This window comes from Coprobacter tertius (genome assembly GCF_024330105.1).
GTDB classification, from domain to species: domain Bacteria; phylum Bacteroidota; class Bacteroidia; order Bacteroidales; family Coprobacteraceae; genus Coprobacter; species Coprobacter tertius.
In genome coordinates, this window is record NZ_JANDHW010000004.1 from 115343 (window position 1) to 173013 (window position 57671).

Genomic DNA, 57671 nt, shown 5'->3' on the forward strand with positions numbered 1-57671 from the left:
GCTCCACTGGCAGCACCGATGAAACCGGTATTGTCATTATCGGGAGTATTAATTGTAAGATTTTTAATAATGTGTCCTTCACCTTTAATAGTACCGGTAAAAGGTGCATCTACCGTACCGATAGCAGCAAATTCAACACCTGCCAGATCGATATCAGCAGTTAAAGTATATTCACCGTCGAGTTTATAACGAATATTATCGAGTTCTTCAGCCGTAGCGATTGTAGGAGAAACTTCGATAACAGTAAGTTCGAAACTTTGAGAAGCGGCATTAGAATTATCGTCTGCTACTGTTGAAGCGGTAATAGTTGTAGTACCAACTGATTTAGAAGTAATAACACCGTCAGCAATAGTTGCAACAGCCTCATTACTGCTGGTATAAGTTACCACTTTACCAAAGGTAGAATAAGCGCCAACAGTTTTCGTACCGTTATTTACCATCTTACAATCTTCGGGCAAACCATAAACCTGATCGAATTCTTTTATACCTTTATCTTTAACCCATTTCAATAAAGGTAAAGAAGAATTTCCTACAGTCCATATAGTTGCATCCCATGCTAAAGTACTGGTAATAAAATCAGCAGATTTCAGTTCTTCCAATGATTTTTTGTCACCGTCCATACCTGAAGGATCTTGGGTGGGATCTTCCGGATCGATAGCAACACCATTAATCAGGGTCCCTTCCCAACCATAAGAATTCGAGATAGTATATGGTTTGGGAGTATCACCGGCATACCCCAAAATGCGATGAACTCGGCCATTGTTTCCGGTTAAATAAGGAGAAGCCACGAAACTAGCGACAATATTAGTCGCTTCGTTACCCCAAACTTCCGAAGCATTGTCAATCAACGCCACAATACCACCGGTATTCGATTTATTCTCGCAAATACCCGAGAAGTAGCAATTTACAATATCTACGTCATACGAAGTACCTACGATACCTCCAGCCTGGCTGAGAGAGGAAATAATCAAGGCCGTAGAAAAACAATCTTTCACCCGGCTTTTTTCCGTAGCACTCGCTCCGAAACCACCGACAATACCGGCAACATGGTCTGCACCATTAATGATACCAGATACAAAACAGCCTTCGACAACTGTACCGTTTGCCGCATTACCAACGATACCAGCTACGTCTTGTTTACCCGCTAACGATACATTCACAAGACCCACTTTAGAAATTTGGGCTCCATTAGCAGCACCGAACAACCCCACTTTATCCGCCTCGGGGGTATCGACTTTTAATCCATTAATTACAAATCCGTTTCCATCAAAGATTCCGGTAAAAGGAGCTTCTGCAGTTCCTATCGGAGTCCAGTCACCAGACAAAGTAATATCGGCTGTCAACTGATAGTGACCACCCAGATCATCGGCTATCGCCTTTAATCCAGCTTCATCACTAATCGGAGTCTGAGCCAACATTACGGAAGGGGCACAACAAAGGAGCCCCACAAAAGCCATCTTCAACATACGTGAAGACAGCCCTGACAATTGCGTAAGTCTTTTCATGTCGTTTAATTTAAGTTACTAATAAGTGGAATAAAGAGGGAAAGGGAACACGATCTCAACACTTTTACTCTTTATTTCATGTCAAATTTGGGGATAAACCAATAGGGAAAGATTTCTGTGTAAGACAAAAAGGTGTCATAATCATCTCTTTGTAGATTATGACACCTTTTTTGCTATTTATGACACTACGGCTATTTCAGAGCATTTTTTCGCATAAAACACTGTATATATTCTATTTGATACTCGAAATTACTTATAATGCCTTTATTTTTTTCAAATTATCACGAACAATAATGTAATTGTTCGTGATAATATAATCATTCGAAACTGATTAATTCATTACTTTTTGAGTATATACAGTACCATTTTCTACAATACGTACTACATATACACCTGAAGTAGGAATATCAATCATTACAGTACCTGACTGACCCGACAGTTGCGCTGCAACCTGACCATTCATGCCAACCAGAGCAACCTGAGCATTTGTCAATCCGGAGATTATAACTTGACCATTTGATACAGTCACTTTATAGCCGTCTGCCGTTGCACCATCGATAGCATCGGTATCAAGAGTTACCGTTACATCGGTCGTTGCAGGTTCTGCATTTATCAACACATACTTCTCTGCATTCGTAACTCCGAATGTCAACAAACAAGTACCGTCGGTTTCAGCACCATCTTTAATACTCAAAATACCATCAGTCATTACAACCGATTCGGCTGCATCACCTGTAATCTCACATGAGAGACCCGATAAGAGCGTCATACCATAATTGGTAACCGGTTTCTTCGTAAAGTCTGAAGTCGTTGTTTCATCAACCTCAGAAAGTGTTACAGATTCCGGAACATCTACAATTGTCATGTATACTTTATCTTGCCATTTCAAGACAGGATAAGTTCCGTCGGCTGTCCAGACATCAGAAGACCATCCCATTGTCGTAATCACATCGGCAGAAGTTGCACTTACAGGAAGATTCGCTCCGTGAGGTTTATCAAGGCCATAATTGTAGTCTGTTTCAGGAACCGTACCTAATTCACCTTTACCGATTAACAACCAAGGTGCGGCATAATTATTTTCGAGGGTACATTTTTCGTTTCCGGGAACAATACGCAAAGATACGCCACCATCGATCGTTGTTGCCAAACATAATACATTTTTAATATAGGATTGTTCATTTCCTTCTATCAATGAAACAATTCCGCAAGTATTTTGAATGTTACATTTAACCGATCCGGCAAAATACGATTTTTCTACCGTTCCATTACTTAATACACCCACGAGGCCACCTGCTTGGTATCCAGTAGAAACGATTTCTGCAATTCCATAACAGTTAGAAATGCTAGAGCCAGAACCATCTGTCATACCGACTAATGAAGCTACATGATCATATCCTTCGATATAGCTGTTTGCTACATAACATTCAGAAATTGTTGTAGCGAAAGCTCTACCAACGATTCCAGCAACATCAGCTTTACCTTTAAGATTTGCACTTTCAAGTCCTACCTGAGAAATCGTAGCGCCATTCGTTACTCCGAACAAACCTACTCGATCAGCTTCAGGTGTATTTATTACTAAACCTTTGATAATATGCCCATTACCAATAAGTTTTCCAGTAAACGGAGCATCAGTAGTTCCTATCGGAGAAAATTCAACTTCGGTAAGATCGATATCATTTACTAAAGTGTATTCTGCATCGAGTTTAAAACGGATATTATCCAGATCTTCTGCAGTTTCGATCTGCGTCTTAATGGTTACTACAGATAAAGTGAACGATGCTGTAGCAGCATTAGAATGAGCATCTTCAACCGTAGAAGCCGTAATTGCACTTTCTCCATTGCCAACGATAGTAACGACGTTACCTTCGATTGTCGCTACATCTGTATTGCCAGAGGTATAAACAACATCTTTTCCGAATAACGAATAAGCATTCAAATCGATTGTGGAACCTATTTCACCTTTTAAGATTCCGGTCTGCAATCCGTAGATAACATCGAGATTTGCCGGAACTGTTTGCCATGCTAAAACAGGAAGCGTTCCGTCAGTAATCTTCCATTCCGATCCGAATCCGACAGTATTGGTTTGGAAATCTGCAGATTTCAGTTCTTCCATAGTCTTCGATTCACCATCAAAACCGGCAACATCACTGGTTGCAGTAAGAATATTTCCTTTCTGATCGAGAATAGTAACATCCAAACCGTAGTTATTGGTTAATGTATATTTCTTTCCGTCGGGATTACCGAGAATACGATTACATCCTTCTCCAGCCCATTCTCCTGCATATATATAAGGTGCAACAGAGAAACAGTTTGTAACGATCGTTATTGAAGCATCGTCACCGCCTTCGGGTAAAGCAACAATACCGCCACCATTAGAAAAACCGCTGCTATTAGCTTTAATATAACCGGCAAAATAACATTTATCTACTGTTATCGGTTTTGTCGTTCCGGCAATACCACCGCACTGACCACCAATAAGAACAGCCGTAGAATAAGAGTTAGAAACAGTATTCATCGGTTGATCTCCGCTACAACCGCCAATAAACGAGGCATTATGATCGTTTCCGAGAATGGTTCCCGTTACATAACACTGGTCGATCGTTACACCACCTTTGGCCAAACCTACAACAGCAGCGACATTTTGTTTACCGGCCTTAATCGATACATTTTCGAATCCGAGTTTAGAAATAGTCGCATTTTTAGCAGCAGAAATAAATCCGATTCTATCAGCGTTTGTGGTAATCAACATATTCTTAATGATATGACCGTTACCATTGATCGTACCCGTAAACGGAGCCTGATCAGAACCGATCGGAGTCCATTCAACAGGAGCAAGATCGATATCGGCAGTAAGAATATATTTACCATCGAGTTTATCGTTAATAGCTTGCAGTTGTTCAACCGTAGAAATTTCGATATATTGTTCCATACCGAATAATCTCAATGTAGGAAGCGATTCACCATAAGAGAATCCCCATACATTATCCATATCCCAACCAATACCTGCGTACGTAGCGGGATCACTGAATGCGGCCAAAGGTCTTGCGTCTTCAGCTTTCTTTCTGGGACTATCTTTATAAGAATCCGAGAGTTCATATGCATTGGTAGCAGCAGACTCTTCGTTTCTCGAAACAGCCTCGTTACCCTCGTCATAGAGACAGTTTGTAAAGGCTGTTAGAGCGCAAGAAGCGTTATCGGCCATCGACAAGAATTTGCCACTTACAGGCGAAGATACCGATGCCAAAGACACGATACCGGTCAACGTACAATCAGGACCATCGGTAAGGCCAATAATACCACCGGCACGATAGAACCACTCGGTTGCTTGGGTAGAGGAGGTAACACTACCGGCAACATAACAATTTTCGAATACCGTTGCATCTGCCGTTCCCGTAATACCTCCTGCTTGATAAGCTGCAGTTTCTACCGTTGCGTTTACATAACAATTCTTAATCGTAGAACCGTGTGAAGCACCTGTAATAGCACCCACATGATCATTCCCTTTAATTCTACCTGTTACGTAGCACAAAGAAATATTATCGTTCTGAGAATAAGCCACGAGACCGGCAATATCTTGATCTATGTTTTCTATATCTACATTCTCGAGACCGACTCCGGTAATTGTCGCACCCTTAGATACATTGATTAACGCTCCGGTTTTCTTACCTGAAGGTCTGCGGGTAATATTTTTAATTTTGTGTCCCTGGCCATCGAAAGAACCGATAAACGGCTGAGCTTCAGAACCGATACCATCAAAGTTTTCACCCGACATATCGATATCATTCGTCAGTTTAAAATGACCTACAGGATACTGCGCAGCCAATCTAAGATCTTCGGGAGATGCAATATTCCGTTCAGCATCCAATATCTTAACCTGCAATTTTACTTCGTCAGAATTTATTATACTAAATGCAGGGTCAGAACAGCCGAATGTAGCTTCGAAATCGCCGGCCTGAGCTTCGTCTTTCAAAGTAATTACTCCATCGACCAATTCTGTAGAAGCCGCAGCTTCTCCATCTAAAGTACATGTAAGAGAAGATTTACAAGTTAAACCATAGTTAGTCATCACTTCTTTAGAAAGATCAAAAGTAGTTTGCAGACCTTTTACTAAAAGAATAGCAGGAACAGAAATATCATTTAATTTCATATTGATCGTACGACCGTTCTGCCAACTCAGTACCGGATAAATTCCATCTTTCATACACCATTGATCCGCAGTCCAATTCATCGTAGTAATGATATCGGCCGACCGAGGATCGGTTTCGAGATTTGCACCGTGAGGTTTGCCAAGGCCATAATTCTGATCCTGTTCAGAGATAGTTTTATCTCCTACTAATCCATAATTGTTTTCGAGAACACAAGGGCGGCCTTGAGTAGAAACAATACGAAGCATACCCGGACCATTTATCTTGGTAGCGATACACAACGCATTTTTTACCGCATTATTATCACTCTCTCCATCAACCAATCCGACGATACCGCAAGTCTGTCCTCCGCGACATTCAACAGAACCGGCAAAATAAGAATCCAATACCTGGGCATTTTTCATCGTACCCAAAATACCACCTGCCTGCCAGTCTCTCGAATAGATATCTACGGTTGCATAGCAATTAGAAATCACCGTAGTACCTTCATTTCCGTTTTCGGTACCCCCTACAATGGCGGCCACATGGTCGCGACCCTCGATGTAACCATTGGCGACATAACAAGATGTTACTTTAGTACCCCAAGCTTTACCCACAATGGCAGCCACGTCGGCATTTCCATTGATATTTACATTTTCAAAGCCTACGTTAGAAATTTCAGCAGCTTTCGCTACACCGAAGAAACCGGAACGATCCTGAGCCGGAAGCTGGAATTTCAAACCGCTTATCACATGTCCGTTACCATCAAATTTACCGGTAAACGGAGCATTATCTGTACCTACAGGTGTCCAATCTTCGGTAAGTTCGATATCGTTTGCCAAAGTAAATTCACCTGCGAGATCAAAACGAATATTATCCAACTCATCGGCTGTCGTAATATTATATACAACTTCTACGACCTTCAATTGTGTCTCAACTGATGAAGCAAGAGAGTGAGCATCGGCTTCGGTAGAAGCTGTAATCGTCACATCACCTTTAGCAACTCCCGTTACAAGACCTGTATTTTCATCAACCGTTGCAATCTCAGGATTGCTCGATACATACTTAACTGTCTTACCGAAAGTAGAATACGCACTCAACGTATTTGTTTCTCCAGCTTTAACCTTAGAGGTCGCAGGCATACCATAAAGATAATCGAGTGCCGAATATTCTTTCTGCCAAGCTAATACAGGGAGTGCACCTGCCTCGATTTTCCATTGGTCTCCCAAAGTAAGGGTTGTGGTCTGGAAATCGGCAGACTTAATTTCATCTAATGTTTTCGATCCTCCTTCTACACCGGCGATATCGCCACCATCAGTAACGGTTTTCGGAGTTCCTCCTTGAATTAACTGAGTACCTTCCCATGCGTAATTATTAACAAGTTCCGGTGTACGGCCGTTATTATTTCCGACAAAACGATGAGTAGAACCCGAACCATTTAGATAAGGAGAAACAACAAGCGAATTAGTTATTTTAGTAGCACCTTCCAATAAAGAAACAAAGCCTCCGGTATTCGAATTGCTCGTGCTGCAAATACCGGAAAAATAACATTTATCCAATATTATGTTTTTGGTGGTACCTACCATACCTCCCGCCTGACTACTTATAGATATAACTATAGCTGTAGAATAAGTATCGGTCACTTTATTCTCGCCGTTTTCATTACTGCAACCACCGATAATGGCACCTACGTGGTCCGATCCGGTTACAAAACCGGTAACATAACATTCGCTGATAGTAACATTTTCAACCGCCTGTCCTACCAAACCGCCCACATCTTGTTTACCTTTGAAATTTACATTTTCAAGGCCGAGTTTTGTAATGGTAGCACCTTTGGCCACAGCAAAAAAGCCGACTTTGTTATTAGTACCGCCATCATACGCAGCGTTTTTAATAACGAAACCGTTTCCATCAAAAGTTCCTGTAAAAGGATTACCATCGGTTCCGATAGGAATAAATCCATCCGATAAAGTTATATCGGCTGTCAGTTTGTAACTACCGTTCATATCGGTAATTCCTTTTAGACCCGCCTCATCACTGATTTCCGTCTGTGCGAACGTGACGGAAGGGACACTAAGCAGCAGTCCCAACGCTACTGTCTTCCATAAACCAGAAGGCAGTTTCCAAAAATGTGTAAGTTTTTTCACGTCTTTGATTTTAAGTTACGAATAAAAAAATTTCTCTCTATACTTTATTACTAAAATAAAGTTCCGAAATTTAACCTGTAAAATATATATCAAAGTTTCTTACCACGACAAAAAGGTGTCACAATCTACCTATGGTAAATTATAACACCTTTTTAATTATTTTTCCACTAACCCGGTTTAGCAAACTATTTTATTCATAATCTTTTAAATATCAAACTTTAAGTCGATATTCACGTGGGGTCATATTATACTTTTTAAAGAATTCACGATAAAAATAAGATTTATTCGACATTCCGACCTTATAAATAATCTCTTGAACGGAAAGATTCGTGGTCAAAAGCAATTTTGCAGCATAAGAAAAACGATAATCTTTTATAAAATCACTGGGGGATAACGAAGAAACCTTCTTAAACTTACGATATAAGCTTCGGGTATTCATCCCCATTTTCTCCGCAACGGTTTCTGGACGTAATGATTCTTCGTCGAGATTTTCGTTAATTACTTTTATCACGGCATCAAGAAAATCTTTATCTTCCTGATGTACCAATATCCCATCGGTCATTTCATAAGCACTTTCCCGGGAACTGAAATAATCTTTCAATCCTTTTTTATTCGATATCAGGCGATTCACCATAGAATACAACACAGCAGAAGAAAATGGTTTGGTCAAATATGCATCTGCTCCCATTTTCAACCCGTCGGTCTGATCCTGATCCGTTACTTTAGCCGAAACAATGATAAGCGGGATGTATTTGGTATACTTATTCGACCGTATACGGCGGACAAGTTCCAAACCATCGATTCCCGGCATTAGGACATCTGTAATTATCAAATCAGGAGTCTGCTTCTCTAAAATAGAAAAAGCCTCATCAGCATTGTTCGCCTTAAGTACCGTATATTCGTCTTTAAGAATATCTTCTATCAACCAGATAATTTCTTTATTATCATCTACCGCAAGCACCAGAGGCTTATCCGGATCGATACCGGTTTTTATAACTTCCAAATCGGATATTTGCGGCTGCTGTATTGCAGAAATTGCAGACATAACCGTACTTTCTTCATTATTATCGGCATCTACCTGTAATTCGGGCAATGACACTTCAAATTCCGCATACTCTCCAACCACACTTCTCACCGATATATTCCCATCGAGCAAATCAGTCATTCCATGACATATCGACAAGCCGAGCCCATTTCGGGAAGTCATATCGGTATAAGCATTACGATCCATGTTCTCAAGAATATTATACCTGTCGAAAAGTGTCGATAACTTATCGGCTTCGATACCATTACCGGTATTATGAACGATAATCTTTAATTCCGAATCCCGAATCTCGGCCAGAATACTTATCTTTCCGTTTCGAGGCGTATATTTAAATGCATTGGAAAGAAGATTCACGACAATTTTCCCCAGACAGGAAGTATCGGTATTCCAATATAAATCCTCCGGAACTTTCGTTATAAATTCTATACCGTTCAGACTTGCCACTTCATTATAAGGTAAAACCCACCGATTTACTAATTCTGCAATAGATACACGACGTATATGACGTTCGATGTGCCCACCTTCTTCTATTTTACGAAAATCGATGATTTCCTGAACCAGATCATTCAAATAACGAGAATTAGATTGTAACATCGAAACATATTCCCGAATTTTTTTATCGGTTTTTTCATAAGTCATTATACGCTCGCAAAAACCATTTATAAGCGTTAAAGGCGTACAAAACTCATGTGTTATGTTGGTAAAGAAATCGATCTTCTCCTGAAATAATTTTTCTCGTTGTTCTTCCTTCAACTTATTGGCAATTGCCATTTGGCGTTGCTTTATCTTTCTCATTCCTACATATATAACTCCCGAACAGATAAGCAGGAATATAATTATATACGCTACATAGGCCCAAGGTGAACAATACCAAGGAGACAAAATCGTAATGGGTAACGAGAAAAATTTATCTTCCGAATCATAAACATCGTTTTTATACTTTACTTTAAGTATATAGTGCCCGGCCGGAAGATTTGTAAAAGAAGCTTCATTTACTTTCTGAGTACTCATCCAATGAGAATCGAAATTCTCAAGCTTATAATAGTATTCATAATGCTTACCGTCGATATAATCGAGGGCAACAAAAGAAACGGAAAAAGAATTATCAGAAAAAGGCAATACAAGCGTTCCTTTCTCTTTTTTAATAAAATCGAAAAGGTTTCTGTCTTCCCCTCTTACTTCAAGACCGGTAAAATAAAATTCTGGTAAAAAATCCTGATTTACTTTTTCATCATGTTCTACCCACGCCACACCATTTACTCCTCCAAAAAACAAACGCCCGGAATAAGGACACCGATAATAAGCATCATCGCAAAATTCTACCACATCGGTACCATATTTAAAGTAATTATGGAAGAAATTGTTTTTCGGATTATATTTCACAAGACCTTTATTCGTCCCCATCCAAATACAGCCGTTATCATCCTCGAGTATACCATGTATCATATCATTCAGAATACCGTCTTTACGATCGAATTGTTGAGCCTGCTGTTTGCCATTCTCATCGACCCAAACTTTGGATAGTCCCGAACTGGCTCCGAAATAAAATACCGAATCCCGGCTCTGATATACACAAATTACATCACCTATCGCCGAAATGTCATTTGAAACAAAATCATAATCATAAGTACGGATATTAAATCGTATGACTCCATATCCGCCACGGCTGCCGAGCCACAAAGTATTATGACCATCATAACTCATCGAAAAGAATTCGCTGCAAAGATTTCCGCTTTTATAAAACAGAAAACGTCTTACCGATTTTACGCTTATATCCGGGGTACGTCCTTCGACGACTACGCGCAATAACCCCATTCCGGCTGTCGACATCCACAGCACCGAATCATTTTCTTCATACACAGAATGTACCCATTTTATTTCTTTTCCCGTATGGTTAATCAACGAATGCATCCGTGAATCTTTATTGGAAAAATAAGAAAATCCCGGGCCTTCTGTGGCGATCCAGATAATATCGCGATATCGGCTGCGTAATATACCGAATACCTGATCGCTCGACAACCCGTTTTCGGTCGTATAATATGATACTTGTGACACCGGTATTTTACCTTTACCAATCCGGTCGTATTTACTAATGCGTATTATACCGTCACCTTTAGTTCCCAACCACAAATCACCGTTTTCGTCGGTATAGATCGAACGAACCGGCTTATTGATACTATAAGGCAATTGATCGAGCATTATGTTACGATATAAATCGGAACTGTTATGATACATTAAAATCCCTTGCCCGTCGGTACACAACCATATAATATTCTGACGTTTATCCTTCCGCATCGAAAATACGCCAATATTCATATTCACGAATTCTACCCGATAATTATTATCAGAAAGCAATTTTAAAACACCATTGCTTTTAAACGATATCAAAATATCACCATCACAGGATAGTATCGACGAAATGATACCGTATTTATTCACCAACTCCGAAACATCTTTTATAAATGTCTTTTTATGGTGCTCTATATTAAATGAATATAATTTGTTAAGAGAATCTATAAAATAGATAATACCGTCATCATAAAAAGCATATTGGGTATTTTTATCATGAAGGGCGATATTACGAACATTTAATTCGATATCTTCCGGATCATATCCTTTTTTAAAACTATAATTCACCTTCAAGATACGATTATCCGCACCGAATATCCATAAAGTGTTATAATCATCGATAAAGATCGTTTTTATTCGTTCGGGAATAATCCCCGGTAAAGAAATTTCTCGAAACTGATGTAACTCAGGATTATAATAAGAAATATGATTTTTGCGAGTAATCACCCAAGCATTACCATTCTTGTCGGATACCAATACACTAGAGTCTCTGAATTGCGGATAGCTCTCCACCACTTTTTTAGTATCTAATGAGAATTTATCGACACCTAAAAAAGTATTTACCCACAAACAATTATTATCAGCGTCTGATATCCCGTGCATTATATTGCTCGATAACGAATACTTATTCCCATATTCGAAACGATATACCTGCACATCGAGTCCATCGTAACGATTCAACCCGTCATATGTACCGGCCCAAATAAATCCTCGGCGGTCCTGATGCATACAAAGAACTGAACTGTTCGATAAACCGTTCTCCAGATTTTCTACTTTGCTTACTACATAACCTGCTTTTACCGGAACAACCGATAAAATTAAAAACAAGAATAGTAAACAATAATCGGGAAAAAAAATTTTATTCTTAATATATACCACCACGATCAAATCATTGATAACAATAACTCAAACTATAAAACTCTATCTTTTAAAGATATTCGATTTACAAAAATAACCAAGTTTAAGCGTACGAAAGATACACGATCCCGGTTTCCGATTCATGGCGGGAAAAGTACGCCTCTAATTTAAACAATAAATACCCCTTATTTGCGATCTTCAGGTATTGTTTTTGATATACACAAAATATGTATCATTGCAAATATACTAAAAGAGACGATATTTTATATCAAAAAAAATGCTTTATGAATAATTTTTATAATTAATATATGCATTTATAGTAAAGTTTTCATAATACGATTATTATAAATGATCCCATTATATACTTTTTATCCGAACACATTCAAGCTCTTCTCAAAAAAAGAAACGAAAGATCGATCGACTTATTGCGTATCCTTTTTATAAAAATAAAAAAGCGGCCGTTTTTATAAAAAAACGGCCGCCAGTCCTGATTATCACGCTAATTATAATCTGGCTTTAATTGCTTTTGTCGCATCCTCATAACCCGGTTTTTCGAGTAAAGCAAACATATTTTTCTTATAAGCTTCGACCCCCGGCTGATCGAAAGGATTCACCTCTAAAAGATAACCGCTGATACCACAAGCTTTCTCAAAGAAATAAATGAGTTCCCCTAAATATTTTTCCGATATTTCAGGAATCGATATTTTCAGATTAGGCACACCTCCATCTACATGAGCGATCTGAGTTCCTAATTCGGCCATTTTATTCACCTCGTCAACACGTCTGCCTGCAAGGTAATTTAAGCCGTCAAGATCCTCTTCATCCTTCGGAATAGAAACATTGTGTTTCATTTTCTCAACCGAAAGTACAGTTTCGAAGATCGTACGTTCCCCATCCTGAATCCACTGTCCCATAGAGTGAAGATCGGTTGTAAAATCTACTGAAGTAGGGAAAATTCCTTTATGATCTTTACCTTCGCTTTCACCATATAACTGTTTCCACCATTCGGCAAAATAATGAAGCTTAGGATTAAAGTTTACCAATATTTCGATCTTTTTCCCGGCCCGATACAATGCATTACGAGTCGCAGCATATACAGCTGCCGGATTTTTATCGAATGGGATATCTATACCGCATTCTGCTTCCATAATTTCGGCTCCGGCAACCAATTTACGAATATCGAAACCGGCTACTGCAATAGGAAGCAATCCTACCGGAGTAAGAACCGAAAAACGTCCACCGACATTGTCGGGGATGATGAAGGTTTTATAACCTTCTATATCGGACAATTTACGCAATGCTCCCCGAGAAGCATCAGTAACAGCAATGATACGTTTTTTCGCCTCTCCTTCTCCAACTTGTGACTCGAGTTCTTTTTTCAATAAACGGAAAGCGATAGCAGGTTCGGTAGTCGTCCCCGATTTTGAAATATTAATCAACCCGAAACTCTTATTTTTCAGCAGGTCCAGTAATTCATACAAATAATCTTCACCTATATTTTGACCCGCAAAAAGTACCATCGGATTCGAGCCGCTTCCTTTCAGTTGCACAAAACTGTCTGATAATGCCTCTATAACAGCTTTAGCGCCCAAATAACTTCCTCCGATACCGATTACTACTACAACATCACAGCGGTCTCTCAATTGTTTTGCGGCAGTTTCTATCTCAGACAAATGACCCTCGGTAATAGAAGACGGCAAATGTAGCCAACCCAAAAAATCATTTCCTTTTCCGGTTCCCTCATGCAACTTTACCATACTTTCTTCAACCGCTTTCGCATAAGCAAAAACATCCTTTTCATTCACCGCACCACCTAATGCTTTGCCGATGTTAACTCGAATCGTTTCCATACAGATGTTATTTAAATATTTAATTGATCTTATCAAAAATAGTCATAATTATCGGGAATAAAAAGAGATATGGTCGTTGACCATATCTCTTTTACATTTCTTTATCTGAACGTCTCAGTAAGATGCTTTATTTCCGCAAAAGACGACATTTTATTATATAATATATTATACACCGTATCGAGAATCGGCATATCTACTTTATATTTTTCATTTATCTCTTTAATACATTTAGTCCCATAATAGCCTTCGGCAATCATCTCCATTTCTATCTGTGCTGTTTTCACAGAATACCCTTTGCCTATCATCGTTCCGAATGTATGATTACGGCTGAATCTCGAATAAGCGGTAACCAAAAGATCGCCTAAATATACAGAATCGCAAATGTCTCTCCTCATCGGATGCACGGCATTAATAAACCGATTAAGTTCCTGTATCGCATTGGATATAAGTACCGCTTGAAAGTTATCTCCGTATTTGAGGCCATAGCAAATTCCGGCAGCAATCGCATATACATTTTTCAATACCGATCCGTATTCTATCCCTTCCACATCCTTAGAGGTAGATACTTTGATAAAATGATTACTTAACAAATCACTTACTTTACGTGCCCGAGTAACATCAGGGCAACCGATAGTAAGATACGACAATCGTTCGAGAGCAACTTCCTCGGCGTGACAAGGACCACCGATCACTGCAAGATTTTCTTCGGGTATATTATAGAATCTCTTCAAATAATCGGTAACAATCATATTTTCATCAGGAACTATACCTTTTATCGCCGAGAGAACAAATTTATCGTTCATCGACGCAGTAAGTTTCTTTAAGTGCTGTTTAAGATAAGGGGACGGAGTAACGAATACCAACGTATCGGACTCTCTTACCACTTTATTTATATTCGAACTGAAATTGATACGATCAATATCGAATTTCACACTCGACAAATAAACGGGATTATGCCCCAAACGCTTAAAATCGGCAATTCGGTCGCGCCGACGCATATACCAATTGATAGAATCTACATTGAATAATACCAATTTGGCTATTGCTGTAGCCCAGGTACCGCCTCCTATGATCGCTACTTTTCCGGGAAAATCCATGATATTTATATTTACTGCTTATTTCGCATTTTCTACCCATGTTTTTACCTCGTCGACCGTTGGGTTAGGCATGTCGAGCTTATATTTTTTATTAATTCCACAAATTTCCTGATGCAATTTATTCGGGTTTGCCTCAGACAAGGCCTCAACGGTCAAATAACCGGCTTTTTGTACGGGAGAAACCCATTCTTGCGGAACTCCTATAGCTGTATATTTTGCTTCAGCATCCTTTTTCTGTACCTTTTCAGGGCGCATCTGCGGAAAGAAAAGCACTTCTTGAATAGCCGTTTGTCCGGTCATCAACATTACCAAACGATCCATTCCGATCCCCATTCCCGAAGTCGGCGGCATCCCGTACTCGAGAGCCCGGATAAAATCCTGATCGATAAACATAGCTTCATCATCTCCTTTTTCAGAGAGTCTCAACTGCTCTTCGAAACGATATCTTTGATCAATAGGATCATTCAACTCTGAATATGCATTGCATAATTCTTTCCCGTTTACCATCAGCTCGAAACGTTCGGTCAGTTCAGGATTATCACGATGTTTTTTTGTCAACGGCGACATTTCAATCGGATAGTCGATAATAAAAGTGGGCTGAATGTAATTCCCTTCACATTTTTCACCGAATATTTCATCGATAAGTTTTCCTTTACCCATCGTTTCGTCTACCTCTATACCGATCTGCTTACAAACGTCTCGTAATTGTTCCTCAGTCATACCGGTAATATCGATCCCCGTAAACTCTTTGATGGAATCGATCATTGTAACCCGTTTAAAAGGAGTTTTAAAACTGATTATATTCTCCCCTACTTTAATTTCGGTCGTACCGTTTACATCCAAACATATCTTTTCGATCATCTTTTCAGTAAACGACATCATCCAGTTATAATCTTTATAGGAAACGTAAATCTCCATACAGGTAAATTCGGGATTATGAGTCCGGTCCATTCCCTCATTACGGAAATTCTTAGAGAATTCGTATACTCCTTCGAAACCTCCTACAATAAGACGTTTTAAATACAGCTCATCCGCAATACGTAAATACAAAGGGATATCGAGTGCATTATGGTGCGTAATAAAAGGCCTAGCCGCCGCACCGCCCGGGATAGACTGCAAAATAGGAGTTTCCACCTCCATATATCCTTGAGCGTTGAAATATTCCCGCATCGAGTTATAGACCTTATTCCGCTTGATAAAAATATCTTTAATACCGTCGTTTACGACCAAATCGACATAACGTTGACGATACCGCATTTCGGGATCTTCAAAAGCATCGTAAGCCACCCCATCTTTCATTTTTACGATCGGAAGCGGTCTTAACGATTTAGATAATACGGTAAGCTCCTGCGCATGTACCGAGATTTCACCCATCTGTGTACGAAATACGTATCCTTTGATACCGATAAAATCACCTATATCGAGTAATTTCTTAAAAACAGTATTATAAAGTTCTTTATCCTCTCCCGGGCAAAGATCATCACGGGATATATATACCTGAATACGTCCTTTAGAATCCTGTAATTCTATAAAAGAAGCTTTTCCCATAATACGACGACTCATGATTCGGCCGGCGATAGAAACCTCACGACGCTCATCCTCATCTTTAAAAGACTCTTTTATTTCTTTAGTATAGGCATTTACCTGATATTCAGCAGCCGGATAAGGCTCGATTCCCCGATTCCGAAGCTCCTGAAGACTTCCTCGTCTTATTATCTCCTGTTCACTTAATTCAAGTATACTCATTGTATATTATTTTCTTTTTTCATCATAAATCCGATCGATTTCACGCCTCCAATCTTCGGGGTGAAATCATAGTGGAACACAATTTCTTGCAAAAATACAAAACTTTACGCTAAAACAGGCATCGTATTACGTAAAATTATTATAACACACCCACCTATACAGTATTATATGATTACATTTGAAAAAGGCATAAAAAAAGCCGCCCTGATAGGAGGCGACTTTCTGTTTTTTTCCAAGTAATTTCTTACTTTCTGATCCCAAGCTCTTTGATAATAGTACGATATCGTTCGATATCCACCTTTATCAGATAATCGAGTAAACGACGACGTTTACCTACCAACATTTTAAGAGCTCTCTCAGTGCTATAATCTTTGTGATTTGACTTCAAATGTTCAGTCAAATGAGAGATACGGTATGAAAATAATGCTATCTGCGCTTCGGGTGAGCCAGTATCAGTATTGGACTTTCCGTATTTCTCAAAGATTTCTCTTTTTTTCTCAGAAGTTAAATACATTTCTCCTTGATTTGTTTGTTAATAAATTCTTTGAGCGCACAAAGGTAAATATTTGTTTTTTAAAAACAATCATTTCATCTGCATTTTATTTTTAATTCTAAATAAACAGACTCAAAATTTACCGAACGAATCTCTTAAATAACAGTATCTTTATTATAAAATATAAAATGCATCTCTCATAGTAAAAAAATTTATGCTACCTTTGCGCGACTCAAAATATATTTTATGCAAAAGATCAGAAACATTGCTATCATTGCTCACGTCGACCATGGTAAAACGACATTGGTCGATAAAATGCTTTTAGCCGGTCAATTATTTCGCGAGAATCAGAATTCCGGCGAACTTATTCTCGATAATAACGACCTGGAACGTGAAAGAGGTATTACGATATTATCTAAAAACGTTTCGATACGATACAAAGACTACAAAATAAACATCATCGATACCCCGGGACACGCCGACTTCGGTGGTGAAGTAGAACGCGTTCTCAACATGGCCGATGGCTGCCTTTTGCTGGTCGATGCATTTGAGGGTCCCATGCCTCAAACTCGATTCGTATTACAAAAAGCAATACAAATGGGGTTGAAACCGCTTGTAGTAATTAATAAAGTAGATAAACCGAATTGCCGTCCCGATGAAGTGAACGAAATGGTTTTCGACTTAATGTTCAGTCTCGATGCGACAGAAGAGCAACTCGATTATCCGACCATATACGGATCGGCTAAACAAAACTGGATGTCGGCCGACTGGCATAACCAAACTGACAGCATCGTTCCCCTGCTCGATGCAATTATCGAATATATTCCCGAACCCGTTTATCTCGATGGGACTCCGCAAATGCTAATTACTTCACTCGATTACTCCTCCTATGTAGGACGCATTGCCATCGGACGCATTCACCGGGGAAAATTAAAAGAAGGGCAAGATGTCGCACTTTGTAAAAAAGACGGATCGATAACAAAAACCCGCATCAAAGAACTTCATTTATTCGAAGGTCTCGGACGCACCAAAGTCGCTGAAGCCGGGTCGGGAGATATTTGCGCATTGGTAGGTATCGACGGATTCGAAATCGGTGATACCATTGCCGATCTGCAAAATCCCGAGCCACTGCCACGTATTGCGATAGACGAACCGACCATGTCGATGACCTTTACCAACAACGATTCTCCGTTTTTTGGAAAAGACGGTAAATTTGTAACATCGAGGCATATCGCCGACAGACTGAAAAAAGAACTCGACCGCAATCTGGCTCTCCGGGTTGAAAAATCAGAAGATGAAGATTCCTGGACAGTTTATGGCCGGGGGGTGCTTCATTTATCGGTGCTTATCGAAACTATGCGTCGGGAAGGATACGAACTTCAAGTTGGCCAACCACAGGTTATAATCAAAGAGATCGACGGTAAAAAATGCGAACCGGTAGAGCAACTGACAGTAAATGTTCCAGAGGAATACTCGAGTAAAATCATCGACATGGTCACCCGACGCAAAGGAGACCTGATGAGTATGGAAACTCAAAATGATCGTATTCATATGGAATTCGTAATTCCATCGCGCGGAATCATCGGATTACGTAATAACGTACTTACTGCATCTGCAGGAGAGGCTATAATGGCCCACAGGTTTCTCGAATATCAACCCTGGAAAGGAGATATAGAACGTCGTACCAACGGATCGCTCATTGCTATGGAAGCCGGTACGGCATACGCCTATGCTATTGACAAATTACAAGACAGAGGAAAATTCTTTATCTTCCCACAAGACGAAGTATATGCCGGCCAGGTTGTCGGAGAAAATGCAAAAGAGGGAGACATCGTCGTAAATGTAACCAAATCGAAAAAACTGACCAATATGCGTGCATCGGGGGCAGATGATAAAGCGAAAATAATTCCGCCCGTCGTATTCAGTCTCGAAGAAGCATTGGAATATATCAAAGAAGACGAATATGTGGAAGTAACTCCTCATCATCTCAGATTACGTAAAATCATCCTTGACGAGAACGAACGTAAACGACAGAATAAAAACTAAAAAATACAACGCCAAGAATAAAAAAGCCCGATATAAAATCGGGCTTTTTTCATATTTATTTTAATAAAAATCAACATTCATCTGTATCATCCTCTTCATTCAGCACGCCTTTCAATCGATCTCTGTCGAGAATCATTATTTCACGAGGTGTATAATCGATAATCCCGTCTTCTTTGAGCTCATTCAACGCATTCATAAAAATAGAACGCTGTACGCCGAAAAAAGTATATAAATCTTTTTGTTTGCAAATAATACGTATATCGGTAGAACGCCGTTGGGTTAAGCATAAAATCCAAAAAGCCAGTTTTTCTTTCACATTTCCCGATGATAAAAGTAGAAAAGTTTCGACACTCTTCTGAGACCTGCGAGAAATGATATTCAACAAATTGATCAGGAAAATAGGCTCATTCTGCATGATATCTACAAAAGTCGCTTTATCGAGCTGCATAATACCCGTATCTTCTACGGCATACATATCCGATGGATAATACGTACTGCGTCCGAACATATGATTCGGAGCTAATACATTGGGAGCACTCAACACCTCGGATATTTTAATCTTCCCGCTACGATTGGTAGTTTCAGAACGTACCCTTCCGGAAATAAGAAATTTCAAATGAGTACATTCTTCCCCTTTAGAAACCACTTTATCCCCTTGGTGATATTTCAAAAAATGGAATTTGGTCTTTTCTATTAATTCAGAAATTTTTACTCTGCTTACCCCTTGGAATAAAGGCAATTGCATGAGTACATCATACATACTATCCATTATATTCATAATTTAATAAGCCAAATTTATAAATAATAATCATAATCCAGTGATACTTAAACATAAAATCATCTTAATTGTTTATAAACAATTGATTTATTTTTTTTTGTTAACTTTGTAATCTCAAAATAAAATACTTGTTTTATGCAGGAATTAAGTTTCAGTTTTCAGGAAGTCATCAGCGCATTCGTCGTTCTGTTTGCCGTAATAGATATTACAGGTCTCATTCCGATTATTATCGATCTTAAAGAAAAAGGGAATGAAATAAGTGCATGGAAAGCATCATTTTACTCTCTTGCTACATTTATCGCATTTCTCTTTATGGGGAATATGGTATTGCAACTGTTTCATGTAGATATCTCATCTTTTGCTATTGCGGGTTCACTGGTTATATTCGTAATGGCGGTAGAAATGATTTTCGGAGTAGAAATATTTAAAATGGACGGTCCCAAAGGAACTACAACTATCGTCCCCCTCGTATTTCCTCTTATCGCCGGGGCTGGTTCTTTTACCGCATTACTCTCGTTACGTGCGTTATACAGTCTTCTCAATATCATTATAGCATTGGTAATGAATATTGCGGTTATTTACATCGTCATCAGATATGTACATGTGTTGGAGAGGATTTTAGGGAAAGGAGGCATTTATGTGTTACGTAAATTTTTCGGAATTATCCTGCTGGCAATTTCGGTAAGGATGTTTATCGATAATCTTGTCACTCTTTTGGCATCTTTTCCTCATTAATATCTTCGGCACGATTTTGATGAAACTCATCTTCTTTTTCCAAAAAGGGAGGGTCTGCCCATTCGGGCCATTCTTCATCATCTTCGGAAATTTCTCTCTGTGATATGCGGGGACGAAATGCTGCCGCCAATATAAATCCTGACATAGCCCCGCTTAAATGCCCCTCCCAGGAAACATCAGGATCGATATATTCAGCTACGGGAAACATATTCCAAAGAATACTCCCATATAAAAAAACTACGACAAGAGAAACAGCCATTAAAGGAAAATCTTTTCTGAAAACACCACTGAAAAACAAGAAAAAAACCAGTCCGTAAATAAGACCGCTAGCACCGATATGTGTGCCTGTACGTCCAATAAGCCAGGTAAATATTCCCGATAAAATCCAAAGCCATAGCACCACCTTCGGTGCTACATCCCGATAAAAAAGAAATAAAATCCATCCCAATACCAATAAAGGAATCGTATTCGCTAATAAATGAGAAAAACCAGAATGTATAAAAGAATAGGTAAATATATGTAGAAGGCTCTGCCATCGACGGGGTTCGATACCCAAAAACGAAAAGTCGTAACCGAATTCCCATTCGATCACTCGGACAATCCAAAGCAAAAGAATAAAAAAAGCAGGGAAAGCCAAGGCATAAACCATTCTTTTTGGCTCGGAGATCGTCATTGAATAATCATTTTGATAAATACACAATTATTCAAAGTTATTCTATTCCGAATAAAAAAACAAGAACTCAGCATTTTTTTAAACTTTAATTAAAAGCGGACTATTTTATTACCGTCTTATTCGAATTAGCTGTTTATAAATTTTGTTTATTAATTTAATTTCGCTATATTCGGCAGAATAAAAAATTTATATTAAATCTAATACTTTAATATTCATAACAGTCAATTTATCTTAATAAATCTATGAGTTATCTGAAGTTTGACAAAAGTTTAATGATAAACTTGGAGCAATCCCTCCCTAAGGAGATTTTGCGAACAAATAAATCAGGGGCTTATCACTGCACGACGATCGTCGATTGCAATACACGCAAACAACACGGTTTATTAGTGATACCGATCCCTGAACTGGACAGTGACAATCATGTCCTTTTATCTTCTCTCGACGAGACCGTAATACAGCACGGCGCACCTTTTAATCTCGGATTACACAAATATCAGGGAAACTGTTACAGTCCCAACGGCCATAAATACATCCGGGAGTTTACCTGTGAATCGGTACCACAAACAATTTACAGAGTAGGAGGAGTCGTTCTTACAAAAGAAAAAGTATTTATATCACACGAAAACCGCATTCTGATAAAATACACACTTGTCGATGCACATTCTGAAACGACACTGCAATTCAGGCCATTCCTGGCATTTAGAAATGCAAATGCACTATGCGTAGAAAATCAGAATATAGACCAAAGTTACGAATTAGCGGAAAACGGAATCAGTTATAGCTTGTATCCGGGCTATCCGAGATTATATATGCAATTCAGTAAGCCGGTTACGTTTACATTCGGTCCCTATTGGAACAAAGGAATTGAATATATTAAAGATCAGGAACGCGGATACGAATATAAAGAAGACCTATATGTACCGGGATATTTCGAACTTCCTATAAAAAAAGGAGAAAGCATTATTTTTTCGGCTGGTATCGGAGAAATAAAACCTCGATCGTTAAATGCTTTATATGCTCGGGAAATAAAAAACCGAACCTTTCGCAGTAGTTTTTTCAACAGCCTGAAAAACTCGGCGCAACAATTTTATATCAAACGCGGTAAAGACAACTATTTATTGGCTGGTTATCCGTGGTTTAAAGTTCGTGCACGAGATACATTTATCGCTTTACCGGGATGTACTCTGGCTATCGGTGATAAGGAAATGTTCGAAAAGATAATGGCAACAGCCGAAAAGGCGATTCGGCATTTCATGAAAACCGGCGAAAAAGATACTACTATACAAGAAATAGACGAGCCTGATATTATTTTATGGTGTATTTGGGCATTACAACAATATGCAAAAGAAATATCTCTTACCGAGTGCTCTGAAAAATACGGTAAATTAATCGATGAAATGATCGATTATATTATGAAAGGGCATCATCCTAACCTGTTTTTACACGAAAACGGGCTACTTTACAGTAATGGTAAAGACCAGATTATCTCCTGGATGAATTCTACACTTTACGGACGACCTTTGATTCCCCGCAGCGGTTATCTGGTAGAATTTAATGCCCTATGGTACAATGCCCTGAAATTTGTGGCATCTCTACCTGTAAATTCCGAAAAAACCGGTCGCATTGAAAAACTGGAGGCTTTAGCAGAAAAAAGCGGAATGTCTTTCAAAGACATGTTCCTCAATGATTGCGGTTATCTTTTCGATTACGTAGATGGCAATTTTGCAGATTGGAGTGTAAGACCGAATATGCTTTTCGCTCTTTCGACCGAATTTTCACCTCTCGACAAAACACAACGAAAAACAGCTCTCGATGTAGTCACTCGAGAATTGCTTACTCCCAAAGGAATAAGAACCTTAAGTCCGAAAAGTCACGGATATAATCCCACTTACGCTGGATCTCAAGAAGAACGTGATAAAGCTTACCACCAAGGGTCTACCCGTCCCTGGCTGATGGGCGCATATGCAGACGCTTACCTAAAAGTTTTCGGATTAAGCGGTGTCTCGTTCCTCGAACGCATGCTTATCGGCTTTGAAGAAGAAATGTCGAATAACTGTATCGGAACGATTTCTGAATTATTCGACGGCAATCCACCTTTCATGGGAAGGGGTGCGATCAGCTTTGCCCCCAATGTAGGAGAAATTTTACGAATATTGAATTTATTGAAAAAATACAACCACCTTTAAAAACCACGATGTATGAAAGCTCTCATGTTCGGGTGGGAATTCCCGCCCCATATTCTCGGAGGTCTCGGAACAGCAAGTTACGGCCTCACAAAGGGAATGTCGGAATGCGGTGACATGGATATTACATTCGTGATACCCAAGCCCTGGGGCGACGAAGATAAAAGTTTCGCCCGCATCATAGGTGCAGGGAATACCCCGGTTGTATGGCGTGACGTTGCATGGGAAACCGTAGCTGAAAGATTAGGCCGTTACATGGATCCTCAAGATTATTATAATCTAAGAGATCATATATATGCCGATTTCAATTACATGCATACCAACGACCTGGGTTGCATCGAATTCTCAGGCCGATATCCCGATAATTTACTGGAAGAAATAAACAATTATTCGATTGTTGCCGGAGTAATTGCCCGTACATTTCCCTGCGATGTGATACACTCGCACGATTGGCTCACCTACCCGGCAGGAATACATGCTAAACAAGTAACCGGCAAACCTCTTGTCATACACGTACACGCCACTGATTTCGATCGCAGCCGAGGGAACGTGAATCCGACAGTTTACGGAATAGAGAAAGACGGAATGGACCAAGCCGATCACATTATTACAGTAAGTAACCTTACCCGGAAAACCGTTATTGAAAAATATAATATCGATCCGGCAAAAGTAACGACAGTACATAATGCCGTAGAACCTTTGAGCAAAGATATCATGGCCATACAAATGCCCAAAAACACAAAAGACAAAGTAGTTACTTTTCTGGGGCGCATCACCATGCAGAAAGGCCCGGAATACTTTGTGGAAGCAGCGGCTCGTGTATTACAGAAAACCAATAACGTACGATTTGTGATGGCCGGTAGTGGAGATATGATGGATAAAATGATACGATTAGCTGCACGCAGAAACATTTCTGACCGTTTCCATTTTACCGGATTCTTAAAAGGGAAACAGGTATATGAAATGCTGAAAGCAAGCGATGTATATATCATGCCATCGGTTTCCGAACCATTCGGTATTTCACCTCTCGAGGCAATGCAAGTCGGCGTTCCTTCCATTATCTCCAAACAGTCGGGATGTGCCGAAATTCTCACCAATGTAATAAAAACCGACTATTGGGATATCGATGCTATGGCCGACGCCATTTACTCGATTATTACTTACCCGGCCATGTACCATCAGTTAAAAACCGAAGGGAAACGAGAAGTGGACGAAATAAAATGGAAATACGCAGGCCAGAAAGTCATCGATATATACCACCGTATTACCGGGAAATAAATTCCAATATATGAATTAAACGCAACAAGATATGAAAACAATCTGCTTTTATTTTCAAATACACCAACCTTTTCGTCTGAAACGTTATCGTTTTTTCGATATCGGTAACGACCACTATTATTACGACGATTTCAACAACGAAGAGATCATGCATCGTATTGCACAACGATCTTATATACCGGCTAACTATACCCTGCTCGAGATGATAAAAAACTCCAACGGGAAGTTCAAAGCCGCCTTTTCCATTTCGGGTATCGCACTCGAACAACTCGAAATATATGTTCCAGAATTTATCGACAGCATGAAGGAACTTATTAAAACGGGCTGTGTTGAAATGCTTTCCGAAACTTATGCACATTCACTGGCATCTTTAAAAGACCCCGAAGAATTCGCCAATCAGATAAAAGCTCATGACGATAAAATAGAAACCCTTTTCGGTGTAAGGCCAAAAGTTTTCCGCAATACGGAGTTGATATATTCAGACGATATTGCCTCGATGGTTTCGGCCCTCGGATTTAAAGGATGTATTACCGAAGGTGCCAAACATATTTTGGGATGGAAAAGCCCCAACTACCTATACAATTCGACAGTTGTTCCCAAACTTAAGCTTTTACTGAAAAACTCAAAAGTAAGCGATGACATCACTTTCCGTTTTTCGAATTATGACTGGAGTGAATACCCGCTCACCGCAGACAAATTTATGCGATGGATACACGACACTCCCGAAGAAGAGCAAATCATAAATCTCTTTATGAATTATGAGACTTTAGGGGAACTACAACCACGAGAAAGCGGAATTTTCGAATTTATGCGGGCATTACCGCGCTTTGCGGAGGGAATGGGCATTACTTTCTCCACACCGTCTGAGGTAATTTCCAAACTGAAACCTGTAGGTTCATTATCGATGCCTTACCCCATATCGTGGGCCGACGAAGAACGGGATACCAGTGCATGGTTAGGAAATGTACTGCAAAACGAGGCATTCGAAAAACTTTATTCTGTTGCCGAAAGGGTAAGGCTTTGCGATGACAGAAGGTTGAAACAAGACTGGAATTATTTGCAAACGAGTGACCATTTTTATTATATGTGCACAAAACATTTTTCAGACGGTGCCGTACACAGCCATTATAGCCCTTATGAAACTCCTTATGAAGCGTTTACCAATTACATGAATGTACTTAGCGATTTCATCGTTCGTGTAGAAGCCCAATATCCGGCGTCGATCGAAAACGAGGAACTGAATTCGCTGATTACAACCATACGTAATCAGGCCTCTGAAATAGAACTTTTACAAAAAGAACTAAAGTCGGCTAAGGCGGAAAAGAAAGCTGCGGCATTAGCTAAAAAAACTGCTCAAGCTAAAATTCCAACAAAGCCGAAAACCGATAATACCGATAAAAAGGTACAGGAAAAGAAAACTTCTTCATCCTCGAAAAAAACAAAAAAATAAACAGCATACATAAACAACGGCGGTACATTAAATCTTATAATGTGTACCGCCGTTATTCATAATTTAATCAGGTATAAACTATATAATTCCTTATATACGTTATTCTCTGTAATAAAATCAGAACCCGAAATCCTCGAGAACAATACGTTCCGATGCATTTTCCTCAATTTTACGGGCTTCTCCATGTTCGGACAACCCCTCTACATAGATTGCTTTTTGAGGAATAGCCGGACATACCGATTCGCAACCTCCACAGCCGACGCAGAGATCCTGTTCGATATGAGGAATCGTTAGTTCTCCTTCATATTTAACCATACTTACCGCCTGAGTAGGACAATGCTCAGAACAAGCACCGCAACTCGTGTGATCGGTATGTACAATACACCTTTCCACATCGAAGTGCACTTCTCCCAATTTCAATTTATGTTTTTCTTCCCGTGTTATCGGTTTGAGCGCATGAGCAGGGCAAATATCCGAACATAACGTACAATCGAAATTACAAAAACCTTTTTCGTATGACAACATAGGCAACATAATTCCAGAAAAACCATATTCAGTAAAAGCCGGTTTAATAACTTTAGAAGGGCATTTGCTTACACACAAATGACAGGCAGTACAATGGTCGATAAAATTCTCGGCACTTAATCCTCCCGGTGGGACAATAGGTTGTTTACGGGGCGAATTTCCCCGAGATATTTTACCTTTAGGCACGACTTTCGCCTCAACAGCAGTAGCAACCATTAAAGACGACAACGCGAGAAAATAGCGCCGGGAAGCAAAACCGCCTGTCTCTCTTTTCTGTATTTCCTTTTCTGTTGTTTTTCCGGGAAACCAGGTATATCTTATCGCCCCTTGTTTACATGCCGTAAGACAGTCGAAACAATCGACACAACGGGAATAATCGATACGATGCTTGGCCGCATCGATACAGGATGCTTTACACTTGCGGCTACAAACCGTACAACCGTTACATTTCTCGACATCGATATAGGGTTTTAATAATGCAAATCGTGATACATACCCGAGCATAGTTCCTACAGGACATACTGTATTACAATAAATACGGCCGTTTTTGAACGCCAATGCCACAATGATAACCAATGAAACCAAAGCTATAATAAACGACGACACAGAGGCTATATAAACCTCAATATGGTATAAGGAGTAGTTTCCGAAACGATTAAAAATATATGCCAGTACATTATTGATTCCCGCAAATACAGGTAAAAACAAATTATTAACAAAACGTCCGTATATGCTATATGGCTCTATAAGAGCGACAAGAAACGCAATATTAAAAACCAGCACCAGAAAAAAGAATACGAGGAACGATATACGCAAACCCTTATTCTCAGCAATATACTTAAACTTCTTTTTCTTATTAAACGCTAAAGCGATACGATTGATAACATCCTGAAAAATACCCAATGGGCAGATAACCGAACAATAAATACGGCCGAAAACCAAACTGAGTACGATCACGATAACTGCAGCTACCAATGCGATCATACCGCCCGAAAGCAATGCCGGCCCCAATTGAATGTGTTCGAGGAAATGAAATTTATGGGATAATATTCCCCAGAAATCGAGAAAATAGCAAGTTATTCCCAACATGACCAATACGGCCAATATTTGTCTTATTCTCTTTAATAACATGGTTTCCGGATTATAATTTTATTTTCTTTACTTTCAAATTGTTGACATTCATAGTACCTAACCGCAATTCCTGTGCTTTAGCAAGGTAAGGGACATTCTCGAGTGGCATTTCCCGCAGTTGGTTAAAAAAACGAGTAGCAGCCGTATCGGCGGCGACTATATCTGTAGACAAAATAAGGGCTTTCGTTATTACTACATCTCCCTGGTTAGTTCCTCGTGGGCCGTTATTAAGCATAACGCGATACGCATCGATAATATTCAATACCGGCTTCTTATCAAGGGTAGAGCAATCGGCTATACATTGCTGTAAATCATTTTGATGAAAATATCCTCTATCCCAAACAATACCCATGAGATTTTTCATAGCAATAGTCATTTGAGCGCCTCCATGATTCTTTAAAACCGGAACATTCAACCATACATCACAATCGAGAATAGCTTTATGAATCAATGCCGATTTTAAAGATTTACCTTTCGGCAGTTCTACTTGAGAATAATAACTTTCTTCGTTTCCGGGTAAAACCTTTGCCCCTTCAGCCTTAGCTGCTGCTTCAATCCCACTGTTGGCATAGCACAAGCGCCAATTATCACACGTATGATCAAATACAACAACTTCGGAGGCACCTGCTTCAAAACATTGCTTTACAATCTCCCGTACAAGAGCCGGATGAGTATTTGCGCCGAATTCGGGGCGTTTATCCCACCCGATATTGGGTTTTACAACAACTTTATTTCCCGGTTTTACATAACGTGACATCCCCCCTGCCTCAACAATCGCTTTACGAAACATGACATCGGGTTCGCCTCCCATCACCGCCACCAAGTCATAATTCCCTCCCGGGGCGGCAACCCCTTTTTGCGACATTGTTTCCAACTTGTTTTTATTCCCGCTACCCGAACACCCATAAGTAGCAGCCATGCCGGCGACAGCCATTGCTTTTAGAAATTCACGTCTCTTCATACTCTTACTTTTATATACACAAATATAGGTATTATGACTTTTCACAATTCATTTATTTTCTTGTTTTTTTAAACATAAATTTAATTTTTTCTTCCTCGAGACGATCGTGACACAAAAAACGGAATATTGTGACACTACTTTCTTATCTGAACCTATGTAAACACAAAGAGATCGATCAAGACACAAAAAACAAGAAAGGCTGCTTTACACAAGCAGCCTGATCTTTTATTCAAAGAAAATATATAAAAAGCTTAGTCAGTCGTTTCTTCTTCCTCCTACAAAAATAAGAATATAATATATAAGTGTCGCCAGTGAACTCAATGCTGCTACAACATAAGTATAAGCAGCCCAACGCAAAGCATCCTGCGCTTTATCATGCGTATAAGCATTCGTTACTCCGGCGTTGGTCAACCACGCTAATGCCCTGCGGCTCGCATTTATTTCTACCGGTAAGGTAATAAAGCTGAATAAGGTCGTCACTCCGAAAAGAATAATACCGAATAACATCAATTGCGGAAATACTTTCAAAGTAAGAATACCAGCCAACAATACCCATGTCATCCATTGAGACGCAAAACTGACGAAAGGCACCAGTTTGGAACGCATATTCAAAAAGGAATATGCCTGGGCATGTTGCACAGCATGACCACACTCATGTGCCGCCACTGCAGCTGCCGCAATATTGTTTCCGTAATAAACGTCGGGACTCAGATTTACCGTATGTGTCTGCGGATTATAATGGTCGGTAAGTCGTCCCTCAACCGACAAGACTTTTACATCGTAAATACCGTTATCTTTCAACATTTTTTCTGCGATATCATGACCTGTGAGCCCATTCGGTATAGGAATTTTAGAATAAGTTTCGAATTTGTGCTGTAAAGTTTTTTGAACTAAAAAACTTATCAACGCAAATATTATAAATATAATATATATTCCCATGTCTGATCTTTAGTGATACAAATATATAGAAAAAGTATATCCGTAACTGTTAATTGAATTTCAAATTATAAATAAATATCGTTAACGATACGACGAAATTATAATAAGATGTATATCATAATTAAAACAAAAAATTAAGCTAAAAGTTTAGCTAAAACAATAAATTCAATAATTTTAAATCGTTTAATAATAAAATAGTGGAAAACGAACTAATTTGATTATAAAATGAAAGAAAAAATCACCATCTTTTTAAAGCAGATTACGCTCACGATACGTAATTTCCCTGCCGAAACCGCTTTATCGGTTTATTGTTTTTTTCTTTGTGTTCTCTATAAAGAACATGTTTGGGTTCATAATACCCAATTCAGGTTTGTTATACCTCTGTTTATGATTTTGTCTTACCTTTTAAACGACTGGTTTAAGACAAAATATCGCTTTATATACTATCTCTCGCCTTTGTTATGCGTGCCTTTCTTCTTTATTTTTGTCGACGATTGGGTAACATCTATAGCTTACCCGATTACAATTCTTATCGGTATTTTATTAGTTACCATACATAAATGGAAAAAGCAAAACACATTTTTCGTGTCGGATACATTACATTATTTACTTTGCGCCTTCTATGCCGTTTTATTTACAGGAATCGCCTTTTTACTTTTGGTAAGCATCTATTATTCGATAAATTATATTTTCGATGTCGAATTATTTAACGAAAACGAATTTTTATCCTATCTCTCGATGTTTATATTTATTATCGGAACTCCTCTTTTATTCTTTACATTCATTTCTCGCCGGGTAATATATAAGCAAGCCGAAAAAAGGAACTTCGGTGATATATTGCTCAATTACATCATTAGCCCGGCCATACTTATATATACCCTTATCCTGTATATTTATTTCCTGACTATATTATTTTCCTGGTCGTTACCCAAAGGGGGTATCGCTTATATGGTTTTCGCCTTTACAATCATTGCGATCATTTCTAAATCATTACAGCCTTTCTTATATAAACCGTTATACAACTGGTACTATAAAAATTTCAGTTTTATCGCTCTACCGGCCGTTACTATGTTCTGGATAGGCGTTTCTTACCGTATCTGCCAATATGGCTTGACACAATCCCGAACCTATCTCGTCATCTGTGGATTCATCATGACAGCGACCCTGTTTATGTTTATGTCAAGAAAAACCGGGAAATATTTATATGCTACGATACTTACTATAATTCTATTCGCCACTTTCACATATATACCGGGAATTTCAGCTGGTAATATAGGCATTTATTCACAAATACGGGAAGTGAAAAAAGCGGTCGCGGAATTAAATCTAAAATACGAAAACGGAATAATTATTTTACCGGTAGATACGATTCACATCGATAGTATTCAGACCAATTCATATAACCGGTTACTCGACGCGTCTCGTTATATCGAAAATGAAAAAGGGCGAGAATTCATGATTTCGTATTTTGGTGTATCGAGAGCCGAAATCTCACGTAAATTGTTACCTTATGTCATCGATGGCATAAACAAATCTAGTTCAATTTACCTGTCCAAATTCAAGAAACCTTATTCCTGTAAAGGTTATTCTTTAGTATACCCCTATGAAACAGGAGGAATGACGATATATAATAATGATAAAACGCTGATTATGAAAAACAATGATGTTTTAATTTTAGAAATATCTTATGATCGGCTAAAACAGGAACAACTAAAAAAGGCCGGTATTACGTCTCTGTCCCCTTCAGAAAGAGAAATACGGGAACATAACGACGAACTCATGATATATCGTCACAAAAATTTTATGATCGTATTTTCGTTCTTAAAGTTCGAAATACAGGACGACACACTCTCCCTTGTTTCTTTAGGAATAGACAATATCTTTCTTAAATAAATATTATAAAATAGGAAAGACGCGAAAATTTCGCGTCTTTCCTATTTTATATCAAATGGTCAGAGCCCCAACCTGCTGAAAGAAAATATCTGATCGTATATAACACTTACAATACCGATCGCCAATATACCTGCCACACATAACGAGATGCTCAAACGCATCGCGTTATCAGAACGAAATCCTTCGATCTGACAATCGTCCTGACGGATAAACATCGCTTTTACCACCAGCAAATAATAGTACAACGAGATGATCGTATTGATAAGGGCGATAAGTACCAGTATATAATATCCCTGGCCCGCAGCGGCGGCAAATATAAAGAATTTGCTGAAGAAACCCGCAAAGGGAGGTATCCCGGCCAGTGAAAACATCGCCAGCATCATAGCCAGACTCAATTTGGGATTGGTACGGTAAAGACCGTTATAATCATCCATACTCAACTTTCCGGTTTTATTTTCGATGACCGATATTACACCGAACGCGGCCAGATTTGAAAATATATAAACCAGAACGTAATAGATTAGTGAACTCATTCCTGCCGTGGATCCGGCAATAACTCCTAAAAGGATATAACCAGCTTGCGATATAGATGAAAAAGCGAGAAAACGCTTCAGATTTTTTTGTCTTATCGCAAAAAGATTACCTACAGTTATGGTTATGATAATGAGTCCGTACAAAATATCCTGCCATACTCCGGCAATAGGAGCGAAAACCTTAAAAAGAACGATCATAAAGGCAAATACGGCTGCACCTTTTGATATAACCGAAAGATACGAAGTCACTTGCGTTGAAGCCCCTTCATAAACATCGGCTGTCCATAAATGAAAGGGTACGATCGATATTTTGAAACCCATACCGGCCATGAAGAATACCAAACCTACCAGTAATAAAGGTGTTGAAACAACACGAGCAGCAATATCATCGAAATAAAGAGTACCCGTTACACCGTATATGTATGAAAGCCCCAATAGCATAAGCGCTGATGAAAATACGGCGATAAATACATATTTGGCAGCAGCTTCATAAGAATCGTGCCGATATTTCTCCATAGCAACAAGGGCCGCGATAGGTAACGACGCCGTTTCGAGACCCACGAAAAACAGGAGGAAATTCCCGGAAGACATCATCAAATACATTCCCAATAAGGTTATCAGGGTAAGAACGTAGAATTCACCCCTTCGTATAACGACATGCTCGAGTTTCGTCCAGGAAATCGCTTGTATAAATATGAGCAAAGTACCAATATTGAGTATGGTCTTTACAACAGAAATCACCGGAGCAGTATTATACATACCTCCGAACGCAGACCCGTTCCCCATCGGTATACTATTTAATACAGTATGCGCAGCCAACAGAATACAAGCCGTTACCGAAAAGTATTTAAGGCTTTTTTGAGATCCGAACGTGTCGTAAAGAAACAGCAATACAATGACTGCTATCAGTGACAGTTCTTCGCGCAACATTAAAAAATTTGAATAATCCATACCCTTTCTTGTTATAATCGTTCAATAATTACATTTATACTTTGACTGATCATGTCTGAGATCCATGACGGCGCCATACCGATACCGGCTACGGCAATAATCAGGGTTATCGTCGACAAACGTTCAAACCAGCTTGCATCTTTCAATTGCAGGTGATGCTCGTCATATACTTTTCCGTAAAGCAGTTTTCCGACCACCCGTAAAATATAGACCGCTGTGATAACGATAGAAGTACAAGCTACAATGGTAAATACACGGTGGAACATATCGGTATGTTCAAACGAACCTACGAAAATCGTCATTTCAGCTACAAATCCACTCAACCCCGGAAGTCCTAAGGAGGCAAAACCGGCAATTACATAACAAACCGATAGGAAGGGCATTATCTGCATAAGGCCACCCATTTCCCGAATATCACGCGTATGTGTACGACCATATATCATACCGATTAATGCAAAGAACAGAGCCGTCATAAGTCCATGAGAAAGCATTTGCAATACGGCACCGGTCATCGCAGTCGTATTTAACATAAGTATAGCAAAAAGTACCAATCCGCAGTGACTTACCGAAGAATATGCATTGATATACTTGAGATCCTTTTGTACACAAGCACTGAAAGCACCATATACTACACTGATACCGGTCAGGATGAGGAAAATCCACGCCAGTTCGTTTGCGGCTTCGGGCATCAGATAAATCGCGACACGGAAACATCCGTATCCCCCCAATTTCATCAATACACCTGCATGCAGCATCGAGACGGCAGTAGGAGCCGAAGCATGACCGTCGGGAGACCAGGTATGGAACGGGAACATAGCCCCCAAAACTCCGAACCCGACAAATGTCAACGGGAAGAAAAGATATTGGGCACTCATCGGGATCGCATGGTTACGTGCTATTTCGAGAAGATTCATTGTATAGTTACCATCAACTGACGAATGAAAATAAATACCGAGTATACCTACCAGCAAAAATGCCGACCCTCCCATCAACATTAATGTAAGTTTCATTGCGGCATAATTTTTATTTCCACTTCCCCATATACCGATAAGCAAATACATCGGTATAAGTGCAACCTCATAGAACATGAACATAGTAAAGAGATCGATAGAAATAAAGAAACCGAATACCCCGATAGACAAAAGAATCAACCAAAGGAAAAACTCTTTTGTCAGCGGTTCGAGCTTCCACGAAGCAAAGACTCCGGTAAATACAATGATAGCCGAAAGCAAAATCATTGCCACCGAAACTCCATCGACTCCAACGGCATAGTGAATATTTAATGGCGCATACCACATCGAGCTGGCCGTAAATAACATCTCGGCTGTATTACCGGCCGCACGTTCCTGCAAATACAGGAAAACTAATCCTACCGCCAGCAATAACTGAATGGATGAGCCCACTACAGCTACCCATCGTATCTGTTTTATTCCTTTTGATAAAGCCAATCCGACCATCATCAAAAGGGGAACAAGCACAAATAATGATAAAAAATTCATAGTCTCTTTCTTTTAATATCTTGTTTCCGTTTGTATTAAAGACATATTACTAACAACGCTATAATAACAGCTCCCGCAAGGAATACCCAAGCATACCACTGTAATTGTCCGGATTGTAACCCCCGTATGCCATAAGATACTTTTTGGGTTATCCAGGCAAGGCCGTTCATCGATCCGTCGATGACATGACGGTCGAACCACGCAATAGGAGAACATATACCGTTGAAGATAATTTTATGAGTGATAAATTGATATACCTCGTCGATATAAAAACGATGATAAGCCCACTTATAAAGGCCGCTCATCGAAGCAGCCATACGGGCCGGACGGTTATTGGGTGTTTTATACATCCAGGTAGCCACCAAAATACCGATAAGCGCTACCACAACGCTTGTTCCGGCAACACTCCATTCGAGATGGATATGATACGGGAGGCCGTTGCTTGTTACAAATTCACCGAACGGGATAAACCCGGCAACGCAAGTCACAAGGGCAAGGAACATTAATGGGAAAACCATTACTTTCGGGGCTTCATGAGGTGTATGTTCATGATGAGCTTCTTTCCCCCAGAATATATTATAATACAACCTGAACATGTAGAAAGCTGTAAGACCCGCTACCAAAGTCATCCAGATACCCCAGAACATGCTTTTATCGAATGCAGCCGCCAGAATCTCATCCTTACTGAAAAATCCCGAGAACGGGGGTATCCCCGCTATTGCCAAACAAGCGATTAAGAATGTTATATGTGTTAATGGCATATATTTACGCAAACCTCCCATCGACGACATTTCATTGGAATGCACCGCATGTATGATTGCTCCTGCACCCAAGAAAAGCAAAGCTTTAAACATAGCGTGTGTAAACAGATGGAACATAGAAGCCATATATCCAAGACCGTGGCTCATGCTCGCAACACCCAGTGCAACCATCATAAAGGCAATCTGAGAAATGGTAGAAAATGCAAGTACCCTTTTAATATCGGTTTGTACACAAGCGACCACCGCCGCATACAATGCGGTAAACGCTCCCACGTACGTAATAAGGTCGAGAACCTCGGGAACCTGACTGTAAACCGGGAATAAACGAGCGACTAAATACACACCCGCAACAACCATTGTCGCAGCGTGAATTAATGCAGATACCGGAGTGGGACCCTCCATAGCATCCGGCAACCAAATATGTAACGGGAACATCGCCGATTTACCGGCTCCTCCCATAAATATAAGAGCCATCGCCCACGAAGCTACCGATAAACCGAGGAATGTCTTCCCGGCCATAGAGGCTAATGGGTTTCCGGTAGTAAGAGACTGGAAGTCGAACGTTTGAGAGAAAAACGACAAAATAAGAATCCCCACCAAAAATCCCAAATCGGCAAAACGAGTAACGATAAACGCTTTTTTCGACGCCGAAACAGCCGACGCTTTCGTATAATAAAAGCCGATCAAAAGATAGGAAGATGCACCCACCAGCTCCCAAAAAATATACATTTGGAAAATATTAGTTGCCACTACAAGCCCCAGCATCGAGAAACTGAAGAGTGATAAAAAGGCAAAATAACGCTGGAAACCTTTTTCTCCGTGCATGTAACCTATACTATACAGATGCACCATGAAAGAAATCGTAGTAATTACTACCAGCATCATTACCGAGATAGGATCGAGCAAAATGCCCAAATCTATATGAAGGGAATCGGTAAAACGCAACCATTCGAAATTAAAAGGAATTATCGTCGGGTACACCCCCCCGTCAGCTCCTACTCTCGGTAAAGAGAAGTACTGGTAAGCTACGACGTAGGCAAGTACCGTTATCACACCCAATCCTGTCGTGCCTAAAAGGCCGGCAGTACGATGCGACATTCTATGTCCGCACAAGCCAAGTAAAAGAAACATGACGAGCGGTAATAAGAGTATAATAAAAGTATATTCCATAGTTCGTTGTTTATAAGCTTATTATCAATATTTCATATCGTCAAGTTTCTGAGCATATATATTACGTATACTTCGGTATATGTTAATAATAATGGCTATCGCCATAGCCGTTTCAGCTGCCGCTATACCTATTGCGAACAACGTAAAGAAAAATCCTTCGAGCTGTCCGGGAAAAAGGTAACGGTTGAAAACGACAAAATTAATATCCACCGCATTAAGCATCAGTTCTAACGAAATAAGTATCGCCAGCAAGTTACGACGGGTTACAAACCCGTAAACACCGGCAAAAAACATAAAGGCACTGATCACCAAATAATAAATCATAGGTATTTCTTCCATAGTTCCTTATCTTTTACGGGCAATCATGATGCCTCCGATTATACACGCCAATAACAACACACTTAACGCCTCGAAAGGCAAAATATACTGATATTTTTCCATTCCCATAAGAGCATGGCCTATTTGTTTCATGTCTAACTCTTCTGATCCAAAGAGGTACATAGAAGGAGAAAATACATGAGTAAGCAATGCATACAGGCACAAAGCTCCGCCTCCGAATGCAGCGACCAGACCACGTATCCTTTTCTTGTTTACGATACGTTCCGACTTTTCACCCGGAGAACTGGTAAGAAGAATAGAGAAAACAAATAAAACGACGATTCCTCCGGCATAAACGGCAAGCTGCACAGCGCCCAGGAAATGGTAGTCGAGCTGAAAATACAACCCTGCTGTGGCAAACAAGACGAAAAGGAGATATGTGGCAGCCCGTAGAATACGGCGCGTCGTCACCGTAAGTACCGAAAATATAACAATGGCTGCCGAAAGCACATAAAAAATAACCTGATTAGCTACTTGTTCCATAATACTGCTACTATTCGTTTCCTACAGGTTTTTCTGTAGTATGATTGAGTTGTTTCACCAATTTTTCACGGGTAAATACGGCTTGCTCGAAATCATTAGAAAAAGCGAGCGCATCGTGCGGACAAGTAACGACACAAAGCTGACAGAACGTACAGCTTCCCAAGTCATACATATATTTATCCAATACCCTTTTTGTTTTGCCGTCTTCTGTTGTCACTTTAGATGAAATGACTTCGATCGTACCGTTCGGACAATTGTTCTGACAAATACCGCAAGCTACACATTTGTGATTTCCGTCCTTGTCATAAACCAACGTCAGTTCGGCCCGGAAACGATCGGCAATTTTCAACGTGGCCCTGTTTTCAGGATATTGCTCGGTCACCTTTGGTGTCACGAACTCTCTCCCGGTCACTTTCATCCCCACCAGAAGACTCCATAAACCCTTCCAGAAAGAGACGACGTAATTTTTAAAGCTTTTCATAAAATGTTATTTGATACTGTCTGTATTTGATGTTTATATTATTTCAGTTCAAATATATACCGGAAAGCATATACTCTCCGGTATAAAATGGTTATTGCTGCACTGTACCGCCCAATATATCGAGCAATTCTGCAGTAATACTCTGTTGCCTTAGTTTATTATATTCTAATTGCAAGCTGTCGAGCAACTTATTTGCATTATCATTTGCCATTTGCATAGCCATAATACGGGCAGCTTGTTCAGATGTACGACTTTCTGCCCAAGTTTCCTGCAAAGTAGAGCGTACATATAAGGGTAACACTACTTTAAATATAGTCTCACTATCCGGTTCGTAAATATACGGACCGCAATTTTTACCTTGTACACCTGTTCCCAGTCTGTTCATTTCGATCGGAAGCAGTACCCGTGTGCTCAGTATCTGGGTTCCCACACTTTTATAATGGTCATAAACAAGAACCACTTTGTCATAAATATGGTCGAGGAAACGGGCGGTAAGTTCATCCGACATACGTTTTACCGCTTCAGCACCACTTTTAGAGTTAAGATAACGTGCATCTCCCAATTCTATACCCTGCATTTTTGATACAAATCCATAAACCTTTTTTCCTACCGGATAAACAGTAAACATAGGACGATATCCGAGTTCATCCACCAGCCGGTCTATGGTCTCGTTCATTTTTTTAATCAACTCTACGTTGAATGCACCGCAAAGTCCTTCGTCAGAACCGAATACAACCAATGCTACCCGTTGTACAGGACGTTGTTCGGTCAACGGCGATTGATAATCGCTATCGGCCCCCAACAAATTATTGATGGTATTTTGCAACTGATCTCTGAAAGGCAACACATGACGTAATGCCTGCTCTGCCTTACGCAATTTTGCCGACGAGATCATTTTCATCGCACCGGTAATCTTTTGGGAAGAATTTACCGAACCGATCCTTCCCTTCAACTCGCGCATTGTTGCCATAACGATTAAGCCTTAAATCGGTTAGCTACATCCGAAGCAACTTCATGCAATAGTTTTTCAACCGTTTCATCGAGTTTGCCCTGATGTAATACATCTAATACTTCCTTTTGATATTTTGTACGTAATATCTGTAAAAACATGTTCTCGAATTCCGATACGTTATCGAGAGGTACCTTCTGCAACAGACCTTTAGTACCACAATATATAATGGCCATTTCTTCTTCCACCGGCATTGGCGAATACTGCGGCTGTACCAAAATACGACTGTTTTTACGTCCTTTATCGATCACCATTTCCGTTACCGGATCGAGATCGCCGCCAAATTTAGAGAACGATTCGAGTTCACGATATTGTGCTTGATCTATTTTCAGAGTTCCGGCAATTTTCTTCATTGCTTTCAACTGGGCATTACCACCCACCCGGGAAACCGAAATACCGACATTGATCGCAGGTCGGAAACCTTGATTAAATAGTGCTGTTTCGAGAAATATCTGACCATCGGTAATTGAAATCACATTAGTAGGGATATATGCAGAAACGTCTCCGGCCTGTGTTTCGATAATAGGCAATGCCGTAAGCGACCCGCCTCCCTTTACCATAGGTTTCAGCACTTCGGGAAGATCGTTCATCGTAGCGGCGACTTCATCATTAGCTATAATTTTAGCCGCACGTTCGAGCAAACGGGAATGCAGATAGAAAATATCGCCCGGGTATGCTTCACGTCCTGAAGGACGACGCAAAATCAAAGATATCTCACGATATGCCACTGCCTGTTTCGACAAATCATCATAAACGACTAATGCATGACGACCGCTATCTCTGAAATATTCTCCGATAGCAGCTCCCGCAAACGGAGCATAATAACGCATCGCAGCAGAGTCGGAAGCATTAGCAGCAACTACAATCGTATAATCCAATGCACCGTGCTCGCGCAAGGTATTTACCAATGTAGCCACCGAAGAAGCTTTCTGTCCGATAGCTACGTAGATACAATATACGGGATCTCCGGCAAGATAATTTTTACGCTGGTTTATAATCGTATCGATTGCTATAGAGGTTTTACCGATCTGACGGTCACCAATAATAAGCTCACGCTGTCCACGACCGATGGGAACCATAGAATCGACAGCTTTAATACCGGTTTGCAACGGCTGATTTACGGGCTGCCTGAAAATCACACCAGGAGCTTTACGGTCGAGCGGTAATTGTACCGTATCGCCTTGTATAGGCCCTGCACCATCGATAGGATCACCTAACGTGTTGATCACACGTCCCAGTAAACCCTCACCTACGGGAATAGATGCGATCTTACCCGTACCACGTACACTCATGTTTTCTTCCACTTTTTCGGGAGAACCCAGCAAGATCACACCTACATTGCTCTCTTCGAGATTCATCGCAACCCCTCTTACACCATTTTCAAACTCGAGGAGTTCGCTGGCCCGTACGTTATCGAGACCGAATACGTGGGCAACGCCGTCACCGATACCGAGTACAGTCCCGACTTCTTCAAAATCGATTTTGGTATCGATCTCGTCGAGTTGCTGTTTTAAAATATCAGATATTTCGTTAGGTTTTATCATAATCGTTTTTTGCTGTTTAGTAATTTTAAACGCAATAATTTTAATTCATTATTTACCGAAGCATCGAGCTGCATCGAATCTACTTTTAAAACAAAGCCGCCGATAATAGAAGGGTCTACCTCATAGGTAAATTCTACCTTATCGCTAACCTTTTCTCGTACCAGTTCTTTTATTTTAGCTAGCGTTTCCTCATCGAGACCGATCGCCGTAACAATATGCACAAGCGATATTCCTTTCGATTCGCGATACAACTTCTGATACATCAACCCGATCTGACGCATAAATTCTTCGCGCCGGTTTTTGGTTACCAAACGAACAAAACGAAGGAACTCTTCCGATGGTTTTTCACCAACAGCCGCAGCCAGAAGCGAAACTTTTTCGGTTGCCGTCAGCACTGGATTAATCAATGCTTTCTGCAAATCGGGATGAGTCGCAAAACTCTGTTCGAGTATTTTGACGTCCTCATATATGCGATCGGTAATCTTATGTTCCAACGCAAACTTGAGTAAAGCCTTGGCATATCTGCTTGAAATTAACCCTTCGTTCATGTTCTATCAGTTTTTATTCTCTATATCATTCAACATTTTGTCGATCATCTCGATCTGAGTCTTATCTTTCGACAATTCTTTTCGAGTAAGCTTTTCAGCTATTTGCAAAGCAAACTCGCTGACTTCGTTTCGGAATTGCTGTTCAGACTCCTTCCGAGCCTGCTCTATCGACACGGCTGCGGCGTCCATTACTTTTTTGGCTTCTTCTCCGGCCGCTTTTTTCGCCTCTTCAATAATCTGAGACTTCATCTTAGCAGCTTCACGCAGAATATCCATTTGTTGTTTATGGGCCTCAGCCAATAGGGCCTGTGCATCTTCAGTAGCATTGTCCAAGCGTGCCTTCGCTTCTTGCGAATAAGTGACTCCCTTATCGATAAGATCGGCACGCTCGTCGATACTTTTTACGATAAAAGGCCATGCATATTTCGCCAATATGGCAAACAGCACCACAAAGACAAAAAACATCCAGAAAACAAGCCCGAATTCAGGCTTAAACAGTTCCATGATGTCTACTTATTATAAGAATATAGCTAACAAACAAACGATAATAGCAAACAGAGCCACACCTTCTACCAATGCGGCGATTACAATCATATTTGTTCTGATATCGTTAGTTGATTCGGGCTGACGCGCGATCGATTCCATAGCCGAAGCTCCGATCTTACCGATACCGATCCCTGCACCGATGGCAGCTATACTTGCACCAATACATGCGCCGAATTTTGCTAAACCTGCACCGGCTGCAGCTGCTTGTAATAAAATCATTCCTAACATAGCATTTACATTTTAAAAGTTATACATTAATCATTTTTCTATATCGAAAGTCTCAATGATGCTCTTCTTTTACTCTCGCTAAACTAATAAAGAGAGCCGAAAGCATCGTGAATACATATGCTTGAATAAAACAAATAAGGAAATGCAATACATTCATAAATACCGAAAATGCGACCGATAATACAGTCGTCCCGCTAAGTACCGCAACTCCCATTGTTCCGAAAATAAATATCAAAGAAATTAAGACCAGTACTATAAGATGTCCGCCGAGCATATTGGCAAAAAGACGAATCATCAATGCTACCGGCTTAGTAATTACACCAAATACTTCGATCAACGGCATGATCGGCATCGGAAACTTAATCCAAGTAGGCACATCGGGCCAAAAGATCTCCTTCCAATAATGTTTGGTTCCGGTAAGATTCACTACCAAAAACGTACATACTGCCAAAACAAGTGTTACCGAAATGTTTCCCGACAAATTGGCCCCTCCCGGAAATACTACGATCATACCGAGTATATTTATACCGAGTATAAAGAAAAAAAGAGTCAGTAAATATGGTGCAAACTTCGTAGCCTCCTTACCCAGAATAGGTCTTATCACTCCCCCATATACGAAATCGATTACAAACTCGATAGAACCGAGCCAACGACGGGGAGCTTTGTAAGGGTGTTTACGATACCAACGAGCCAAGGGGAAAATGCATAGACAAATAAGGAAGGCCGCCACTATAAGAGCCATTACATTTTTTGTAATCGAAAAATCGAGAGGACGATATGCGTTTCCGTTATCATCGATACCTACGATTTTCCCTTTATGATCTCCCTCTGACGCTATATAAAAACCATTATATGACTGTCCGTGCTCGAGTTTCTGAGAACTGAAGATATTCCATTTTCCGTTATGGTCACGAACGATGACCGGTAAGGGCATACGATTTTCGTGAGAGAAAGGCAACTCCCACCCGTAATTATCGAGAAGATGCTCGAAAATAGCCTCTTTGGCATCAAAAGGCTTTTCTTCTCCTTCGTTGTTCCCGGCAGCAAATACTCCCGTAATAAACAGAGTAAGAAAACCTATGACCAAACAAATTACTTTATTCTTCATTTCTTTATCTCCTTTGAAAAAAGACAATTTCCCGTCTTCCGGCATTCGTCATTGCAGACATACCGCAACACGATTATTATTTACATCTACAAATCCGCCATCGATAGGCACCGTTTTTACTTCTCCTTCGGCCTCATATTCAATTACTCCGGGCGTAAGAGTCGAAAGCAACGAAGCATGGTCTTCGAGAACCGTAAAAGACCCCATCGTACCGGGAAGAGTAACCCGACGTACTTTACCTCTAAAGAGTACTTTTTCTGAAGAAATAATTTCGAGATCCATAGCGAATTATTTATTTTCTTTTGCTTGTTCCATCATTTTTTCGCCTTTGGCGATCGCTTCATCGATTGTTCCCACATTCATAAACGCCTGTTCGGGATATCCGTCCATTTCTCCGCTGAGAATCATCTTGAAGCCCCGAATCGTTTCTTCCAGCGGCACCATTACACCGGGAAGTCCTGTAAACTGTTCGGCAACATGGAATGGCTGTGACAAGAAGCGTTGTGCACGACGTGCACGAGCAACGACAAGTTTATCCTCATCCGACAATTCGTCCACGCCTAAAATAGCAATAATATCCTGTAACTCGTTATAGTGCTGTAACAACTGTTTAACAGCCTGTGCGGTATTATAATGATCTTCACCAATAATCAGAGGATCGAGAATACGCGAAGTAGATTCCAACGGATCTACTGCCGGATATATTCCCAACTCGGTTATCTTACGACTCAATACCGTCGTTGCATCGAGGAAGTTAAATGTCGTAGCAGGAGCAGGGTCGGTAAGGTCATCGGCCGGCACGTAAATTGCTTGTACAGAAGTAATAGATCCGGTCTTTGTTGAAGTAATACGTTCCTGCAAAGCTCCCATTTCAGAAGCCAGCGTCGGTTGATAACCGACAGCAGAAGGCATACGTCCCAACAAAGCCGAAACCTCGGAACCAGCTTGCGTAAAACGGAATATATTATCGATAAAGAAAAGAATTTCTTTTCCTCCTTCATTCGAATCGCGAAACTGTTCGGCAACAGTAAGCCCGGAAAGTGCTACTCTTAAACGTGCTCCGGGAGGTTCGTTCATCTGCCCAAACACCAACGAAGCCTGAGAGGTTTTTAATTCATCGAGATCTACTTTACTGAGATCCCAATTACCTTTCTCCATTTCCTCTTTAAACTTCTCTCCGTATTTGATTACGCCCGATTCAATCATTTCACGCAACAGGTCGTTCCCTTCACGAGTACGTTCCCCAACGCCTGCAAATACAGAAAATCCGTTATGACCTTTTGCTATATTATTTATCATTTCCATAATAAGCACGGTCTTTCCTACACCAGCGCCACCGAACAAACCGATCTTACCTCCTTTAGAATAAGGCTCGAGCAAGTCGATTACCTTAATCCCGGTAAATAAAAATTCGGTATTGATAGACAGATCTTCAAATTTTGGAGCAGGGCGGTGTATGGGCTGCAAATGGGTATAATCGAGAGCCGGAAGGTGGTCGATTGCATCACCGGTTACGTTCATCAGACGACCTTTAATCTGCGAGCCGGTAGGCATAGACAACGGACGTCCCAAATCGATGACTTTCATACCGCGCTGCAAACCATCGGTAGTATCCATGGCAACGCAGCGTACCGTACTTTCGCCAATGTGTTGTTCTACTTCCACGATAAGATCTGCCCCGTCTTCCCGCTCGATCTTCAGAGCCGAATAGATGGGAGGCAATTCGCTATCTTCGAAAGAAACATCGACGACAGGACCGATAACCTGAGTTATATATCCAAATTTATCTCTCATAATTCATCGTTTAAAACTGTTTATACTATATGATGAAACCGTTTCCGGCATTAAAAATGCAAACCGAATATTACGATCAGTACCATCACAAAAAGATTGACAAGACTGATGGGCACCAGATATTTCCATTCGAGTCGTAATAACTGATCGATACGCAGACGGGGAAAAGTCCATTTAAACCACATCGAAATGAACATTACCACCGCAGTTTTACCGAAAAACCATATTACAGACGGTATATAATCCATTACCTGATTGAATCCTTCCCAACCACCGATATGCAAAGGCATCCAGCCCCCGAGGAAAAGCAATGTCGCAATTCCCGATACAATAAAGAGGTTAAGGTATTCGGCCAAATAATAAAACCCGAAATGTATTCCCGAATATTCTGTATGATAACCTGCCGTCAACTCCGACTCTGCCTCTGGAAGGTCGAACGGACCGCGGTTGGTTTCTGCTGAACCGGCAACCAAATAAATAATAAATGCGACCACTGCAGGAAGATGCCCTCGAAAGAGGAACCATCCTGAATTTTGGGCTTCTACAATTGCCGAAGTCTGCATCGTACCGGCAAATATGACTACCGTAAGAAACGATAACCCGATAGACAATTCATAGCTTATCATCTGGGCACCGCTTCGCATAGCCCCGATAAGCGTAAATTTATTGTTACTCGACCATCCTGCAAGTAAAATACCTACCACCCCGATCGAAGAAACGGCCATAATAAAGAATATCCCAATATTAAAATCGATTACCTGCAATCCGCGTCCGAAAGGTAAACATCCGAAAGCAAGCATCGATGATACGACCACAATATAAGGAGCCAGGTTAAAAAGGAATTTATCGACATGTTTTATTTCAATAAGTTCTTTTATCAACATTTTAAACATGTCAGCAACACTCTGTATAATTCCATAAGGTCCTACACGGTTCGGCCCGATACGGCACTGGAAAAAAGCACAAACTTTACGTTCGGCATAAATCAACGCCAATGCGATTACGGCGTAAGTCAATAATAACGCGACACCCACCAGAACGAATTCGACAAAGAGTGCTGCACCGCCAGGCATCCACGACCGCAACGTAGCATCTATCCAATGGGTTATGACTGAAAAATCGAACATGATATATTTCAATTATATGAGTTTGTAATTACTGTTTCATCGGTCGATATCGGGTACTACATAATCGAGTGATCCACCGATAGCGATAAGGTCGGCAATCTTTGATCCGCGCGTCATGTGGTCGATCGCACCAACGAGCGTCAATCCCGGAGAAGTGACTTTCAATCGATACGGAGTTTTATCGCCACGGCTTTCAAGATAAACGCCGAATGCTCCGCGGGCTGCTTCCACTTGCTGAAAATAACGACCTTCCGGCACTCTGATAACCGGTTTTGTTTTTGCGCAATAATCCCCTTCAGGAATATTATCTACCAACTGTTCGAGAATACGTAACGACTGTTCTACCTCTTTGAGACGCAACAGATAACGTGCGTAAGAATCACCCTCTGTAAATAACACTTCTTCAAAATCTACCTTATCATAAACACCGTAAGGAGTACATTTACGCACATCGCAAGCCCAACCGGACGCCCGTCCCGAAGGGCCGGTCACTCCATAATTAATCGCATCTTCGCGGGAAAGTACCCCTACCCCTTTTAATCGTTGTTGAGCGATCACATTTCCAGAAAATACCTGATGATATTCTTTCAGTTTATCGGGTAAATAAGCGATAAGGTCTTTTACTTTACGCTGAAAATCGGGATGCAGGTCGGCAATAACTCCTCCGATCACATCATAATTCATCGTCATTCGCGCGCCACAAGTTTCTTCGAAAATATCAAGAACTTTCTCGCGGTCGCGAAATCCGTAAAAAAATGCAGTAAGAGCACCTAAGTCCATACACATTGTTGCAAAGAACAATAAATGCGAGGAAATACGCATCAGCTCGTCCATCATCGTACGAATATACTGCGCTCTTTCAGGAACTTCCAGTTGCATCGCTTTTTCTATACAAAGACAAAGCGCATGGCGGTTATTATGAGCCGAAAGATAGTCGAGACGGTCGGTCATATGCAAAGTTTGCGGATAAGTCATGCTTTCCCATAACTTTTCTATTCCGCGATGGATATAACCGCTATGTACATCTATTTTTTTGATATTTTCACCGTCGAGCGAAGTCTTAAACCGTAATACTCCGTGTGTCGCGGGATGCTGCGGCCCTATATTTATCACATATTCGTCTTCTTCAAATAGAATACGTTCTTTTTCTTCGATCTTTCCGTCGGGAGTTTCTACCAACATGATCGTTTTATCATTGCACTCCTCATTATCGACAGGGATCGGGTTCAGTTCGGGATTAGCATCATAATCTTTACGGAAAGGGAAACCGACCCAATCTTCCCGTAAAAAAAGATGACGCATATCGGGATGGTTAATAAACCGTATTCCATAAAAATCATAAACTTCCCGTTCGTTTAACGTAGCGCTTTTCCAAAGATCACAAACACTATATAACAAAGGATTCTCACGATCGGAAGTTTCTGTTTTAAGAATGACCCAATGATTATAAACCGTTGAATTAAGATAATAAACAACTCCGAGAGTCTCACCCCAATCATTTCCGATAAGCGAAGCCAAATTATCGAATTTCAGGTCTTCGTTATCACGGAGAAAACGGGCTAATTCGTGCAATTTGCCCGAAGGCACCGATACCGTCAGATACTGGCCTTCTTCAAAAACAGCTTCGGGCATAAAGCTGGATATTTTTTCTTGTATATTTCCCATGAATCGAACTCGATTATGTTTTTATTTATCAAAATCTTTCGGTCTCTTCTCTTGCCGGTTAACTCCACCGAAGAAACGTTCGGCTTTTACTTTACGTTGTAGTTGCATCATACCGTAAAGCATAGCTTCGGGACGGGGAGGACAACCGGGAATATAAACATCTACCGGAAGAATCTCGCCTACACCTTTCAGCACATGATAAGAATTTTTAAAGGGGCCCCCTGATATGGCACACCCTCCTACGGCAATTACATATTTTGGTTCAGCCATTTGGTCATACAAACGCTTAAGAACCGGTGCCATTTTATGAACGATCGTACCTGCGACCATAATAAAATCGGCCTGACGAGGGGAAGCCCGCGCTACCTCGAAGCCGAAACGGGCCATATCGTAACGGGCTGCGCCCACCGACATGAACTCGATACCGCAACAGCTGGTTGCAAACGTAAGGGGCCACAAAGAATTAGAACGCCCCCAGTTAATAAGTTCATCAAGACTTCCGACCACCACATTGGTACCCGATTCACGAAGCTGCTGAACCAACTTATCGATATATTCATTGTCTTTGAAGTCATCATGCTTCATTGATTTTATTTTCACTTCCATTCTAACGCTCCTTTCCTCCAGGCATATGCTAATCCGAATATCAGGATTATCATGAAAAACAAAATATTAATGAGTCCGGCTACCCCTAAATCTCTGACGATCACCGCCCAAGGGAATAAAAATACGGTTTCGACGTCGAACATCAGAAAAAGAATGGCAAACAGGTAGTAACCTACTTTAAACTGCATCCACGATGTCCCATGAGTTGGAATACCACACTCGTATGCTTCTCCTTTCTGCGGATTATACGACCGGGGTGCAATAAGTCCGGCTACCAGTAATGCTGCAGCCACTAAGGCCAGTCCTGTAAGAAATACAACGACAAATAATGCAGAATTCATATCAATACAATAATATATTTGAAATTATACTTATCACTAAACGTATTTCACGAATATTTCTTCGCTTTTATTTTTGATAAAATTTATGGCACTCCCAGTAAATAAAATAGGATATTCCAAATAATCACGTCCCTACGGTAGAGCATGTAATAATTTGAAACATCATCCGGTAATGCGTAATACTTTACCCATTTTATCATCAGGATAAAAAATCATTTTCGAAAACGATCATCGGTATAAAAGGCCCGTATTTCCGCAATACTATCAATCTTTTATGATTTCCTCAGAAACAGAAAATACTAAAAACAATAATCTCCTGTAAATAAACATCATAAAAGAAATGTAAACATTCGAAAATCAAGCATAGTCTATATTATGATCTCTTATCCTCCTCGTTTGTAGGAGTATATAAAATTCCCTTTTTATGTACTCCTTTTAAACGATTTTCATTAATCGAGTCCAAAGTAACACAATTAATAAAAGGCGAACAAATTATTCGGAGTTATTTTTGAGATGCTTAAAATAAAAAAAACGTTAATACATCTTTATCAAAATTACATTTATGTCTTATAGAATGAAGAATAAGAGTTACAGACTAACTTTCGGACAACAAATATTAAATCCCATAAATAAAACATACTTAATTATTCGTCGAAAATTTTCCACCGTCAGATTAAATCTAACAAAAAGTCAGATCAATATTCAAAATAATTATTCTCAAGCCTATTTATCTATAAAATTTAACTCCATTCAAATAAGAAACATGACATATTGCCGTTTTTATAATAAATAGTATATTTGCATATAAGAAGTGCATTACAAAATATAATCTGATTACTTACAGTCCCCCAAAAACAAGCAAAATGGTAAAGATATTCTGGCCGTACAGTTTTATTCTTACGGCACTTTTCATCATCTCTTTTTATACTTTATCTTACACGCTCGACGTTTATAATAGCAAACCGGTTTTTTATACCGCATTCTCTATACTTTGCTTAGCATTTATTCAACTTGTCATAAACCTGATATATACGATTTCCTGTATAAAAAAGGGGCCTTTAGAATCCCTCATTCTGGGTGTGTTCGAAATCGGATTTCTCACATTAGGAATTCTATACATGTGGAATTTTCTATTTCTGGATTGCTGATAGTAGCAAAAATACCCCGAAACCCATATGGATTTCGAGGTATTATTTTCGATAAATATTATATTTTCATTTTTTAAAATAATAGTCGAGAACATCCCGAGCCGCGGTAAATGAACTCTGTTCGTCAGAGAGAATACGCGATTCTTTTATTTTAAGCATTTCTTTGATTTCATTATTCCGATAAAAATGCTCTTTTAATTGTTCGTTTATCGTCTCGTACATCCAATATTTAGCCTGTTCCTGACGTTTATGATTAAAATAACCGTTTTTCTTTACAAACTCCATATATGAATCGATCATATTCCATACCTCAGGAATCCCCAATTCATAATAGCCCGAATAAGTCAGTACCTGCGGTTGCCAACCCGACATCGTAGGAGGGAAAAGATGCAAAGCATTTTTGAACTGTGCCTGAGCCAAACGAGCCTTTTCAATATTATCTCCATCGGCCTTATTGATGACAATGCCGTCAGCCATCTCCATTATGCCCCGTTTTATTCCCTGTAACTCATCCCCGGTCCCGGCCAATTGTATTAACAGAAAAAAATCGACCATGGAATGTACCGCTGTCTCCGATTGTCCCACTCCGACGGTTTCGACAAATACAGTATCGAAGCCCGCAGCCTCACATAAAACAATTGTTTCCCGTGTCTTACGGGCTACTCCTCCCAATGATCCGGCCGAAGGAGAAGGGCGAATGAATGCTCCGGGATGAATCGAAAGCTTCTCCATACGAGTTTTATCTCCCAATATACTGCCTTTAGAACGTTCACTACTGGGATCGATGGCTAAAACAGCCAACTTACCTCCTTTTTTAAGCACATGTAAACCGAATACATCGATAGAAGTACTTTTCCCCGATCCGGGAACTCCGGTTATTCCGATACGTATAGAATTTCCGGCATACGGAAGGCATTTTTCTATCACCTCCTGGGCTAAAGCCTGATGATCCGGCAAGTTACTTTCAACTAACGTAACCGCTTGGCTTAATATAGAGATATCTCCCTTCAATATTCCTTCTATGTATTCTCCAGCCGTATATTGTCTCCGCTTTATTTTGCGCATACGATTAAGATAAGGATTTACAGAAGGAGGTTGTTCAACACCTTTATTTACAGCAAGTCCCTCAAAGCAGGAGTCATTCTCAATGTGTTCCATGTACTAAAATCAATATATTATTATTTAAAATTACCGATGACCGGTAAAGAAACCGTTGGTGTAACAGGATCGTTAGTAATAATAAATACTCGTTGGTTTAGTAACCGACTGCGCGTTTTACGCGGATTTACAGTTATCTTTAATTGTATCGTTTTTCCCGGCTGTACGCTCATTCTCGATATAGTTGCTGTCATAACAGACGATTCATTAGACACTTTACGTATCTGCAAGTTCATTTTCCCCTCGTTGGTAATATTCACAACAGCAACGACCGGTTTATCTCCGGATATATCTCCAAAATCTACGGTATTCTTGTCTAATACAATTTTCGGAGCTTTTTCTTTTTGTTCTTCTGAGAGACCCGAATAATCCTCTCGTATATCTGCCGAAACCGTTATCTTGTTAAAAGGAGATGCCATAGATTCCCCTGGAAACCGAATAAGAAATTCATCGCGACGCATACCCCAATCTTTTGCCGCAGCCGCATCATATTCAACCTCAATTTCTCCCTTTCCACCAGGAGCAACGACATCGGGAACTTGTTTGACCGTAAGATGAAGAGGCACCCGCTCGAAATTTAATTTCAAAGGAGAATGCGTATTGTTTTCAAAGCCGACCGATAAGACTCTGGGCTGCCGAGTATATACTTCAAAAAAAGGCAAATGCGTAGATTTAAGAGTTATACCCTCCATTTTTACACCGCTCAATGCCCCTGTACTCCTACCCTCTGAATTTACATTTCCTTTAATATACAGAATTTGTTTATCCGGATCGGTATTAGCATAAACGTAAACATTTTTCAGAAAACGCCCCGGACGCCCTTTCGCATTGTATGTTACTTTTATTTTTCCGGTTTTTCCAGAAGCTATCGGTTCTTTGGGATATTCAGGACGAGTGCATCCGCAAGATGCTGTTACGCGAGTGATCACTAACGGAGAATCTCCCGTATTTTTAAATTTAAATTCACATGTCACACTACCGATACTTTCCGAAAAACTGCCGAAATCATGGTTCGTCTCCGTAAATTCTATTTTTGGGCTGGACTGCGCAAATAACAAAAGCGGAGAAAAAGAAAAAAGAATGATAAAAAAATATAACCGACTGATTATTTCCATAGCCTGTAAATCCTTATCATTTATTTTTTATTTACCGACGGAATCACCGTCCCTTTAATCGTCAATATCGATTTATCGGGTTTAGTATTACTGTAAACATAAACGTTTTTCTGAAATGCTCCCGGACGACCTTTTGCATTATAAGTTACTTTTATAATACCTTTTTTACCGGGAGCAACCGGCTGCTGCGGATATTCGGGTATCGTACATCCACAGGAAGCTGAAGCGCGTATAATAATAAGAGGTGCATTCCCTGTATTCACAAATTCAAATTCACAACTTACAGTACCATCAGATTCCTGAACGTTACCAAAGCTATGTGTAATTTCTTTAAACTGTATGCGCGCTTCTTTTTGAGCAAACGCAAGCGTAGTACCGATGAGAATCATCGCAAAAAACAAGATTATTCTTTTCATATCAATCTTATTTAAATTAAACCGAAAGACAAATATATTCATTTTATGCATTCATGGGTAAATCTTTGCAAAGTTTATTACTTCTGATAAATCTACAAACATCGCCTAATGAATTACAAAAATCCTACCAATAAGTTTATCCAGGAGTTCTTTTGAATTATATTTGCACTTAACAATAAACAATTAATATGGATAAAATACAAAAAAATCCTCTCAATTATTACAAAGAATTAATACTATCGAACGAGGAGAAACTCGCTTTTACACAAAAAAGAATATATCTGATCGGCACTTTACGACTTCTCATTGTTCTTTTTACTCTCGCCGCAATTTATTTATTGTGGGATAAAGGTGCGACCGTTATTTTCTCGGTTTTTATTACCGGTTTAGCGATATTTTTGACATTGATGCGTATTCACAACCGTTATTTTATAAATAAAGCGATGCAAGAAGCGATTCGTGATATTTGCAAAAAAGAGTTACGGCTTTTTCAATATGATTTCGAAGGATGCGACACAGGAAGCGAATATACCGATTCGGCGCACGACTATTCAAATGACCTCGATATTTTCGGACCAAAGTCGATATTTTCGTATATCGACCGAAGCGCCACCTCTATCGGACGAGATAAACTTGCCGAAATGTTAAAATACCCCTCATCTGATATTCGGGATATTCGCCGGAAACAACAAGCGATAAAAGAACTTTCGAGAATGAATAAACTAAGGTTAGAACTTTTAGCGCAAGGCATGATATCGGAAGAAAACCGTTCGAACCGATATATTATCGAAGAAATATCTGATTTAAAACCGGCTCCGGCCTTATGGTTGCGTATTGTTTCACGTTATATACCCTACATTTTCATCTTCCTTTTTGCAACATGGCTCTCTGGTTTTATTCCCGGTATTGTCATATTATATCTTTTTATTGCCTGCTTTTTATTAGCGATTTTTAAAAGTAAAAAAATAACTCGTATACAAGAACAATTAAACAATGGACTAAAATCACTCAAAAGCTACGCCGTACTCATCAGTCAAATAGAATCGACCGATTTTTCGAGTTCTTTATTAAAAGACCTGAAAAATAAACTCGAAACAGATGGTATACCCGTTTCGGTAAGAATAAAAAAACTCGGGCAATTATTATCTAATCTCGACCAACGTTATAACGGGATAGGCTTTGCACTACTTAACGGCTTTTTACTATGGGACTTCCGGCAACTTTCAGCAATCGGAGAATGGCTCGATAAAAACGCAAGCGAATTAAAAAAATGGTTACAAGTTCTCGCCCGCTTCGATGCATTATGTTCTTTAGCAACTTACACTTATAACCATCCGAACTATATTTTCCCTTCACTTAATGACTCTGATTCTCCCGTAATTCGAGCCCGAGAGATGGGACATCCTCTGATAAATGCAGACCGTTGCGTATGTAACGATATCTCAATGGAAAGTCGTCCCTCATTTCTGGTAATTACAGGAGCAAACATGGCAGGTAAAAGCACATATTTACGAGCCATAGGTGTAAATTTTCTTTTAGCTTCAGCCGGAGCACCGGTGTACGCAAAAGAATTTATTTTTAGCCCTTGCTCTTTATTTACCAGTTTACGGACAACCGACTCGTTAAGCGACCAAGAATCATATTTTTTTGCAGAATTGAAAAGATTGAAAACAATTGTCGATAGATTGCATACCGGAGAAAAAATGTTTATCATTCTCGATGAAATATTAAAAGGGACTAACTCGACCGACAAACAAACCGGGTCACTGGCCCTTATCGAACAATTGATCGGATTAAATGCATCGGGAGTTATCGCTACACATGACCTCATGCTGGGTAAATTAGCCAATGATCATCCGGGCATTATTTTTAATTATCGGTTCGAAGCCGATATCACCGATAACGAACTCTCGTTTTCTTATCGGCTACAACCCGGTATCGCACAAAATATGAATGCTTGTTTCCTAATGAAAAAAATGGGTATTATTCCCGAAAGCCGCTCCTTGTAATAACATGCCTATACTGACAATTTTCTTTTTTAACGCATTCGATTCCTTTTTTATTTACTTAATGTCGTATATTTGCGGCCCGTGTGCTTGTACAACCACGTAAAAAACAAGATTTATGAGAAAAAATGTAAGCATTCCCTTTATGGCATTAGGGATTTTATTTTGCGTATGCCTTATTATCTCCAATATTTTGGAAGTTAAAATGATTGAAATAGGCAGTATTACCGCCACTGCCGGGCTTATCGTTTTCCCTATTTCTTATATTATCAACGACTGTATCGCCGAAGTTTGGGGCTATAAAAAGGCACGGCTTATCATATGGGCCGGTTTCGCCATGAATTTTCTCGCGGTAGCATTCATACAGATAGCAATTTTATTACCAGCTGCCGGTTTTTGGAACGGGCAGGAATCTTTTGCCTCGGTCTTTTCCGCCACCCCAAGAATAGCCGTAGCGAGTTTATTAGCATTTCTGGCCGGTTCGTTCCTGAACGCTTATGTAATGAGCCGAATGAAAGTTGCCAGTAATGGTAAAAGATTTTCATTAAGGGCTATGGTTTCTACATTAGTGGGAGAAAGTGCCGATTCACTGATTTTTTTTCCTATCGCATTCGGAGGAATCGTTCCATTTGAAGATTTATGTAAACTTATTATAACACAAGCCATTCTTAAATCAGGATACGAAGCCCTAATATTACCGGTGACCATACAAGTAGTAAAATACATTAAGAAAATCGACGGAAGCGACGTATATGATAAAGACATTTCTTACAATATTCTGAAAATAAAAGAAGTATAAATATCCTCAATAATGGAAAATAAAGGACTTACCCTGCTGGGTGGAAAAACGGAATATAAACAAAATTATGCCCCCGAAGTATTGGAAGCATTCGAGAACAAGCATCCCGAAAACGATTATTGGGTAAGATTTAACTGCCCCGAATTTACAAGTTTGTGCCCAATTACAGGACAACCGGATTTCGCAACGATACAAATCGATTACATTCCGGATATAAAAATGGTAGAAAGTAAAAGTCTGAAATTGTATTTATTCAGTTTTCGCAACCATGGAGCTTTTCATGAAGATTGCGTTAATATTATCATGAAAGATCTTATAAAGCTTATGAACCCCAAATACATCGAAGTCACCGGCTTTTTTACCCCGCGTGGAGGTATAAGCATATATCCGTATTGCAATTACGGACGACCCGATACCGAATTTTATGAAATGGCCAAAAATCGGCTCAAAAATCATAAATAACAGAAATTAAGGGTAGATTTTTGTATATTTCCTACTCCAAATTAATAATAAAGTGCACCCTACCGGTTTATTCGACTTACAGGGCGCACTTTTTCACAAAAAAATGCATTAGAGGTAATAAAACGCGCGAGACGGAGCAATAGAATTGTGAAACAATGATTTAAGGTAAGATGCTGGTAAATAGCTAAGCCAACGGAAACCTCCGTTGCGTTACCAAGTCATAACCGTTTTCGGGGATTGAAAGGAGGTAACGAAGAAGGGAGAATGCGGCGAAAGTAGGTAGCTTGCGGCAATTTCCCGGCCTTTGCAGAAAGCAAAGGTAAGCGATCTTTCGGTGAACGTTGCAAAAAAGAGGGCTTTCAGATTCTATTGCGCTAATTGGCTGCGATTTGCGTATCGACGAATAACTCCATAGTTAATAGTTTTGAACCGTTAAAAATGGGAGTTATGAGAAGTACGTTCAGCGTTTTGTTTTACCTGAAAAGAAAAGATGTCAGAAAAGACGGTACGGTTCCGGTTATGGGGCGTACCACCATCGAAAACGGGTGGCTCATGCGCGACCCGTTTGTCTGTCGAACAATATGCCCATCGAAACGGTCAGTTCGATTCTGGGGCAAAAGAACATCCGCACGACACAAATCTACGCCAAGATTACCAAAGAGAAAGTTAAAAATGATATGACCGCTCTTGCTGCGCAGTTAAACGCTATCGAGGAGTTTGCTGGTGTGGCAATCTAATAATCTAAAAGGATATGAAAAGAGACAGCATCACAATCGGCGACAACGGCGTAACCCTGACGGGGAGCGAGGTATGGATGACGGCAATGGAGCTTGCCGAGCTGTTCGGCACGACTGCCGGAGCGGTAAACGCGGGCATCAAGGCAATCATCAAAAGCAATACGCTGCATGATTACGGGGTCTGCAAGTACGTTCGTCTGGGAAACGGCAACGGTGCGGACGTGTATAGTATAGAGGTCGTGGCCTCCCTTGCGTTCCGGCTCAATACGCGCAATGCGCCGCTGTTTTGTGTAAATGGCTGATCCGACGAGCAACCTTCCCAACACAGGCGACGGCTCCGATTATCATTCGGTACAAAGAGGAATTTAGCTGTTAAAAATGCGATTTTCCAATCGCAGCAGATTTATTTATCGATTTGAAATTTAATTATTTGGCTCGAACAGCCAAAATAGCTACTTTTGGAGTGTCCCATCAGACGCGGACGAGAACAAGTATATGTGGCTGGATTTTTATATGTTCGTGACCCTCGCGGCAGGCATTGCCCTGACCGTTCTGGGTTGGCAGTTGTGCGGTATCCATATCCCCCGCGGGGAGGATACCCACCGGCTGCGCACGGCACGCGCCATCCTTGCCGCATCCTATTTCATCCTTGCCGCTCCTGCTTTCTGCGAGCTTCTCAGCGGAGGAGAAGCCGACCGGAAAATCATTGCAGTCCTTACGGTAGCCACAGCCGCCTGTCAATCCCTGCTGTTCACGGCCACGCTGCTGACCTTTATCCAGCCGTTGTACGTCACCCGCCGCCGGGTGTGGACGCAGGTGGGGATCGTTGCGGCTGCAGCGGCCCTGTTCCTGCTGGTGGCGCTCGGAAGCGATGCACGGTGGATATTCTACGTTGCATTGGCGGCCTACGCGATACAGTTGGCCTGGTATACGCTGGTGTTCCGCCGCGAATATGCCGAAAGCCTGCGGCTGTTGGAGGAGTATTACGACGAAGACCAGCATACGCGGCTGCGTTGGGCGAAATTCGGATTCTATGCCGCGCTCACGGTCGGTATCGTCGCCTCGCTGTCCGTGTGGCTGCCGCCGGCCGTCTATAATCTCTTTACCGTCGGTTACGTCCTGTTCTACGGGTGGTTCGCCAACCGTTTTTCCAACTATGCGGCAAAAATCAATTATTACCTGCCTGCCGTCATGCAGAAACCGGAGCCGGTTCTCCCGCAAGCGGCGGATGTGGCCGTGGCCGGATTGTCCG

General features: G+C 40.3%; 44 protein-coding genes and 2 pseudogenes (2 of these 46 running past the window's edge). 13 read left to right on the forward strand and 33 right to left on the reverse strand.

Annotated elements, in window-relative coordinates; genetic code table 11:
• From NMU02_RS05335 to rpsO, 7 genes are all read right to left on the reverse strand, one after another.
• Positions 1–1505: the 5' end (the start) of a GLUG motif-containing protein gene (locus tag NMU02_RS05335; protein ID WP_255026336.1), read on the reverse strand. Its footprint begins 2224 nt before the window's first position; the window shows 1505 of its 3729 coding nt (coding positions 1–1505); the start codon lies at positions 1503–1505; its stop codon lies off the left edge, out of view.
• Positions 1506–1836: 331 nt separating this feature from the next.
• Positions 1837–7776, reverse strand: coding sequence for an Ig-like domain-containing protein (locus tag NMU02_RS05340; protein ID WP_255026338.1), 5940 nt, complete (start codon positions 7774–7776; stop codon positions 1837–1839).
• Positions 7777–7987: 211 nt separating this feature from the next.
• On the reverse strand, positions 7988–11998 hold the full coding sequence (locus NMU02_RS05345) for a hybrid sensor histidine kinase/response regulator transcription factor (RefSeq protein ID WP_255026340.1): 4011 nt from the start codon (positions 11996–11998) through the stop codon (positions 7988–7990).
• A gap of 533 nt (positions 11999–12531) precedes the next feature.
• Entirely contained in the window at positions 12532–13878 is a 1347-nt protein-coding gene (locus NMU02_RS05350) for a glucose-6-phosphate isomerase (protein ID WP_255026345.1), read from the reverse strand.
• A gap of 101 nt (positions 13879–13979) precedes the next feature.
• Positions 13980–14975, reverse strand: coding sequence for an NAD(P)H-dependent glycerol-3-phosphate dehydrogenase (locus NMU02_RS05355; RefSeq protein ID WP_255026347.1), 996 nt, complete (start codon positions 14973–14975; stop codon positions 13980–13982).
• Between the two features lie 18 nt (positions 14976–14993).
• Entirely contained in the window at positions 14994–16721 is a 1728-nt protein-coding gene (gene lysS, locus NMU02_RS05360; RefSeq protein ID WP_255026351.1) for a lysine--tRNA ligase, read from the reverse strand.
• 244 nt (positions 16722–16965) lie between these two features.
• Positions 16966–17235, reverse strand: coding sequence for a 30S ribosomal protein S15 (gene rpsO, locus NMU02_RS05365; RefSeq protein ID WP_255026352.1), 270 nt, complete (start codon positions 17233–17235; stop codon positions 16966–16968).
• A 225-nt stretch (positions 17236–17460) separates the two neighbouring features.
• Between rpsO and typA the strand changes: the two genes are divergently transcribed.
• Complete coding sequence (typA, locus tag NMU02_RS05370; protein ID WP_255026353.1) at positions 17461–19260, forward strand: translational GTPase TypA; 1800 nt, start codon at positions 17461–17463, stop codon at positions 19258–19260.
• Between the two features lie 70 nt (positions 19261–19330).
• Here the strand turns inward: typA and NMU02_RS05375 are convergent, their stop codons facing one another.
• Positions 19331–20038: a Crp/Fnr family transcriptional regulator gene (locus NMU02_RS05375; RefSeq protein ID WP_255026354.1), complete on the reverse strand. Its 708-nt coding sequence runs from the start codon at positions 20036–20038 to the stop codon at positions 19331–19333.
• A gap of 135 nt (positions 20039–20173) precedes the next feature.
• Here NMU02_RS05375 and NMU02_RS05380 point away from each other — a divergent pair, with 135 nt between their 5' ends.
• Positions 20174–20773, forward strand: a complete 600-nt coding sequence (locus NMU02_RS05380; RefSeq protein ID WP_255026355.1) for a MarC family protein — start codon at positions 20174–20176, stop codon at positions 20771–20773.
• On the opposite strand, the gene NMU02_RS05385 is transcribed toward NMU02_RS05380, so the two are convergent.
• Positions 20745–21446 (reverse strand): rhomboid family intramembrane serine protease, encoded by a 702-nt coding sequence (locus NMU02_RS05385; protein ID WP_255026356.1) that lies wholly within the window; start codon positions 21444–21446, stop codon positions 20745–20747. The two genes, NMU02_RS05380 and NMU02_RS05385, sit on opposite strands and share 29 nt — an antisense overlap.
• A gap of 242 nt (positions 21447–21688) precedes the next feature.
• Between NMU02_RS05385 and NMU02_RS05390 the strand changes: the two genes are divergently transcribed.
• From NMU02_RS05390 to NMU02_RS05400, 3 genes are read left to right on the forward strand one after another with little or no spacing between them, the layout of a single operon-like run.
• A complete protein-coding gene (locus NMU02_RS05390; RefSeq protein ID WP_255026357.1) occupies positions 21689–23632 on the forward strand; it encodes a glycogen debranching enzyme N-terminal domain-containing protein in 1944 nt (647 codons plus the stop codon).
• 12 nt (positions 23633–23644) lie between these two features.
• The gene (locus NMU02_RS05395; RefSeq protein ID WP_255026358.1) at positions 23645–24907 is read left to right on the forward strand and encodes a glycosyltransferase family 4 protein; all 1263 of its coding nucleotides are present in this window, start codon (positions 23645–23647) and stop codon (positions 24905–24907) included.
• A 31-nt stretch (positions 24908–24938) separates the two neighbouring features.
• Positions 24939–26357, forward strand: a complete 1419-nt coding sequence (locus NMU02_RS05400; RefSeq protein ID WP_255026359.1) for a glycoside hydrolase family 57 protein — start codon at positions 24939–24941, stop codon at positions 26355–26357.
• A 117-nt stretch (positions 26358–26474) separates the two neighbouring features.
• On the opposite strand, the gene NMU02_RS05405 is transcribed toward NMU02_RS05400, so the two are convergent.
• From NMU02_RS05405 to NMU02_RS05415, 3 genes are all read right to left on the reverse strand, one after another.
• Positions 26475–28013, reverse strand: a complete 1539-nt coding sequence (locus NMU02_RS05405) for a 4Fe-4S binding protein (RefSeq protein WP_255026361.1) — start codon at positions 28011–28013, stop codon at positions 26475–26477.
• Between the two features lie 10 nt (positions 28014–28023).
• Entirely contained in the window at positions 28024–28974 is a 951-nt protein-coding gene (locus NMU02_RS05410; protein WP_255026363.1) for a DUF362 domain-containing protein, read from the reverse strand.
• A gap of 255 nt (positions 28975–29229) precedes the next feature.
• The gene (locus NMU02_RS05415) at positions 29230–29913 is read right to left on the reverse strand and encodes a zinc metallopeptidase (RefSeq protein WP_255026364.1); all 684 of its coding nucleotides are present in this window, start codon (positions 29911–29913) and stop codon (positions 29230–29232) included.
• A gap of 225 nt (positions 29914–30138) precedes the next feature.
• Between NMU02_RS05415 and NMU02_RS05420 the strand changes: the two genes are divergently transcribed.
• Positions 30139–31806, forward strand: coding sequence for a DUF4153 domain-containing protein (locus tag NMU02_RS05420; RefSeq protein WP_255026365.1), 1668 nt, complete (start codon positions 30139–30141; stop codon positions 31804–31806).
• Positions 31807–31865: 59 nt separating this feature from the next.
• Here the strand turns inward: NMU02_RS05420 and NMU02_RS05425 are convergent, their stop codons facing one another.
• The 21 genes from NMU02_RS05425 to NMU02_RS05525 all read right to left on the reverse strand — a co-directional run bounded on the left by NMU02_RS05425 (position 31866) and on the right by NMU02_RS05525 (position 52415).
• On the reverse strand, positions 31866–33290 hold the full coding sequence (locus tag NMU02_RS05425) for an NADH-quinone oxidoreductase subunit N (RefSeq protein WP_255026367.1): 1425 nt from the start codon (positions 33288–33290) through the stop codon (positions 31866–31868).
• Positions 33291–33301: 11 nt separating this feature from the next.
• Complete coding sequence (locus NMU02_RS05430; RefSeq protein ID WP_255026368.1) at positions 33302–34789, reverse strand: complex I subunit 4 family protein; 1488 nt, start codon at positions 34787–34789, stop codon at positions 33302–33304.
• Between the two features lie 35 nt (positions 34790–34824).
• On the reverse strand, positions 34825–36720 hold the full coding sequence (nuoL, locus tag NMU02_RS05435) for an NADH-quinone oxidoreductase subunit L (protein ID WP_255026369.1): 1896 nt from the start codon (positions 36718–36720) through the stop codon (positions 34825–34827).
• A 24-nt stretch (positions 36721–36744) separates the two neighbouring features.
• The gene (gene nuoK / locus NMU02_RS05440; RefSeq protein ID WP_255026584.1) at positions 36745–37044 is read right to left on the reverse strand and encodes an NADH-quinone oxidoreductase subunit NuoK; all 300 of its coding nucleotides are present in this window, start codon (positions 37042–37044) and stop codon (positions 36745–36747) included.
• Positions 37045–37065: 21 nt separating this feature from the next.
• A complete protein-coding gene (locus NMU02_RS05445; protein ID WP_255026371.1) occupies positions 37066–37581 on the reverse strand; it encodes an NADH-quinone oxidoreductase subunit J family protein in 516 nt (171 codons plus the stop codon).
• Positions 37582–37591: 10 nt separating this feature from the next.
• Entirely contained in the window at positions 37592–38062 is a 471-nt protein-coding gene (locus NMU02_RS05450; RefSeq protein WP_255026372.1) for a NuoI/complex I 23 kDa subunit family protein, read from the reverse strand.
• Between the two features lie 91 nt (positions 38063–38153).
• Positions 38154–39032, reverse strand: coding sequence for an ATP synthase F1 subunit gamma (gene atpG / locus NMU02_RS05455; protein ID WP_255026373.1), 879 nt, complete (start codon positions 39030–39032; stop codon positions 38154–38156).
• Positions 39033–39037: 5 nt separating this feature from the next.
• The gene (atpA, locus tag NMU02_RS05460; protein WP_255026374.1) at positions 39038–40615 is read right to left on the reverse strand and encodes a F0F1 ATP synthase subunit alpha; all 1578 of its coding nucleotides are present in this window, start codon (positions 40613–40615) and stop codon (positions 39038–39040) included.
• Positions 40612–41163, reverse strand: a complete 552-nt coding sequence (locus NMU02_RS05465; RefSeq protein WP_255026378.1) for a F0F1 ATP synthase subunit delta — start codon at positions 41161–41163, stop codon at positions 40612–40614. The genes atpA and NMU02_RS05465 overlap by 4 nt, the downstream gene beginning before the upstream one ends.
• 6 nt (positions 41164–41169) lie before the next feature.
• Positions 41170–41667 (reverse strand): F0F1 ATP synthase subunit B, encoded by a 498-nt coding sequence (gene atpF, locus NMU02_RS05470; protein ID WP_255026379.1) that lies wholly within the window; start codon positions 41665–41667, stop codon positions 41170–41172.
• Between the two features lie 12 nt (positions 41668–41679).
• Positions 41680–41937, reverse strand: coding sequence for an ATP synthase F0 subunit C (atpE, locus tag NMU02_RS05475; RefSeq protein WP_255026381.1), 258 nt, complete (start codon positions 41935–41937; stop codon positions 41680–41682).
• A 52-nt stretch (positions 41938–41989) separates the two neighbouring features.
• Positions 41990–43045 (reverse strand): F0F1 ATP synthase subunit A, encoded by a 1056-nt coding sequence (gene atpB, locus NMU02_RS05480; RefSeq protein WP_255026382.1) that lies wholly within the window; start codon positions 43043–43045, stop codon positions 41990–41992.
• Between the two features lie 48 nt (positions 43046–43093).
• Positions 43094–43327 carry an ATP synthase F1 subunit epsilon gene (gene atpC / locus NMU02_RS05485; RefSeq protein ID WP_255026383.1) on the reverse strand — a complete coding sequence of 78 codons (234 nt, stop codon included), beginning with the start codon at positions 43325–43327 and terminating at the stop codon, positions 43094–43096.
• A gap of 6 nt (positions 43328–43333) precedes the next feature.
• Complete coding sequence (gene atpD, locus NMU02_RS05490; protein WP_255026384.1) at positions 43334–44839, reverse strand: F0F1 ATP synthase subunit beta; 1506 nt, start codon at positions 44837–44839, stop codon at positions 43334–43336.
• A 50-nt stretch (positions 44840–44889) separates the two neighbouring features.
• Positions 44890–45966, reverse strand: coding sequence for an NADH-quinone oxidoreductase subunit NuoH (gene nuoH / locus NMU02_RS05495; protein ID WP_255026385.1), 1077 nt, complete (start codon positions 45964–45966; stop codon positions 44890–44892).
• Positions 45967–46002: 36 nt separating this feature from the next.
• On the reverse strand, positions 46003–47631 hold the full coding sequence (locus NMU02_RS05500) for an NADH-quinone oxidoreductase subunit D (protein WP_255026386.1): 1629 nt from the start codon (positions 47629–47631) through the stop codon (positions 46003–46005).
• A gap of 21 nt (positions 47632–47652) precedes the next feature.
• Positions 47653–48237, reverse strand: coding sequence for an NADH-quinone oxidoreductase subunit B (locus NMU02_RS05505; protein ID WP_255026387.1), 585 nt, complete (start codon positions 48235–48237; stop codon positions 47653–47655).
• Positions 48228–48578, reverse strand: coding sequence for an NADH-quinone oxidoreductase subunit A (locus NMU02_RS05510; protein WP_255026389.1), 351 nt, complete (start codon positions 48576–48578; stop codon positions 48228–48230). Before NMU02_RS05510 ends, NMU02_RS05505 begins: the two co-directional genes overlap by 10 nt.
• A gap of 1214 nt (positions 48579–49792) precedes the next feature.
• Entirely contained in the window at positions 49793–50884 is a 1092-nt protein-coding gene (meaB, locus tag NMU02_RS05515) for a methylmalonyl Co-A mutase-associated GTPase MeaB (protein WP_255026390.1), read from the reverse strand.
• Between the two features lie 20 nt (positions 50885–50904).
• Complete coding sequence (locus NMU02_RS05520) at positions 50905–51999, reverse strand: DUF1573 domain-containing protein (RefSeq protein WP_255026394.1); 1095 nt, start codon at positions 51997–51999, stop codon at positions 50905–50907.
• A gap of 20 nt (positions 52000–52019) precedes the next feature.
• Positions 52020–52415: a DUF1573 domain-containing protein gene (locus NMU02_RS05525; RefSeq protein WP_255026396.1), complete on the reverse strand. Its 396-nt coding sequence runs from the start codon at positions 52413–52415 to the stop codon at positions 52020–52022.
• A gap of 188 nt (positions 52416–52603) precedes the next feature.
• Between NMU02_RS05525 and NMU02_RS05530 the strand changes: the two genes are divergently transcribed.
• From NMU02_RS05530 to NMU02_RS05555, 7 genes and pseudogenes are all read left to right on the forward strand, one after another.
• Positions 52604–54424, forward strand: coding sequence for a MutS-related protein (locus tag NMU02_RS05530; protein ID WP_255026399.1), 1821 nt, complete (start codon positions 52604–52606; stop codon positions 54422–54424).
• Positions 54425–54539: 115 nt separating this feature from the next.
• The gene (locus NMU02_RS05535; protein WP_255026400.1) at positions 54540–55220 is read left to right on the forward strand and encodes a queuosine precursor transporter; all 681 of its coding nucleotides are present in this window, start codon (positions 54540–54542) and stop codon (positions 55218–55220) included.
• A gap of 12 nt (positions 55221–55232) precedes the next feature.
• A complete protein-coding gene (gene queF, locus NMU02_RS05540; protein ID WP_255026401.1) occupies positions 55233–55682 on the forward strand; it encodes a preQ(1) synthase in 450 nt (149 codons plus the stop codon).
• 447 nt (positions 55683–56129) lie between these two features.
• Positions 56130–56217, forward strand: a pseudogene (locus NMU02_RS13765) (Arm DNA-binding domain-containing protein); the annotation flags it as partial.
• Between the two features lie 25 nt (positions 56218–56242).
• Positions 56243–56419, forward strand: a pseudogene (locus NMU02_RS05545) (site-specific integrase); the annotation flags it as partial.
• A gap of 14 nt (positions 56420–56433) precedes the next feature.
• Complete coding sequence (locus NMU02_RS05550; RefSeq protein ID WP_255026406.1) at positions 56434–56721, forward strand: virulence RhuM family protein; 288 nt, start codon at positions 56434–56436, stop codon at positions 56719–56721.
• A gap of 193 nt (positions 56722–56914) precedes the next feature.
• Positions 56915–57671, forward strand: partial view of an AraC family transcriptional regulator gene (locus NMU02_RS05555; protein WP_255026409.1) — the 5' portion only. It continues 359 nt past the right edge of the window; only the first 757 of its 1116 coding nucleotides appear in the window; it begins with the start codon at positions 56915–56917; its stop codon lies off the right edge, out of view.

Coding starts and splice junctions, on each gene's coding strand:
- NMU02_RS05350 (WP_255026345.1), bottom strand. CDS start 13,878: ATGGAAACGATTCGAGTTAACATCGGCAAAGCATTAGGTGGTGCGGTG.
- NMU02_RS05355 (WP_255026347.1), bottom strand. CDS start 14,975: ATGGATTTTCCCGGAAAAGTAGCGATCATAGGAGGCGGTACCTGGGCT.
- lysS (WP_255026351.1), bottom strand. CDS start 16,721: ATGAGTATACTTGAATTAAGTGAACAGGAGATAATAAGACGAGGAAGT.
- rpsO (WP_255026352.1), bottom strand. CDS start 17,235: ATGTATTTAACTTCTGAGAAAAAAAGAGAAATCTTTGAGAAATACGGA.
- typA (WP_255026353.1), top strand. CDS start 17,461: ATGCAAAAGATCAGAAACATTGCTATCATTGCTCACGTCGACCATGGT.
- NMU02_RS05375 (WP_255026354.1), bottom strand. CDS start 20,038: ATGAATATAATGGATAGTATGTATGATGTACTCATGCAATTGCCTTTA.
- NMU02_RS05380 (WP_255026355.1), top strand. CDS start 20,174: ATGCAGGAATTAAGTTTCAGTTTTCAGGAAGTCATCAGCGCATTCGTC.
- NMU02_RS05385 (WP_255026356.1), bottom strand. CDS start 21,446: ATGACGATCTCCGAGCCAAAAAGAATGGTTTATGCCTTGGCTTTCCCT.
- NMU02_RS05390 (WP_255026357.1), top strand. CDS start 21,689: ATGAGTTATCTGAAGTTTGACAAAAGTTTAATGATAAACTTGGAGCAA.
- NMU02_RS05395 (WP_255026358.1), top strand. CDS start 23,645: ATGAAAGCTCTCATGTTCGGGTGGGAATTCCCGCCCCATATTCTCGGA.
- NMU02_RS05400 (WP_255026359.1), top strand. CDS start 24,939: ATGAAAACAATCTGCTTTTATTTTCAAATACACCAACCTTTTCGTCTG.
- NMU02_RS05405 (WP_255026361.1), bottom strand. CDS start 28,013: ATGTTATTAAAGAGAATAAGACAAATATTGGCCGTATTGGTCATGTTG.
- NMU02_RS05410 (WP_255026363.1), bottom strand. CDS start 28,974: ATGAAGAGACGTGAATTTCTAAAAGCAATGGCTGTCGCCGGCATGGCT.
- NMU02_RS05415 (WP_255026364.1), bottom strand. CDS start 29,913: ATGGGAATATATATTATATTTATAATATTTGCGTTGATAAGTTTTTTA.
- NMU02_RS05420 (WP_255026365.1), top strand. CDS start 30,139: ATGAAAGAAAAAATCACCATCTTTTTAAAGCAGATTACGCTCACGATA.
- NMU02_RS05425 (WP_255026367.1), bottom strand. CDS start 33,290: ATGGATTATTCAAATTTTTTAATGTTGCGCGAAGAACTGTCACTGATA.
- NMU02_RS05430 (WP_255026368.1), bottom strand. CDS start 34,789: ATGAATTTTTTATCATTATTTGTGCTTGTTCCCCTTTTGATGATGGTC.
- nuoL (WP_255026369.1), bottom strand. CDS start 36,720: ATGGAATATACTTTTATTATACTCTTATTACCGCTCGTCATGTTTCTT.
- nuoK (WP_255026584.1), bottom strand. CDS start 37,044: ATGATTTATTATTTGGTGATCAGTGCCTTTATGTTTTTTGCCGGTGTT.
- NMU02_RS05445 (WP_255026371.1), bottom strand. CDS start 37,581: ATGGAACAAGTAGCTAATCAGGTTATTTTTTATGTGCTTTCGGCAGCC.
- NMU02_RS05450 (WP_255026372.1), bottom strand. CDS start 38,062: ATGAAAAGCTTTAAAAATTACGTCGTCTCTTTCTGGAAGGGTTTATGG.
- atpG (WP_255026373.1), bottom strand. CDS start 39,032: ATGGCAACAATGCGCGAGTTGAAGGGAAGGATCGGTTCGGTAAATTCT.
- atpA (WP_255026374.1), bottom strand. CDS start 40,615: ATGATAAAACCTAACGAAATATCTGATATTTTAAAACAGCAACTCGAC.
- NMU02_RS05465 (WP_255026378.1), bottom strand. CDS start 41,163: ATGAACGAAGGGTTAATTTCAAGCAGATATGCCAAGGCTTTACTCAAG.
- atpF (WP_255026379.1), bottom strand. CDS start 41,667: ATGGAACTGTTTAAGCCTGAATTCGGGCTTGTTTTCTGGATGTTTTTT.
- atpE (WP_255026381.1), bottom strand. CDS start 41,937: ATGTTAGGAATGATTTTATTACAAGCAGCTGCAGCCGGTGCAGGTTTA.
- atpB (WP_255026382.1), bottom strand. CDS start 43,045: ATGAAGAATAAAGTAATTTGTTTGGTCATAGGTTTTCTTACTCTGTTT.
- atpC (WP_255026383.1), bottom strand. CDS start 43,327: ATGGATCTCGAAATTATTTCTTCAGAAAAAGTACTCTTTAGAGGTAAA.
- atpD (WP_255026384.1), bottom strand. CDS start 44,839: ATGAGAGATAAATTTGGATATATAACTCAGGTTATCGGTCCTGTCGTC.
- nuoH (WP_255026385.1), bottom strand. CDS start 45,966: ATGTTCGATTTTTCAGTCATAACCCATTGGATAGATGCTACGTTGCGG.
- NMU02_RS05500 (WP_255026386.1), bottom strand. CDS start 47,631: ATGGGAAATATACAAGAAAAAATATCCAGCTTTATGCCCGAAGCTGTT.
- NMU02_RS05505 (WP_255026387.1), bottom strand. CDS start 48,237: ATGGAAGTGAAAATAAAATCAATGAAGCATGATGACTTCAAAGACAAT.
- NMU02_RS05510 (WP_255026389.1), bottom strand. CDS start 48,578: ATGAATTCTGCATTATTTGTCGTTGTATTTCTTACAGGACTGGCCTTA.
- meaB (WP_255026390.1), bottom strand. CDS start 50,884: ATGGAACACATTGAGAATGACTCCTGCTTTGAGGGACTTGCTGTAAAT.
- NMU02_RS05520 (WP_255026394.1), bottom strand. CDS start 51,999: ATGGAAATAATCAGTCGGTTATATTTTTTTATCATTCTTTTTTCTTTT.
- NMU02_RS05525 (WP_255026396.1), bottom strand. CDS start 52,415: ATGAAAAGAATAATCTTGTTTTTTGCGATGATTCTCATCGGTACTACG.
- NMU02_RS05530 (WP_255026399.1), top strand. CDS start 52,604: ATGGATAAAATACAAAAAAATCCTCTCAATTATTACAAAGAATTAATA.
- NMU02_RS05535 (WP_255026400.1), top strand. CDS start 54,540: ATGAGAAAAAATGTAAGCATTCCCTTTATGGCATTAGGGATTTTATTT.
- queF (WP_255026401.1), top strand. CDS start 55,233: ATGGAAAATAAAGGACTTACCCTGCTGGGTGGAAAAACGGAATATAAA.
- NMU02_RS05550 (WP_255026406.1), top strand. CDS start 56,434: ATGAAAAGAGACAGCATCACAATCGGCGACAACGGCGTAACCCTGACG.